The 57,671-nt window shown below is 41.8% G+C and carries 61 protein-coding genes, 3 tRNA genes and 1 other RNA gene (1 of these 65 running past the window's edge); 18 read left to right on the forward strand and 47 right to left on the reverse strand.

From position 1 onward, the window contains the following. Positions 1 to 259: 259 nt before the first annotated feature. From CES82_RS10055 to CES82_RS10100, 10 genes are all read right to left on the reverse strand, one after another. Positions 260 to 1,093, reverse strand: a complete 834-nt coding sequence (locus CES82_RS10055) for a MetQ/NlpA family ABC transporter substrate-binding protein (protein WP_098825956.1) — start codon at positions 1,091 to 1,093, stop codon at positions 260 to 262. Between the two features lie 35 nt (positions 1,094 to 1,128). Next, positions 1,129 to 1,764 (reverse strand): methionine ABC transporter permease, encoded by a 636-nt coding sequence (locus CES82_RS10060; protein ID WP_098826070.1) that lies wholly within the window; start codon positions 1,762 to 1,764, stop codon positions 1,129 to 1,131. 40 nt (positions 1,765 to 1,804) lie between these two features. After that, the gene (locus tag CES82_RS10065; protein ID WP_098825958.1) at positions 1,805 to 2,839 is read right to left on the reverse strand and encodes a methionine ABC transporter ATP-binding protein; all 1,035 of its coding nucleotides are present in this window, start codon (positions 2,837 to 2,839) and stop codon (positions 1,805 to 1,807) included. Positions 2,840 to 3,225: 386 nt separating this feature from the next. Next, the gene (locus CES82_RS10070) at positions 3,226 to 3,528 is read right to left on the reverse strand and encodes a glycine cleavage system H family protein (RefSeq protein ID WP_098825960.1); all 303 of its coding nucleotides are present in this window, start codon (positions 3,526 to 3,528) and stop codon (positions 3,226 to 3,228) included. A 35-nt stretch (positions 3,529 to 3,563) separates the two neighbouring features. Then, on the reverse strand, positions 3,564 to 4,760 hold the full coding sequence (locus tag CES82_RS10075; RefSeq protein ID WP_098825962.1) for an FtsW/RodA/SpoVE family cell cycle protein: 1,197 nt from the start codon (positions 4,758 to 4,760) through the stop codon (positions 3,564 to 3,566). 114 nt (positions 4,761 to 4,874) lie between these two features. Next, positions 4,875 to 5,096, reverse strand: a complete 222-nt coding sequence (locus CES82_RS10080) for a DUF2969 domain-containing protein (RefSeq protein ID WP_098825964.1) — start codon at positions 5,094 to 5,096, stop codon at positions 4,875 to 4,877. A gap of 20 nt (positions 5,097 to 5,116) precedes the next feature. Further along, a complete protein-coding gene (gene yidD, locus CES82_RS10085; protein WP_098825966.1) occupies positions 5,117 to 5,392 on the reverse strand; it encodes a membrane protein insertion efficiency factor YidD in 276 nt (91 codons plus the stop codon). Positions 5,393 to 5,401: 9 nt separating this feature from the next. Next, positions 5,402 to 6,409, reverse strand: a complete 1,008-nt coding sequence (locus tag CES82_RS10090; protein WP_098825968.1) for a rod shape-determining protein — start codon at positions 6,407 to 6,409, stop codon at positions 5,402 to 5,404. Between the two features lie 119 nt (positions 6,410 to 6,528). Then, on the reverse strand, positions 6,529 to 7,833 hold the full coding sequence (gene murA / locus CES82_RS10095) for a UDP-N-acetylglucosamine 1-carboxyvinyltransferase (RefSeq protein WP_098825969.1): 1,305 nt from the start codon (positions 7,831 to 7,833) through the stop codon (positions 6,529 to 6,531). A 23-nt stretch (positions 7,834 to 7,856) separates the two neighbouring features. Beyond that, positions 7,857 to 8,087 carry a DUF1146 family protein gene (locus tag CES82_RS10100; RefSeq protein WP_098825971.1) on the reverse strand — a complete coding sequence of 77 codons (231 nt, stop codon included), beginning with the start codon at positions 8,085 to 8,087 and terminating at the stop codon, positions 7,857 to 7,859. A 467-nt stretch (positions 8,088 to 8,554) separates the two neighbouring features. On the opposite strand from CES82_RS10100, the gene CES82_RS10105 reads away from it, so the two are divergent. The 3 genes from CES82_RS10105 to CES82_RS10115 are packed head-to-tail and all read left to right on the forward strand — an operon-like array spanning position 8,555 to position 10,679. Beyond that, positions 8,555 to 8,797, forward strand: a complete 243-nt coding sequence (locus tag CES82_RS10105; RefSeq protein WP_098825972.1) for a lipoyl domain-containing protein — start codon at positions 8,555 to 8,557, stop codon at positions 8,795 to 8,797. 17 nt (positions 8,798 to 8,814) lie between these two features. Continuing rightward, positions 8,815 to 9,699 carry a lipoyl synthase gene (gene lipA / locus CES82_RS10110; protein ID WP_098825975.1) on the forward strand — a complete coding sequence of 295 codons (885 nt, stop codon included), beginning with the start codon at positions 8,815 to 8,817 and terminating at the stop codon, positions 9,697 to 9,699. Then, positions 9,696 to 10,679: a lipoate--protein ligase gene (locus CES82_RS10115; protein WP_098825976.1), complete on the forward strand. Its 984-nt coding sequence runs from the start codon at positions 9,696 to 9,698 to the stop codon at positions 10,677 to 10,679. The genes lipA and CES82_RS10115 overlap by 4 nt, the downstream gene beginning before the upstream one ends. A gap of 270 nt (positions 10,680 to 10,949) precedes the next feature. On the opposite strand, the gene CES82_RS10120 is transcribed toward CES82_RS10115, so the two are convergent. From CES82_RS10120 to CES82_RS10185, 14 genes are all read right to left on the reverse strand, one after another. Beyond that, positions 10,950 to 11,378, reverse strand: a complete 429-nt coding sequence (locus CES82_RS10120) for a F0F1 ATP synthase subunit epsilon (RefSeq protein WP_098825978.1) — start codon at positions 11,376 to 11,378, stop codon at positions 10,950 to 10,952. Between the two features lie 13 nt (positions 11,379 to 11,391). Next, complete coding sequence (gene atpD / locus CES82_RS10125; protein WP_098825979.1) at positions 11,392 to 12,804, reverse strand: F0F1 ATP synthase subunit beta; 1,413 nt, start codon at positions 12,802 to 12,804, stop codon at positions 11,392 to 11,394. A 22-nt stretch (positions 12,805 to 12,826) separates the two neighbouring features. Then, the gene (locus CES82_RS10130; protein ID WP_098825981.1) at positions 12,827 to 13,714 is read right to left on the reverse strand and encodes a F0F1 ATP synthase subunit gamma; all 888 of its coding nucleotides are present in this window, start codon (positions 13,712 to 13,714) and stop codon (positions 12,827 to 12,829) included. Positions 13,715 to 13,739: 25 nt separating this feature from the next. Then, positions 13,740 to 15,278: a F0F1 ATP synthase subunit alpha gene (gene atpA, locus CES82_RS10135; protein ID WP_098825982.1), complete on the reverse strand. Its 1,539-nt coding sequence runs from the start codon at positions 15,276 to 15,278 to the stop codon at positions 13,740 to 13,742. Positions 15,279 to 15,306: 28 nt separating this feature from the next. Continuing rightward, entirely contained in the window at positions 15,307 to 15,849 is a 543-nt protein-coding gene (gene atpH / locus CES82_RS10140; protein ID WP_098825984.1) for an ATP synthase F1 subunit delta, read from the reverse strand. A 1-nt stretch (position 15,850) separates the two neighbouring features. Then, entirely contained in the window at positions 15,851 to 16,354 is a 504-nt protein-coding gene (atpF, locus tag CES82_RS10145; RefSeq protein ID WP_098825986.1) for a F0F1 ATP synthase subunit B, read from the reverse strand. 51 nt (positions 16,355 to 16,405) lie between these two features. Beyond that, positions 16,406 to 16,618 (reverse strand): F0F1 ATP synthase subunit C, encoded by a 213-nt coding sequence (gene atpE / locus CES82_RS10150; RefSeq protein WP_089088992.1) that lies wholly within the window; start codon positions 16,616 to 16,618, stop codon positions 16,406 to 16,408. Positions 16,619 to 16,710: 92 nt separating this feature from the next. After that, complete coding sequence (atpB, locus tag CES82_RS10155) at positions 16,711 to 17,430, reverse strand: F0F1 ATP synthase subunit A (RefSeq protein ID WP_098825988.1); 720 nt, start codon at positions 17,428 to 17,430, stop codon at positions 16,711 to 16,713. Between the two features lie 267 nt (positions 17,431 to 17,697). After that, positions 17,698 to 18,327, reverse strand: a complete 630-nt coding sequence (upp, locus tag CES82_RS10160) for a uracil phosphoribosyltransferase (RefSeq protein WP_098825990.1) — start codon at positions 18,325 to 18,327, stop codon at positions 17,698 to 17,700. Positions 18,328 to 18,587: 260 nt separating this feature from the next. Further along, entirely contained in the window at positions 18,588 to 19,847 is a 1,260-nt protein-coding gene (gene glyA, locus CES82_RS10165) for a serine hydroxymethyltransferase (RefSeq protein WP_098825992.1), read from the reverse strand. Between the two features lie 170 nt (positions 19,848 to 20,017). Further along, entirely contained in the window at positions 20,018 to 21,034 is a 1,017-nt protein-coding gene (locus CES82_RS10170) for an L-threonylcarbamoyladenylate synthase (protein ID WP_098825994.1), read from the reverse strand. A 42-nt stretch (positions 21,035 to 21,076) separates the two neighbouring features. Further along, positions 21,077 to 21,919, reverse strand: coding sequence for a peptide chain release factor N(5)-glutamine methyltransferase (prmC, locus tag CES82_RS10175; RefSeq protein ID WP_098825996.1), 843 nt, complete (start codon positions 21,917 to 21,919; stop codon positions 21,077 to 21,079). Next, a complete protein-coding gene (prfA, locus tag CES82_RS10180; RefSeq protein WP_098825997.1) occupies positions 21,912 to 22,991 on the reverse strand; it encodes a peptide chain release factor 1 in 1,080 nt (359 codons plus the stop codon). The genes prmC and prfA overlap by 8 nt, the downstream gene beginning before the upstream one ends. A 10-nt stretch (positions 22,992 to 23,001) precedes the next feature. Continuing rightward, positions 23,002 to 23,589 (reverse strand): thymidine kinase, encoded by a 588-nt coding sequence (locus CES82_RS10185; RefSeq protein ID WP_098825999.1) that lies wholly within the window; start codon positions 23,587 to 23,589, stop codon positions 23,002 to 23,004. 229 nt (positions 23,590 to 23,818) lie between these two features. Between CES82_RS10185 and CES82_RS10190 the strand changes: the two genes are divergently transcribed. Together CES82_RS10190 and CES82_RS10195 are read left to right on the forward strand one after the other, a co-directional pair. Next, a complete protein-coding gene (locus CES82_RS10190) occupies positions 23,819 to 25,168 on the forward strand; it encodes a Mur ligase family protein (RefSeq protein WP_098826000.1) in 1,350 nt (449 codons plus the stop codon). Next, positions 25,165 to 25,869 carry a type 1 glutamine amidotransferase gene (locus CES82_RS10195; protein WP_098826001.1) on the forward strand — a complete coding sequence of 235 codons (705 nt, stop codon included), beginning with the start codon at positions 25,165 to 25,167 and terminating at the stop codon, positions 25,867 to 25,869. The genes CES82_RS10190 and CES82_RS10195 overlap by 4 nt, the downstream gene beginning before the upstream one ends. A 93-nt stretch (positions 25,870 to 25,962) precedes the next feature. Here the strand turns inward: CES82_RS10195 and CES82_RS10200 are convergent, their stop codons facing one another. Next, positions 25,963 to 26,985 carry a serine hydrolase domain-containing protein gene (locus CES82_RS10200; protein WP_098826002.1) on the reverse strand — a complete coding sequence of 341 codons (1,023 nt, stop codon included), beginning with the start codon at positions 26,983 to 26,985 and terminating at the stop codon, positions 25,963 to 25,965. 107 nt (positions 26,986 to 27,092) lie between these two features. After that, positions 27,093 to 28,130, reverse strand: a complete 1,038-nt coding sequence (locus tag CES82_RS10205) for a branched-chain amino acid aminotransferase (protein WP_098826004.1) — start codon at positions 28,128 to 28,130, stop codon at positions 27,093 to 27,095. A 200-nt stretch (positions 28,131 to 28,330) separates the two neighbouring features. Here CES82_RS10205 and CES82_RS10210 point away from each other — a divergent pair, with 200 nt between their 5' ends. Further along, positions 28,331 to 28,660, forward strand: coding sequence for a hypothetical protein (locus tag CES82_RS10210; protein WP_098826006.1), 330 nt, complete (start codon positions 28,331 to 28,333; stop codon positions 28,658 to 28,660). Between the two features lie 152 nt (positions 28,661 to 28,812). Here the strand turns inward: CES82_RS10210 and CES82_RS10215 are convergent, their stop codons facing one another. The 3 genes from CES82_RS10215 to CES82_RS10225 all read right to left on the reverse strand — a co-directional run bounded on the left by CES82_RS10215 (position 28,813) and on the right by CES82_RS10225 (position 29,901). Then, positions 28,813 to 29,016: a hypothetical protein gene (locus CES82_RS10215; RefSeq protein ID WP_098826008.1), complete on the reverse strand. Its 204-nt coding sequence runs from the start codon at positions 29,014 to 29,016 to the stop codon at positions 28,813 to 28,815. A gap of 59 nt (positions 29,017 to 29,075) precedes the next feature. Next, on the reverse strand, positions 29,076 to 29,588 hold the full coding sequence (locus CES82_RS10220; RefSeq protein WP_098826009.1) for a CvpA family protein: 513 nt from the start codon (positions 29,586 to 29,588) through the stop codon (positions 29,076 to 29,078). A 240-nt stretch (positions 29,589 to 29,828) separates the two neighbouring features. Continuing rightward, positions 29,829 to 29,901: transfer RNA gene (locus CES82_RS10225), tRNA-Gln, on the reverse strand. 191 nt (positions 29,902 to 30,092) lie between these two features. Here CES82_RS10225 and CES82_RS10230 point away from each other — a divergent pair. After that, a tRNA-Glu gene (locus tag CES82_RS10230) sits at positions 30,093 to 30,165 on the forward strand. A gap of 278 nt (positions 30,166 to 30,443) precedes the next feature. On the opposite strand, the gene CES82_RS10235 is transcribed toward CES82_RS10230, so the two are convergent. From CES82_RS10235 to CES82_RS10250, 4 genes are all read right to left on the reverse strand, one after another. Then, complete coding sequence (locus tag CES82_RS10235) at positions 30,444 to 31,790, reverse strand: glucose-6-phosphate isomerase (RefSeq protein ID WP_098826011.1); 1,347 nt, start codon at positions 31,788 to 31,790, stop codon at positions 30,444 to 30,446. 83 nt (positions 31,791 to 31,873) lie between these two features. Continuing rightward, complete coding sequence (locus CES82_RS10240) at positions 31,874 to 32,725, reverse strand: GRP family sugar transporter (protein ID WP_098826013.1); 852 nt, start codon at positions 32,723 to 32,725, stop codon at positions 31,874 to 31,876. A 154-nt stretch (positions 32,726 to 32,879) separates the two neighbouring features. Beyond that, entirely contained in the window at positions 32,880 to 34,340 is a 1,461-nt protein-coding gene (locus tag CES82_RS10245) for an ATP-binding protein (protein WP_098826015.1), read from the reverse strand. After that, entirely contained in the window at positions 34,337 to 35,080 is a 744-nt protein-coding gene (locus tag CES82_RS10250; protein ID WP_098826016.1) for a winged helix-turn-helix domain-containing protein, read from the reverse strand. Before CES82_RS10250 ends, CES82_RS10245 begins: the two co-directional genes overlap by 4 nt. A gap of 247 nt (positions 35,081 to 35,327) precedes the next feature. Between CES82_RS10250 and CES82_RS10255 the strand changes: the two genes are divergently transcribed. Then, positions 35,328 to 36,101 carry a Cof-type HAD-IIB family hydrolase gene (locus tag CES82_RS10255; protein WP_098826018.1) on the forward strand — a complete coding sequence of 258 codons (774 nt, stop codon included), beginning with the start codon at positions 35,328 to 35,330 and terminating at the stop codon, positions 36,099 to 36,101. A 107-nt stretch (positions 36,102 to 36,208) separates the two neighbouring features. On the opposite strand, the gene CES82_RS10260 is transcribed toward CES82_RS10255, so the two are convergent. Beyond that, entirely contained in the window at positions 36,209 to 37,399 is a 1,191-nt protein-coding gene (locus CES82_RS10260) for a serine hydrolase (RefSeq protein ID WP_098826020.1), read from the reverse strand. A gap of 279 nt (positions 37,400 to 37,678) precedes the next feature. Between CES82_RS10260 and CES82_RS10265 the strand changes: the two genes are divergently transcribed. The 4 genes from CES82_RS10265 (at position 37,679) to CES82_RS12520 (ending at position 39,240) form a co-directional block, all read left to right on the forward strand. Beyond that, positions 37,679 to 38,044 carry a hypothetical protein gene (locus tag CES82_RS10265; RefSeq protein WP_098826022.1) on the forward strand — a complete coding sequence of 122 codons (366 nt, stop codon included), beginning with the start codon at positions 37,679 to 37,681 and terminating at the stop codon, positions 38,042 to 38,044. 71 nt (positions 38,045 to 38,115) lie between these two features. After that, positions 38,116 to 38,487, forward strand: a transfer-messenger RNA (tmRNA) gene (ssrA, locus tag CES82_RS10270). A gap of 299 nt (positions 38,488 to 38,786) precedes the next feature. Beyond that, a complete protein-coding gene (locus CES82_RS12515) occupies positions 38,787 to 38,960 on the forward strand; it encodes a hypothetical protein (protein ID WP_180245727.1) in 174 nt (57 codons plus the stop codon). A gap of 118 nt (positions 38,961 to 39,078) precedes the next feature. Then, positions 39,079 to 39,240, forward strand: coding sequence for a hypothetical protein (locus tag CES82_RS12520; RefSeq protein WP_180245728.1), 162 nt, complete (start codon positions 39,079 to 39,081; stop codon positions 39,238 to 39,240). A 62-nt stretch (positions 39,241 to 39,302) separates the two neighbouring features. Here the strand turns inward: CES82_RS12520 and CES82_RS10275 are convergent, their stop codons facing one another. Both CES82_RS10275 and CES82_RS12525 read right to left on the reverse strand, forming a co-directional pair. Further along, entirely contained in the window at positions 39,303 to 39,575 is a 273-nt protein-coding gene (locus tag CES82_RS10275) for a LysR family transcriptional regulator (RefSeq protein WP_098826024.1), read from the reverse strand. A 156-nt stretch (positions 39,576 to 39,731) separates the two neighbouring features. Then, complete coding sequence (locus tag CES82_RS12525; RefSeq protein WP_180245729.1) at positions 39,732 to 39,908, reverse strand: hypothetical protein; 177 nt, start codon at positions 39,906 to 39,908, stop codon at positions 39,732 to 39,734. A 289-nt stretch (positions 39,909 to 40,197) separates the two neighbouring features. Here CES82_RS12525 and CES82_RS10280 point away from each other — a divergent pair, with 289 nt between their 5' ends. After that, entirely contained in the window at positions 40,198 to 40,626 is a 429-nt protein-coding gene (locus tag CES82_RS10280; RefSeq protein ID WP_098826026.1) for an OsmC family protein, read from the forward strand. A 67-nt stretch (positions 40,627 to 40,693) separates the two neighbouring features. On the opposite strand, the gene CES82_RS10285 is transcribed toward CES82_RS10280, so the two are convergent. After that, positions 40,694 to 41,155: a MarR family winged helix-turn-helix transcriptional regulator gene (locus CES82_RS10285; protein ID WP_098826027.1), complete on the reverse strand. Its 462-nt coding sequence runs from the start codon at positions 41,153 to 41,155 to the stop codon at positions 40,694 to 40,696. A 217-nt stretch (positions 41,156 to 41,372) separates the two neighbouring features. On the opposite strand from CES82_RS10285, the gene CES82_RS10290 reads away from it, so the two are divergent. Genes CES82_RS10290 through CES82_RS10305 form a run of 4 tightly spaced genes read left to right on the forward strand, consistent with a single transcriptional unit; the run spans position 41,373 to position 46,893 of the window. After that, the gene (locus CES82_RS10290) at positions 41,373 to 42,185 is read left to right on the forward strand and encodes a LicD family protein (protein ID WP_098826029.1); all 813 of its coding nucleotides are present in this window, start codon (positions 41,373 to 41,375) and stop codon (positions 42,183 to 42,185) included. 24 nt (positions 42,186 to 42,209) lie between these two features. Next, positions 42,210 to 43,742, forward strand: coding sequence for a Ppx/GppA phosphatase family protein (locus CES82_RS10295; protein ID WP_098826031.1), 1,533 nt, complete (start codon positions 42,210 to 42,212; stop codon positions 43,740 to 43,742). Next, on the forward strand, positions 43,739 to 45,910 hold the full coding sequence (locus tag CES82_RS10300; protein WP_098826032.1) for an RNA degradosome polyphosphate kinase: 2,172 nt from the start codon (positions 43,739 to 43,741) through the stop codon (positions 45,908 to 45,910). The genes CES82_RS10295 and CES82_RS10300 overlap by 4 nt, the downstream gene beginning before the upstream one ends. Beyond that, positions 45,910 to 46,893: a Ppx/GppA family phosphatase gene (locus tag CES82_RS10305; protein WP_098826034.1), complete on the forward strand. Its 984-nt coding sequence runs from the start codon at positions 45,910 to 45,912 to the stop codon at positions 46,891 to 46,893. The genes CES82_RS10300 and CES82_RS10305 overlap by 1 nt, the downstream gene beginning before the upstream one ends. A gap of 121 nt (positions 46,894 to 47,014) precedes the next feature. Here the strand turns inward: CES82_RS10305 and CES82_RS10310 are convergent. The 7 genes from CES82_RS10310 to CES82_RS12530 all read right to left on the reverse strand — a co-directional run bounded on the left by CES82_RS10310 (position 47,015) and on the right by CES82_RS12530 (position 52,511). Beyond that, a tRNA-Asn gene (locus CES82_RS10310) sits at positions 47,015 to 47,086 on the reverse strand. Between the two features lie 63 nt (positions 47,087 to 47,149). Further along, positions 47,150 to 47,458 carry a hypothetical protein gene (locus tag CES82_RS10315; RefSeq protein ID WP_098826036.1) on the reverse strand — a complete coding sequence of 103 codons (309 nt, stop codon included), beginning with the start codon at positions 47,456 to 47,458 and terminating at the stop codon, positions 47,150 to 47,152. 479 nt (positions 47,459 to 47,937) lie between these two features. Continuing rightward, complete coding sequence (locus tag CES82_RS10320) at positions 47,938 to 49,017, reverse strand: ATP-binding cassette domain-containing protein (RefSeq protein WP_098826038.1); 1,080 nt, start codon at positions 49,015 to 49,017, stop codon at positions 47,938 to 47,940. Between the two features lie 89 nt (positions 49,018 to 49,106). Beyond that, on the reverse strand, positions 49,107 to 49,955 hold the full coding sequence (locus tag CES82_RS10325; RefSeq protein ID WP_098826040.1) for a glucosaminidase domain-containing protein: 849 nt from the start codon (positions 49,953 to 49,955) through the stop codon (positions 49,107 to 49,109). Between the two features lie 155 nt (positions 49,956 to 50,110). After that, positions 50,111 to 51,223: a glycoside hydrolase family 73 protein gene (locus CES82_RS10330; RefSeq protein WP_225364895.1), complete on the reverse strand. Its 1,113-nt coding sequence runs from the start codon at positions 51,221 to 51,223 to the stop codon at positions 50,111 to 50,113. A 324-nt stretch (positions 51,224 to 51,547) separates the two neighbouring features. Beyond that, positions 51,548 to 52,261 (reverse strand): glucosamine-6-phosphate deaminase, encoded by a 714-nt coding sequence (locus tag CES82_RS10335; protein WP_098826074.1) that lies wholly within the window; start codon positions 52,259 to 52,261, stop codon positions 51,548 to 51,550. Between the two features lie 103 nt (positions 52,262 to 52,364). Beyond that, positions 52,365 to 52,511, reverse strand: coding sequence for a hypothetical protein (locus tag CES82_RS12530; RefSeq protein ID WP_098826042.1), 147 nt, complete (start codon positions 52,509 to 52,511; stop codon positions 52,365 to 52,367). Between the two features lie 164 nt (positions 52,512 to 52,675). Here CES82_RS12530 and CES82_RS10345 point away from each other — a divergent pair, with 164 nt between their 5' ends. Continuing rightward, positions 52,676 to 53,299: a flavin reductase family protein gene (locus tag CES82_RS10345; RefSeq protein WP_098826043.1), complete on the forward strand. Its 624-nt coding sequence runs from the start codon at positions 52,676 to 52,678 to the stop codon at positions 53,297 to 53,299. Positions 53,300 to 53,368: 69 nt separating this feature from the next. Here CES82_RS10345 and glmS read toward each other — a convergent pair whose 3' ends face one another. From glmS to CES82_RS10360, 3 genes are all read right to left on the reverse strand, one after another. Next, the gene (gene glmS / locus CES82_RS10350; protein ID WP_098826045.1) at positions 53,369 to 55,186 is read right to left on the reverse strand and encodes a glutamine--fructose-6-phosphate transaminase (isomerizing); all 1,818 of its coding nucleotides are present in this window, start codon (positions 55,184 to 55,186) and stop codon (positions 53,369 to 53,371) included. A gap of 217 nt (positions 55,187 to 55,403) precedes the next feature. Next, positions 55,404 to 56,753: a phosphoglucosamine mutase gene (glmM, locus tag CES82_RS10355; RefSeq protein ID WP_098826047.1), complete on the reverse strand. Its 1,350-nt coding sequence runs from the start codon at positions 56,751 to 56,753 to the stop codon at positions 55,404 to 55,406. 26 nt (positions 56,754 to 56,779) lie between these two features. Further along, positions 56,780 to 57,671, reverse strand: the 3' portion of a protein-coding gene (locus CES82_RS10360) for a CdaR family protein (protein WP_098826049.1). Its footprint extends 83 nt past the window's final position; the window shows 892 of its 975 coding nt (coding positions 84-975); the start codon falls outside the window, past its right edge — the gene reads right to left on this strand; its stop codon occupies positions 56,780 to 56,782.

Consider the following 57,671-nt stretch of genomic DNA (forward strand, 5'->3'; position numbering starts at 1 on the left):
AAGCTTCCGTAAGTTTAGGGCAAGAGTACTTTATACCTTGCGTATTAAGACTAAAAAAGTCCTAATCACGAAATAGTGATTAGAACTGATTTAATAAATTTACCAACAACAGTTGTCAAAGAGCCCTTTTATCTTGCCTAAACGCGTAAAAAGGGACAGTCCCCGGCTGTATAACAGGAAGAACCCTACCACCCAAGTTCGGGGTGATAGGGTTCTTCCTGTTATACTCTGGGGGCTAAACGTCCCTTTTTACGCTCTCTTATTTATAACTCTTAGCTGGTAATACGGCACCCTTATAGTGGTTGTAGATCCACTTCTGCGTGCTCTTTGATTGCAATGCCTTCATCAATTTCTTGATAGCCGGCTTATTTTGGTCACCCTTCCGAACAGCCACAATGTTGACATATGGAGATGATGACTTTTCAGTTGCAATTGCTTGCTTCAATGGGTTAAGACCTGCTTGAACAGCGTAGTTAGCGTTGATGAAGTCCACGTCACCTTCACCGTTCTTGTAGATACTTGGCATCAATTTTGGTTCGTAACTGTGCTTAAACTTCAAGTGACGAGGGTTTGATGAAATATCTGAGAAGTTAGCAGTCGTAATATCGATACCCTTCTTAACCTTGATCAAACCAGCGTCCTGCAAAATGGTTAAAATACGGCCATAGTCAGGCGTGTTAGAACTTGCTAAAATCGTTGCGCCATCTTTAACATCCTTTAAGTTCTTAACTTTCTTTGAGTATGCTGAAATTGGTTCCAAGTGAACGCCACCGGCACTTTGCAACGTCCCATGGTTAGCTTTGTTCCATGTGTTTAAGAATGGGGTGTGTTGGAAGTAGTTGGCATCCAGTTCCTTACTTGCTAAAGCCTTGTTAGGCATTACGTAGTCTTGGAACACTTTGATCTTTAAGTTGACGCCTTCCTTTTTCAGTTGGGGTTGAACGTGTTTTAAGATTTGTGCATGAGGTACAGGTGAAGCACCCACCGTAATTGTAGTGGTCTTTGGTTTGCTTGAACTATTCCCACAAGCCGCCAATAATACCGTTGTTGCTGCAATACCTAAGATACCTAGAATCCGTTTCGAAGTCTTCATAAACAATTCCTCCCAAAATGTAGAATAAATTATTTTTATAAGGTCCGCTTATCAATGCGACGAACCAGGAAATCCCCAATAAATTGAAACGCAAAGACGATAACCACAATGATGACCGTTGCCACAAGGACGATGGTATTGTTATTTGCCTGAAAACCATCGATGTAAGCCAAGTTTCCTAAACCACCGGCACCGATAGCACCAGCCATTGCGGTGTAGCCAATAAGTGAAATAGTGGTAACCGTCGCACCTGATACCAAGGCTGGCATGCTCTCCGGCAACAATACCTTATAAACAATCTGCCAGCTGCTAGCACCCATTGCTTCAGCCGCTTCAATCACGCCACGGTCAATTTCGTGGAAAGCTAATTCAACCATCCGTGCGTAAAACGGTGCGGCTGAAACAATCAGCGATGGCAATGCCGCGGAAGGTCCGATGATGGTTCCCACCAAGTTCTTGGTAATTGGCAGTAACAGCATGATCAAAATGATAAACGGAATTGAACGGAACACGTTAACCAAGAATGAAACCACACCGTTAAGCAGCTTAACCCAGACATTTTCACTTGCCGTTGTTTCAAATAATAGCAAACCTAATAAAACACCCAAGATTGCAACGACAATCATTGAAACCACCGTCATCCAAACGGTCTCCCAGGTCGCACCGCCCATGTTGGCCCAATCAACGGTCTTAAATGCAAAATATGATCCATTAGTCACGGTGAATCACCTCCGTTTCCACACGCATTTTCTTCAGTAGATTCAACGCACCGTCTAGACTCTCTTTATCACCGGTAATCTGTAAATAAAGTGACCCAATGGAACCTTCCTGTGTTTGATGAATACTACCTTCAATGATGCTAACTTGAACCTTTGGAAACTGATGAATCATTTCAGATACAATTGGCAATTTAGCCTGATCACCATGAAAGACCAGTTGAACAATGGTACCGTCAGGATAACTCTTAATTAAGTCTTCCACGATACTGTTAGTATCCGTTAAAGCTGGGTCGACTTCTTCACTAACGAAACGTTTAGTGATTTCTTGCTTTGGATTACGGAAAACGTTAAAGACGGTTCCCTGTTCAACGACCCGACCATCATCCATGACGGCCACATGATCACAAATTTTACGAATTGCGTGCATTTCATGAGTGATCAATACAATACTCAAATTCATTTTTTTATTAATTTGAAGCAGCAAGTCCAAAACTTCATCGGTGGTCTGAGGATCCAAAGCGCTAGTAGCTTCATCAGAAATCAGAATTTCTGGATCATTGGCTAACGCCCTGGCAACCCCGACACGTTGCTTTTGACCACCTGATAATTCGGACGGATATGAATGTTCACGGCCAGTCAAGCCAACTAAGTCAACTAAATGCTGCGCCTTTTCCTGACGTTCTTTACGTGATACACCAGCAACTTCAAGGGGAAACATAATATTCTGAATCACCGTTCGTGACCAGAGTAAGTTGAAATGTTGGAAAATCATGCCGATCTTTTGACGTTTCTTTCTTAACTCGCTCCCAGAAAGCGCCGTGATTTTATCGCCATTAATATCAATTTCGCCGCTAGTTGGTGTTTCAAGTCCGTTTAACATCCGTGTTAAGGTACTCTTACCAGCACCGGAATAACCAACAATGCCATAAATTTCACCGTCATCAATGTTTAAATTCACATCGGAAACGGCCGTCAAATCACCATCTTTTGTGGTGAATGTTTTTGTCACGTTTTTAAATTCAATCACTGCGGTTACCTCCTTTTTCAAATAAAAAAGCTTCGCCCTTACTTAAACTGATTAGTTCAAGTAAGGGCGAAGCTTTATCGCGTACCACCTTATATTCGTTACTGTCTCACAACAGCAACCTCAACGAGTCCGAGGACTCAACGGGATAGTGGCCGTTAACCAGTTACAGCTCACTAATGCTCACCGCAACCTCTTTATACAAAACCATCTTCAGCGTAGTGTAACGATCCCTTTTCATCAACTGGGACTCTCTAGGCGTTTACGTTACGCTTACTCATTTTGCAGATCTCTTATTCAATTGAATCAATGACAAAAGTATAGCTATCTCGATGAGAGCTGTCAAGGAGAAATGTCATTATATTCTCAGAATCTAATCAAAAATACAATTAATTTTCTTTAATATCAACTAGCCAAGCATCGGCTTCTTCTTCACTGTTTAAGCTATCAAAATCGTTAGCCAACTGTGGGTTCACAGCAACGACTTCACCGCTTACAGGACTGTCAATATCTGAAACTGCTTTTTCAGCTTCAACACTGATTAATGTTTTGCCCTTTGAAACTTTATCGCCAACACTTGGTAGGTGAGCAAACTTAATGGTGCCTAGCTCGTCTTGACCAGCTTTCGTTAACCCAAGACGTGTTTTACCATCCATTAATTTTGTCCAGAAATAAGTTGCTTCTTCACTCATACTTTCACCTCATACCAATTTTTTTGGCTTTGATTTTATTCAAAGTCCTCGTTACGACTAAACATGTAACTCTTATTATGATACCGCATTGACATAATTAAGCCAATACCTATCATGTTCCCAATCAGCGCTGACCCACCTTGACTAACAAATGGTAAGGGAATACCAGTCAGTGGTAGCAAGCCAATATTCATCCCAATGTTTTCAAAGGTATGGAACAAAATCATCATAATAACACCAGTGGAAATATAGGCGTAAAACACGTTTTTAGTGTCAAACGTTACCCGAATCATTTGGTAAATCAACATGAAATAGAGCAAAATCAAAATTAAGCTACCAATAAACCCGTAGTTTTCACCAATAACTGAGAAAATCATATCGGATTCACGCACTGGAACATAGACCTTAGAAACGTTAAATCCCGTTCCAAAAATACCACCGGATCCAATCGCCTTCATACTTTGCCATAATTGATAACCCTGATCAGAAGTATTGCTAGCTGGATTCAGCCAAGTATCGATTCGTGAAAATTGATACGATGCAAACCCTAAATGTTCCAATATTGTTCGTCCAGTAGTCGTTGCAACCAAAGCTAGTGCACCGCCACCGACGCCTGCCAACCCAATTGCTACTGGTACAATGATTCGCCAAGTAATCCCTGCAACAAGTGCAACACCTGCCACAATAGCAAAGAATACCAGCATGGTCCCAAAATCGTTTTGAAGACGAAGCAATACGGCCACTGGTAACAACCAAGCAACCATTTTGCCTAACAGTAACCAATCTGAATGGGTCGTATGCTCATAATATTTATGATTATGATCACTAGCAACTCGGCCTAACATCAAGATAAAAGCTGGTTTCATGACTTCAGACGGCTGAAAAGTCAGCGGTCCAATAGCAAACCAAGATTTAGCACCCGTTGAAGCAGCGTAGGACCGACTGTAAAACACCAGCACAGCTGCTAGTAAGAATATGCCTAACCAGTAGGCTAACGGCGCTACTTTCCATAATTGTTCAGAATCAAATTGCATGATGATAACGACAGCAACCGTCCCGATTGCATACCAAACCACCTGCGACACCATAACGGTGGTCACATTAGTCGCACTGGAATCGTGAACGGCCGCCACATAAATCGAAGCTAAGCCGATCAATGCCAGCATCAGCACGCAAAAAATAACGCCATAGTCGATTCGCGATTCTGAATCTTCTTCGCGACGTTCATTCATTGCATCATATCCTCCTCTCACACACGCGTTTATTATAGACGGCTTCTCAGCCGTTCTGATAAAAATTGGTTATCCTTAACCGTTTTTTTAGGTCTAGGATGCTGTAGCGAGAAATTAATGATGTAAATTATAGGTCTGAATCAAGTATTCAATGGCTTCATCTTGCGTCTTAACTTTAACCGGTCGATTTGAGCCGATTTGAGCTTCGAAAGAGCCGTTTTCCAGTGGCATTATCGTGCCAATCACTTCATCGTTAATGGATAACTGTAAACCATCCACACCTTTGATTGTCACATCATCGATTGCGACGCCGACTGGTTGTTTCTTTTTTGACATGAGAAGCTCCTTTTACAATTTTATTTTAAATTCATCTCTTTTAGATAGGCCATCTCAGCCTGCTTATTTCGCTTTAAACTGAAATGATCAGGTACTGGGTCATAGCCGCCATGCACAAGTGGGTTGCAGCGCAAAATACGCGCTAACCCCATTAATGTCCCCTTAATCGCACCATGTTTCTGCAGGGCTTTTAGCATATAAGCTGAACAGGTTGGTGAATAACGACAAGAAGGCGGAAATAACGGTGATATAAAGCGCTGATAACCGCGCACAAGCATCATCAGTAACCTTTTCATAAGTGACTCCTATCTACGACCATGTTTCTTCGTCGTTGCTGCATTCATATGTTCAAGTAAAATACCGGCACCTTTAGCCACATTATCCAGTGGGTTTTCCGAAATAACCACTGGTACCTTTAATTGTTCAATCATCAGTTTATCAACACCGTGCAGCAAAGCACCACCACCGGTAAGCATGATGCCACGATCAATGATATCAGCAGCTAATTCTGGTGGTACGATTTCAAGAACTTCTTTAGCAGCGTTGACGATCTGAACCATCACGCTATTGATAGCAGGATAAATATCCTTAGAGGTAATTTCGATTGAGCGTGGCATACCAGAAACTGCATCGCGACCACGAACCTCCAAAGATTCGTTGTGGTCTTCGTCCGGATAAGCAGAACCAATCTTGATTTTAATGGATTCGGCAGTCCGTTCACCAACTTGAAGGTTATGTTGCGTCTTCAAAAAGTTGATAATGTTGACGTTCAATTCATCGCCGGCAATTCGAATTGACTTGCTGGCCACAATATCGCCAAGTGATAAGACCGCAATATCACTGGTCCCACCGCCAATATCAATAACCATATTGCCTTGCGGTTTAAAGATATCCATGCCCGCACCAACAGCAGCAACTTTAGGTTCTTCTTCCAAATAAACTTTGCCACCGCCGGATTTTTCAGCAGCCTGAATGATTGCTCGACGTTCAATTTCAGTAATATTGGTAGGTGCACAGATCATAATATTGGGCTTTGCCAAAAATCCCTTAACACTTAATTTACTAATAAAATATGACAGCATGCTTTCAGTAACATCAAAGTCAGAAATCACACCATCTTTTAAAGGCCGGATTGCCCGAATATTACTTGGGGTACGTCCCACCATTCGGTAGGCTTCAGAGCCCACTGCTAACACTTGATTTGACTTTGTGTCAACCGCCACAACGGAGGGTTCGTTCAACACGATTCCCTTACCCACTGCGTAAATCAAAACGTTGGCGGTACCAAGGTCAATACCAATATCTTTTGCCATCCTATCAAATTCCTCCTGAACTTATTGTTTCAACCGTTAATTATAGCATACCCATACTAAGATGGGGTAAGCGAAAAAAGTTCGGAACAGACTCGCCGTTCCGAACTCTCTGCTTGACGTTAATCCTTAGTTTTAGACTTTAAAACAACCTCTTCTTGCTCGGGTACTTTAACCCGTTCAATTTCAGCACCTAAAGCGCGTAACTTTAAATGGAAATTGTAGTAACCACGGTCAAGGTACTTTAGGTTAGTCACTTGTGTATAGCCGTTAGCAACTAAACCTGCCAATACTAATGCAGCGGCAGCTCTCAAATCAGTTGCAGCAACTTGTGCACCATTAAAGTTGGTTGGGCCATACAAAGCAACTGTCCGCCCCTCAACTTTGAACTTTGCATTCATGCGGCGAAGTTCCTCCAAGTGCATGAACCGGTTTTCAAACACCGTTTCCGTTAACGTACTTGTCCCATTAGCAGATAACTGCAGTACCGTCATTTGTGGTTGCATATCCGTTGGGAATCCCGGATGCGGTAACGTTTTAACGTTGGTTGGTTTTAAACTTTCAGGCCCAATGACCCGAACGCCATCGTCTTCGATCAAAACCGTCACACCCATTTCCTCTAATTTGGAAATCAGTGGTTTATTATGCTCAGCAATGGCATTCTTAACTAAAACGTTGCCGTGAGTCAATGCTGCCGCCACCATAAAAGTACCGGCTTCGATTCGATCTTGCACAACGTAATGTTCAGTTCCGTGCATGCTCTTAACGCCTTCGACCCGGATGGTTTCAGTTCCGGCACCACGCACCTTAGCACCCATCTTATTTAAAACATTAGCAAGATCAACAATTTCTGGTTCGCGAGCGACGTTTTCAATGGTAGTCGTTCCCTCAGCCAATGTGGCCGCCATCATAATATTTTGAGTCGCACCAACGCTCGGAAAATCAAGGTAAATATTAGCCCCAACTAACCGATCCGCAGTGGCTTCAATGTAACCATCGTGCTGATCAATACTTGCGCCAAGGGCTTCGAAACCCTTGAGATGCAGATCAACAGGTCGAGACCCAATTGCACAGCCACCAGGCATTGCAACCTTGGCGTGACCGTAGCGAGCCAATAACGGACCCATCACCACGATCGACGCACGCATCTTTGAAACGTACTCAAAAGGTGCCTGTGTTGACAGCTTTTTGGCCGCATTTAAACGCACAGTATTAGTTGATTCATCAAAGTTCACGTCCAAGTTTAAAAACTTAAGGACGTTATTCATGGTATACACATCGGACAGAATCGGAACGTTCGTTAATACCATATCGTCGTGTTCAGCTAAGATTGACGCTGCCAAAATTGGCAAAACTGCATTCTTTGCACCTTCAATATGTACAGTTCCAGATAATTCGCGGCCACCATGTACAATAATCTTTTCCAAAGGAATTCCCTCCACAAGTTGCATTATTTAACGAGAAAAATTAAATTTCTAACATTATCTATAAAGTTCAAGAAAAATTCGCTGCAGGTATAGCCTACTGTTACCGACAGCAGAACGATCAGTACCTTTGCTTGACTCGGGTATAGCCGCATAAAATTTTCAATGTGTAGTTTTTGAATACTCCAAAAGGCCACAAAAATAAAAACAAAATGACTGAGTAGCGTCATTAATGCCTGAGCACCGATTGTTCGCATGGTTCACTTTCCTTTCTGCGTTACCCCTAAAATATAGCATATTTCATGCACGCTGTCCCCTATTCTATTGCATTTGTAATATTACGTTTTACAAAGCAAACTTTTTACAAAACCTTGAAATATTCATTTATATTATTTTCTTATAGATATCATAATTAATAATTAAATGAATGTGGGATAAAAGTCACGTTTTTACCACGATTTCTTAAGCTCAGAGTTTCACATTAAGTTGTACACGATTCATTTATTTTAAGAATTTTTATATATTCAAATTGGAATAGTAAATCACCTATTATACGCATAAAATACATATTCTTTGTGAAGTCTGATTTATAGTACTAAAGTCCCGATATATCAGTAATTGTAAGCGTTATCTTCACGGAATATTCGTGATATTTCACAATATTTTTAAATCATGGTAATCTCTAGTCGTTAAGTTAAATATTTCATTCACGGAGATGATTATTTTGATCAAAGAAGTTCACATGCCAAAACTAAGTCCTAAGTCCGACGAGTACTTTTTCGGTAAGTGGGATAAACAACCTGGTGATACCGTAAAAACTGGTGACGTCCTTTTTGAAGTTGAAACTGAAAAGGCCATTAGTCAAGTTGAAAGCCAAGAAGATGGCATCTTAAAAGCCCAAGAAGTCGCTACTGGTGATTCTACTAAAGTTGGCGATTTAGTCGCCACTATTGAAGTTGCAAAGTAGCATAGGAGGAAATACTAATGAAGACAGAACATGAAACAACCGCACCAGCAAAACCAGGCTGGTTAAAGGTTACTTATGATCAAAAAAAAGTTGATAAAATGACTGACCTGCTCTCCGGGTTGAAACTAAACACCGTTTGTGCCGAAGCAAATTGCCCAAACTTAGGTGAATGTTTCGGTAGTGGTTCAGCTTCATTCATCATCTTAGGCCCTAACTGTACACGTGCTTGCCGCTTTTGCGACATTCCCCATGGTCATCCAAAGGACGTTGACCTGTTGGAACCTCTAAGAGTAGCACAAGCCACTAAGAAACTCGGTTTGACTCACGTGGTTGTTACTAGTGTTGACCGGGACGATTTACCCGATTTAGGTGCTGATCAATTTGTTAGAACGATCAAAGCCATTAAAGAACTGAACCCTGATACTTCTATTGAAGTCCTCACACCTGATTTCCAAGGCCGCGAAGACTGCTTGGATAAGGTCATTGCTGCTGGTCCTGACGTTTTTAACCACAACATGGAAACCGTTCGTAGCATCACACCTAAGGTTCGTAACCGTGCGACTTACGATACTTCTCTCCACGTTCTCAAGTACGTTAAAGAACACGCACCTAAGACCATGTACGTCAAAACTGGTATTATGTTAGGCCTTGGTGAAACTGACGAAGAGGTCTATCAATTGATGGATGATTTACGTGCCATTGACGTGGACTTCTTGACGATTGGCCAGTACGTTCAACCAGGTCCCAAGAACTACACTTTGCGTGAATGGGTACCAATGAAACGCTATCAAGAATACTACAAACAAGCTATGAAACGCGGCTTCAAATTTGTTGCTAGTTCACCACTTGTTCGTAGCTCATACAAAGCCAAAGAAGAACTGGAAGCAGTGGAAAATCAATGATTTACTTACCCGTAGACAGCCTAGATGTTCGTCACAACTTTGCTTTGGAATACTATTTAATGACTGAAAAACGTCCTTCTGAGCCAGTTTTACTGTTGTGGTCTACTACACCAACTGTCATGTTAGGTAAGTTCCAAACCGCTGAAAATGAGCTTAATCGGCCCTTTATCGATGCTCATCATATCGCTGCAGTCAGACGACTGTCAGGTGGCGGCACCATTTATACCGATCAAGGAGGCTGCCAATTCACACTGATCACGCCTGACAAAGATACTGCCATTGATTTTTCATCAGGTCTTAGCCTTATTACTGGAGCACTAAATCAAATCGGCATTAAAGCGCAAAATGACAGTCGTAACGACTTAGTGGTTGATGGTCGTAAAGTATCTGGCAGTGCACAATATATGATTAACGGTTTTCGCTTGCACCATGGTAGCTTGCTGTTTGACGCCAATATGGACTGGATGGCTCAGGCGCTTCAAGTTGATCCAGTTAAAAAGCAAGCTAAACACATTAACTCGGTTCATCAACGAACCGTAAACCTCATTGAGCAGAAGCCAAATTGGACTGCTCAAGAATTTAAGCGAAAACTCGAAAAGGCGTTGCTCAACATTACCGGTGCACAGATTGGCTACCTTACAGCAGCTGAAAAAAAACATCTTCAAGAAATTGCTGGGCAACGTTTTAGTGAAACAGCAGTATGGCGAAGTGATAACCGCAAATTTGACCACGTTCACAAACGCTATTTAACCGGTATCGGTGTTGTTTCAGTCGCCTTCAACTTAGATCAAGAACAGCATTTTTCAGCCATTCATCTTTCTGGTGATTTCTTCAGTAACATCAATCTGCAGCAGTTTGAACGATCATTAATTGGCAAAGCCTATCAACAACGGGTTGTAACTCCCATTATTGAACATCAGCTGCAGCAATCCCCTATTAAGGGACTCCAGCCTGAACAGCTGACTGAGCTATTATTTTAATATGATTGTGGAATATTTTTACCAGAAATTAATTAAGGAGACTGACCCCCAAACGATGCCGAGTTATGACCATTCGCTGGAGACGACCCATTTAATTATTCCTGTGTCTTAAATATAAACCATTAGAAAAATATTAAATAAATTATTAGTTATATAAAAAGGGTAGTAGATTGCCAAGCACTTGACAATCTACTACCCTTTTTATACATTTCTACTAACAAATCAAAAAGACGCTACTCTCAAATGAGAATAGCGTCCTCGCTTGCAATTTTACTTGCCAGCAACGTTAATTCGATTGATCGCCCGCCGAAGTGCAACTTCTGCACGTGCAAGTTCATCTTTGTCGTGAGCTTCCTGCGCTTTTTGAATCCGAGCCTCAGCCCGTTTCTTAGCGTTTTGAGCACGATCAACATCGATTTCATCTTGTTTTTCTGCAGAGTCAGCGACAATGGTTGCAACATTGTCAGAGAATTCAATGAAACCACCATTAACGGCAATTTCGTCCTTCTGATCACTGTTTGCAGATTGAATACGTGCTTCATCAAATGCTAACGAAGCAATCACAGGAACGTGGTTGGCCATGATACCAAGTTCACCAAGTTGGGTCTTAACGACCAGCATCTTGACTTGCTCGTTATCATAGACGTTACCATCGGGGGTTACGATACTAACGGTTAAAACTGATTGTCCATCAGCCAATTAGAACCCCTCCTTACTTGCTCAGGTTAGCCTGCATCTTCTTGGCGTTTTCAACAACGTCTTCAATTGGGCCACAGTTACGGAAAGCATCTTCTGGAAGATCATCATACTTACCTTCCAAGATTTCCTTAAAGCCTTTAACAGTGTCGGAAACCGGAACATACTTACCTGGTAACCCAGTAAATTGTTCAGCAACAGAGAAACTTTGTGACAAGAAGAATTGGATCCGACGAGCACGACCAACAATGGTCTGTTCTTCGTCTGACAATTCATCCATCCCAAGAATTGAGATAATGTCTTGAAGTTCACGGTAACGTTGCAAAACGTGTTGAACTTCAGTGGCCACTTCGTAGTGTTCTTGACCAACAACTTGTGGATCAAGCGCAGTAGAAGTAGAGGCCAACGGGTCAACGGCTGGGTAGATACCTTGTTGCGTCAATGAACGTTCCAGGTTGGTGGTAGCGTCCAAATGGGCGAAAGTCGTTGCAGGAGCAGGGTCGGTATAATCATCGGCAGGAACATAAACAGCTTGAATAGAGGTGATTGAACCCTTCTTCGTACTAGTAATACGTTCTTGCAACTGACCCATTTCAGTAGCCAACGTAGGTTGGTAACCAACGGCTGAAGGAATCCGGCCAAGTAAGGCTGAAACTTCCATCCCGGCTTGAGTAAACCGGAAGATGTTATCAATAAATAACAGCACATCTTGACCCTTAACATCACGGAAGTATTCCGCAATCGTTAAGCCAGTCAAAGCAACCCGCATACGGGCACCAGGTGGCTCGTTCATTTGACCATAGACCATGGCCGTTTTTTCAAGAACACCTGAGCCCTTCATTTCGTAGTACATATCGTTACCTTCACGGGTACGTTCACCGACACCTGTGAAGACAGAAATACCATTATGACCTTGTGCAATGTTATGGATTAATTCTTGAATCAGAACGGTTTTACCAACACCGGCACCACCGAACAAACCAATCTTACCACCACGAACATAAGGTGCTAACAAATCAATAACTTTAATCCCAGTTTCCAGAATTTCTGAAGTTGGGTTTAATTCATCGTACTTAGGTGCATCACGGTGAATTGGCCGTCTTTCAGCATCTGGACCGAATTCGGGACCGCCATCAATTGGATCCCCGAGGACGTTAAATACTCGACCAAGTGTGTCATCGCCGACTGGAACGGTAATTGAAGAACCAGTGTTTTCAACTTCCATTCCACGACGAAGACCATCAGTACCATCCATGGCAATGGTTCTCATTACTCCGTCCCCTAATTCAAGGGTAACTTCGGTAACAAGGAAACTGCCATCATCTTTTTTGATGTGAAGCGCGGTATTGATATCTGGGAGTGTGTCATCCAACGGGAATTCAACGTCGACAACTGGTCCGATAACTTGAACAACTTTACCAGAACTCATTATTCGTTAATTCCTCCCGTCATTAATTATTCAATGCCTCTTGCCCACCAGTAATTTCAGTAATTTCAGTCGTAATTGCTGCTTGGCGAGCACGATTATATCGCAATTCAAGATCGGCAATGAGGTCGTCAGCATTATCTGAAGCCGACTTCATGGCATTAGAACTTGATGCGTGTTCAGCCGTTTTAGCATCCAAGATTGCTCCGAAAACGAGGCTTTCTGAATACTGTGGTAAAACAACTTTCAATACTTCTTTTTCAGAAGGTTCCATATCGTAAGCTGCAGATAAGGTTTCTGCTTGAGTATCTCCGGCTGCATCACCACTCAGCGTTTCGCTGTCTACTGGCAACATTTTTTCGCCACGGAACCGAGCAACTAGCCGGTTAACGAAATGGTTGTAGCAAACATAGAGTTCACTGAAAACGCCACTATCATACATTGAGGTTACGGTCTTGACAATTTCTCTAACTTCATTAAAAGTCGGTACATCACTGACACCACGATATTCGTAGGCCACGTTTTCACCGCGCTTCTTGTAGAAGTCAGCACCAGTTCCGCCAACTGCAAGGATCAAATGGTCATTGTCGCCACTATGGCTCTGAATGAACTCATTTGTCTCACGGAGAACGTTACTGTTATAACTGCCGACCATACCCCGATCAGAAGTAATGACCAAGTATGCTGTCTTACCTGACTGCTTAGAATCGCTCGAGGAATCATCCAATAGATGAGATTTTGCCAGATGCATCACAACAGCTTTGACTTTGCTAACGTAGTCTTGATAACCTACAGCCGCTTTTTGAATCTGGTTCAGCTTAGAAGTCTGAACCATCTGCATCGCCGAAGTGATCTGACGTGTATTCTTTGTTGAAGCAATGCGATGTTGGACATCGCTCATTGATTCAGCCATCAGCTCTCACTATCCTTCCTCAAGTTTATTTGTTCGCTACAGTTTCAGCGTCATCGTCACTGGCTGGTTGGAATGTTTGTGCAAATTCTGAAACAGCTGCTTCCATCTTATCGTTGTCTGGCAAGTTACCTGTCTTGGCAATTGTGTCAAGTAGGTCAGCATGTGAGGCATCGAAGAAATCGAAGAGGCCACTTTCAAATTTAGCAATATCATCCAACTCAATCTTATCAAGATAGCCATGAGTCAAGGCGTACAAGATCAAGACTTGCTTCTCAACTGGAAGTGGAGAATGCAATGGTTGCTTCAGAACTTCAACAGTTCGAGCACCACGATTCAACTTAGCTTGGGTAGCTTCATCCAAATCAGAACCAAATTGAGCAAATGATTCCAATTCATGATATGAAGCAAGGTCCAAACGAAGTGTCCCAGCAACCTTCTTCATCGCTTTGATTTGAGCATCACCACCGACACGAGAAACCGAAGTCCCGGCATCGATAGCTGGTCGAATACCTGAATAGAATGAATCACTATCCAAGAAGATTTGACCATCAGTGATGGAAATAACGTTGGTTGGAATGTAAGCGGAAATGTCCCCAGCTTTGGTTTCAACGATCGGCATCGCCGTCATTGAACCACCACCAAGATCATCACTCAACTTAGCAGCCCGTTCGAGCAAACGTGAGTGGGTGTAGAAAATATCCCCAGGATAAGCTTCACGACCTGGTGGCCGACGAAGAATCAAGGAAAGTTCACGATAAGCATCAGCTTGTTTTGAAAGGTCATCATAGATGATCAAAACATGCTTGCCGTTAAACATGAACTCTTCACCCATCGCTGCACCGGCATATGGTGCGATGTAGAGCAATGGAGCAGGTTCTGAAGGACCTGCAGTAACAACGATTGTGTAGTCCATAGCACCGAACTTACGTAAGGTTTCTACTTGACTACGAACAGTTGATTCCTTTTGACCGATCGCAACATAAATACAAATCATATTCTGGTCTTTTTGGTTAATGATCGTATCAATACCAACTGTAGTCTTACCAGTTTTACGGTCACCAATGATCAATTCACGTTGACCACGACCAATTGGAACTAATGAGTCAATGGCTTTCATACCAGTTTGAAGTGGTTCGAAAACTGACTTACGTTCCATAACGCCTGGTGCCTTTCGTTCGATAGGACGGGTCTTATCAGTTTTGATTTCGCCCTTACCATCAACGGGTTGACCTAATGAGTTAACGACACGGCCAATCATAGCGTCCCCAACAGGAACTTCCATGATACGACCAGTACGCTTAACTGTATCGCCTTCAGTGATCTTTGTGAAATCACCAAGGACAACGATACCAACATCGTTACTTTCAAGGTTTTGGACCATGCCATAAACCCCGCTATCGAATTCGAGCAACTCACCAGCCAACGCGTTTTCAAGTCCGTGAGCTCTGGCGATACCATCACCAACATAGGTAACAGTACCTGTTTCTTCAACAGAGATCTCGTCTTGGTAGTTTGCTAATTGTTGTTTGATTAGAGCACTGATTTCCTCAGCTTTAATGCTCATATAGGTTTCACCCCTTTATAAAGATCTCTTATTCTAATAATGTTTGACGTAGACGGTGAATCTTGGTCTTGATGGAACCATCAAGAATGGTACCAGAAGACCGAATAATTACGCCGCCGATAATAGATGTATCAACTTTGCTTGTCAAAACAACTTGTTTAGCGCCGACCCGTTTGGCATAGCCTGATTTAATCGCATCAAGCTGTGTATCATTAAGGGCGACCGCTGTAGTGACATCTGCATAAACCGTTTGATTATGTTCATCATACAATTTTTCGAACTGATCAATGATTTCTACCATTGCGTCCATCCGATCGTAATCATAAACCATTTTAACCAAATTATGGATCGTGCCTTCAGTACTATCTAACAACGGCTTGACTAAGGCTTCCCGCTTAGCTAGCGCTAAACTACTATCCGTTAATGCACTGCCCAACTGCGGGTTATCTTGGAAGACTTTACGAAGCTGTTTGAGCTCTTCGTAAGCAGCGTCCAACTGGTCGTTGCTCGCAAGCAGTTCAAACAGCGCTTTTGAGTAGCGCTTGGCTACCGTTACCTTATCAAGACTCATGTTACTTCCCCAACCCTTCGATATAAGAATCAATCAATGCCTTTTGATCATCAGCGTTTAATTCTTTTTGAATGATCTTGGAAGCAATCTCAATAGATAGGTCAGCCACATCATTACGTACACTAGACAATGCATCTTGACGCTCTTGCTCGATGTCTTTCTTAGCGTTGTCCTTCAATGCTTGTGCATCGGTTTGGGCCTGGGCTAAGATACCATCGCGTTGTTGTTGACCTTGCTTCTTAGCAGAATCAACAATTCCGGTAGCCTCTTGACGAGAGTTAGCCAGTGCGTCTTGACGTTGTTTTGCAAGTTTAGCTGCATCATCACGTGACTTTTCAGCTGAATCGATATCGTTAGAAATCTTATCAGCACGATCTTGCATCATTTGATTGATAGGCTTCCAAGCAACGAGCTTGATCAACCACATCAAGATAATGAAACAAATCGCATAGAAAAGCATGTCTCCGATTGCAAGACTACTTGCTACGGCTAAATGTGAAAACATCTATTGACACCTCCTTCTTGTTAAAAATTAAATTTAACGTGTTGTAAAACATTACTTGTTCATAACAAGCAAGGCCACAACGAAGGCAATGATAGGCATGGCTTCAACCAACCCAACACCAATGAACATGTTTGTCCGTAATTGACCAGATAATTCTGGTTGGCGTGACATACCTTCTAGCATCTTAGAAATAACGATACCATCACCGACACCACCACCGATGGCTGCACCGGCCATGGCAATACCTGCTGCAATAGCTCCCATAATCTGTAGTTCCTCCTTAAAATGATGTAGATATATTAGATGAATATTGTAAGTCGTTTACTCCGCAACTTCAAGCTTCATTTGAGAATCAATTAATCCCCAATTTCGAGCTTCTTGGAAATGTAAACGGCCGAAAGTGTTACAAACACGTACGCTTGAATGGCACCAAGGAAAGCAGAGAACGCTTGCCATACCAATTCCAGTGGAACTGCCACGATCATCGTTGCAATCCCGTGTGAAAATGCCAAGCCACCGATAATCTTCAGTAACATTTCACCAGAGAAAATAACACCGAAGATACGTAGACCTAGTGTCAAGAAGTTCGTGAACTCCTCAAAGATACTGATTGGTAACCAGAAAACGAACGGTTGCAAGTAACCTGAGAAGTGTTTCTTCCAACCAAACTTCATTACACCGGCAAACTGTGCAATCATTAAGGTTGCTAACGAGAATGTCATGGTAACGATTGGATCAGAAGTTGGACTTCTAACAAAGTCCTTCCCACCAACAGCAATTTGTAAGAACAAACCTAGCTGGTTAGAAATGAACAGGAATAAAAACAAGGTGAACCCATAAAGGCCGAATGCGCCCGCTTCATTTCCAGGGATAGAACCCTTCAAAATTCCATTTGTAAAATCAATTAACCATTCAAGGATGTTTTGTCCCTTACCTGGCTTCATTGTAATATGCCGTGAAAGGGCAAATACAAACAAAAAAACGAGTACAAACGCAATTAACCCCGAATAAATATTGGCGGCATTGAACGTAAGTCCCCCGAATTGAAAGGTTGCAACTGAAGATGGATCTCCCACAGAGTATCACCTCTTTTCAAACTAGGCTAACGTTAGAAGTTCCGAAAAACCTCGCTCACTAGCCAATAAGTCAAATTTCAAATCTTCGAACGTAGTACTTTAATGAAAAATCTTCATTACAAATACAAACAAAATAATACCACCGTTCATATGAAAATACAAAGCTATTCGGAAAAAATAACGAATAAAAAAAGCCAATTAATTTGAATCATCCAGTATTTATCGGACAAATTCGTATTAATTGACTATTATCGTACTCATATGAATTTACTTAGTGCCAAATAGCCGATCGCCAGCATCACCTAAGCCAGGAACAATGTATCCGTCCTCGTTAAGGTGATCATCTAAGGCAGCAGTATAGATATCAACGTCTGGGTGGGCTTTCCGAAGTGCCTTTACGCCCTCTGGAGCTGCTACTAAACAGACAAACTTAATGTTGCTGGCACCCCGTTTTTTCAAAGCATCGATGGCCATGATTGAAGAACCACCCGTTGCCAACATCGGATCAACAACGAAAATTTGACGTTGGTCAATATCAGCAGGTAGCTTCACAAAATATTCGTGTGGTTCCAGCGTCTTCTCGTCACGATACATCCCAATATGGCCAATTTTGGCAGCAGGAATTAACTTCATAATGCCATCAACCATGCCAATACCAGCACGTAAAATGGGTACGATGGCAACCTTCTTACCAGCTAAAGTTTTAACCGTTGTTTTCGCAATTGGGGTCTCGATTTCAACATCTTTTAATGGCATATCCCGTGCAACATCATACGCCATTAACATGGTGATCTCATCAACGACCTCTCGAAAGACCTTCGTCCCGCAATTCTTATCCCGAATAATCGTCAGTTTATGCTGAATCAATGGATGATCCATAACCTGAAACTTGCCCATGTGTTTGACACTCCTTTAGTATTTCTTTCAATTGTACCATGCAAAGGAACCTCTGAAGATAAAAATATCAAAAGAGTCTTAAGAAAACGACCTGTTTTTCAAATGATAAGAATTACTAAAGATTGGTGATTAGCCCAATTTCCTACCATTTATAATCATACATAACGTTATTGTGTAAAACATAATGCAAACAGCTCGATCATCAGCCAAAAGTTAATGACCGTTAATCGAGCTGCTCATATTAAATATGGAACGTTTAATTAATCAAATTTAATAGGTGCTACGTACGCGTCAATCGGATGAGCATCCGTCAACGCACGGACATCTTGACGTACTTGCTGCAGGACGGTCTCATCATCATGGTTCTCAATGGCAGTAACGATCAGTCTAGCAACTTGCTTAGCATCAGCTTCTTTGAAACCTCTCGTAGTGATGGCAGGTGTTCCCAAACGAATACCAGAAGTCTTGAATGGACTAAGCTTTTCGTTAGGAATCGCTTCTTTGTTAGTAGTGATCATCACACTATCCAGCAACTCTTGTGTTTGCTTGCCGTTTAAGTCAGTTTGACTCACGTCTAAAGTCATCAAGTGGTTATCGGTCCCACCAGAGACCACTCGCACTTTGTCTGCTTCATTAAATACGGCCGCCATTGCTTGGGCATTTTTAATAATCTGAGCCGCATAATCTTTAAACTCTGGCTGCAAATCTTCCAGCAAGGCCACTGCCTTACCCGCAATCACATGTTCAAGCGGACCGCCCTGAGTACCAGGAAAAACAGCAGAGTTGATTTGCTTAGCGTACTTCTCCTGTGACAGAATCAGTCCGCCACGGGGACCACGCAACGTCTTGTGAGTTGTTGTAGTGACCACGTCGGCAATGCCAACTGGTGACGGATGCAAGCCAGCAGCAACCAACCCAGCAATGTGAGCCATATCAACCATAAGGTAGGCCCCAACTTCATCCGCAATCGCACGGAAAGCCTGCCAATCAATTACCCGACTGTAGGCAGAAGCACCGGCAACAATCATCTTAGGTTTAACTTTTAAGGCTAAGTCACGGATCATATCGTAATCCAACAATTCGGTATCCGGATTCAAGCCATAGCTGTATGCTTCATAAAGCTTCCCACTGAAGTTAACTTTAGCACCATGACTCAAATGGCCACCAGCATCTAACCCCATACCTAAGATCGTGTCACCAGGCTTTAAAAAGGCAGCGTACGTGGCTTGGTTTGCCTGGGAGCCTGAATGTGGTTGAACGTTAGCATATTCGGCATGGAACAGTTCCTTAGCACGTTCGATGGCGAGGTTTTCGACGACATCAATATATTCATTCCCACCGTAGTACCGCTTTGACGGATAACCTTCTGAGTACTTATTCGTCAGTACGGAACCTTGGGCTGCACGAACTGCCGGGGAAACAATGTTTTCGGACGCAATTAACTCAATATTATGCTGTTGACGATCCTGTTCTTGACTAATAGCTTGCCATAACTTCGGGTCTTGTTCTTGATAATTCAACACAATCAGCTCCTTGGCATTTAATATGCCTAAGTTTAACAAATTCAGCGCTAAAAAGAAAGGGTCTAGACCTTAAAATACAAACAAAAATAAACGGTTAAGTAACATCCATCCGTAAAACACGAACATCACTTAACCGTTTAGTTTCATTATTCACTAAAAAACTAGTTTTATTTCTTAAAGTGCATACCGCCAGCCGACTTATCCAGTCGATTCATATACGCTGCACCTAACCCAGTATTGTCAAAGCCCTCGGTAAAAATCACTTTTACTTCAGATTCTAGATCAAAATGACGTAACCCGGCAAATAGCAAGTGAGTAGCGCTTTGAATATCCTTACCTAAAGAATACGTTTCAACGTTTTGAGGTACTGATAGCTGAGCCAGTACCTCATCTGTGGCCATGAGTCCAATCGCTTCATTTTGCTTCGAAGCCCAATCCATAGCTGCTTCAAAATCAGCTGGATGATCGACAATTTCAACCTGAGCACTAGGCGCATAATGCTTATACTTCATACCTGGCGCTTTGGGAATTTCGTTAGCACCAACGTGATGATGGTCAGCTTTTACGTCACCAATAACTTGTTCCAGTTCAGCAACCGTCACGGCGCCCGGCCGTAAAATGGTCGGCGTATCAGTGGACATATCGATGATGGTTGATTCCACACCGACTTGAGTTGGGCCGTCGTCAACGATGCCAGCAATTTTACCGTTCAAATCATGGTACACATGCTTAGCCAACGTTGGACTCGGTTTACCAGAAGTATTAGCCGATGGCCCCACGATTGGAATCCCAGCCGTTGCAATCAATTTAAGTGTCACTTGATTTTCAGGCATTCGAAAAGCAGCCGTATCAAGACCACCTGTCACCGTCTTTGACAGCGTTCCTGGCTTAAGCGGCAAAACAATGGTCAATGAACCTGGCCAGAACTTAGCCATTAACTGTTTAACTTCATCGGTCAATGGCTGTGCGTAACGTTCTACCATTTCAATCGACGACACCGTGACGATCAGTGGATTATCACTGGGACGTCCCTTTGCCGCATAAACGTTGCTGGCTGCTTGTTCGTTGGTGGCATCTGCGCCCAAGCCGTAGACCGTTTCAGTTGGAAATGCGACTAATTCACCTTGTTTCAACAGCTTAGCTGCCGCTTCAACTTCATCTGGTTTAAAAATTTTAGTTTCCATAATTTTGAATTTTGCTCCTATTCTTGTTAAAGAATGATGCGTCTATTTAAACTGAATTCGAACCATGCGATCATGACCAGCCATGTCCTGACGTACAGTGATAGTTGCATCAGGGAACCGCTGCTCAAAAATCTGTCTAACTGCTTGGCCCTGCTGAAAACCAATTTCGAGAAATACTTGTTTTGTAGTCACGACACCCTGTTTAAGCTGATCAGCTAAACGTTCATAGATAACCAATCCTTGATGATCAGCAAACAGTGCCATTGCTGGTTCACTGGCTAGCACATCTGCATCCATCTCCGCCTCTTCATCATGTGATATATACGGTGGATTGCTCACAATGACATCAAAACGGGAACCCGCAACGGGCGTTAGTAGGTCTCCCTGAACCGTGTTTATTGAAGCGTTTAACTGCTTAGCATTCTTCTGGGCAACCTTCAGTGCTTCCTCGGATAAATCCGAAAGTGTCACCTGCCAATTAGGACGCTGTAATTTTAGCGTAATCCCAATGACACCACTCCCAGTACCGACATCCAAAACTGATAGTTGCGGTTGCTGATTGGCTGACAACACCCATTCCACCAATTCTTCGGTTTCTTGTCGCGGAATCAAAACCGCTTCGTTAACGGTAAAACTTTCACCATAGAATGGCGCTGTCCCAATAATGTATTGGGGTGGCATTCCATCAACATATTGCTTGATAGCTTCAACATAGCGGTTATCCAAGGTTGCAGGCATGGGCTGACGATATTTAATGAGCAGGTGAGTCTGATCTAAATGACTGAGTTCTTGCAGCAAATAAGTCGCTGCCGACTCATCTAACCGTTTTTCTTTAAGAAACAAAGAAGCCCACTTGAGGGCCTCATAGTAAGTGCGATTACTCATTAAGCTGTTCCATCTTTTGAGTTTGATCGTACAGAATCAAAGCATCAATGATATCATCTAAATCGCCATTCATAATTTTGTCGAGTTTGTTCAACGTTAAGCCGATTCGATGATCAGTCACCCGGTTTTGAGGATAGTTATAAGTCCTGATTCGTTCTGAACGATCCCCTGTCCCCACAGCTGACTTACGTTTCTCGTCATACGCACTTTCTTCTTGTTCGTGATAGTAATTATAAACACGAGCACGCAAAATTTTCATTGCTTTAGCACGGTTTTGCTGTTGTGAACGTTCATCTTGCATCGCAACCACGATACCAGTTGGTAAGTGGGTCATTCGCACGGCAGAACTGGTCTTGTTAATATGTTGCCCACCAGCACCAGATGAACGGTAAACATCGGTTCGAATATCTTTTGGATCAATATCGATATCAACGTCTTCAGCTTCTGGCATAACACCAACAGTAGCCGTTGAAGTATGCAGCCGACCAGCTGACTCGGTAACGGGAACCCGCTGTACCCGGTGAGCACCACTCTCGTACTTCAGCTTGGAGTAAACTTTATCACCGCTGATCAGCATAACGATTTCCTTAAAACCACCGACTTCAGTTTCGTTCTTATCAACAACTTCAACCTTCCACCCCTGCTTTTCAGCGTAGCGTGAATACATATCAAAAAGATCAGCAGCAAATAAACTGGCTTCGTCACCACCAGCTGCACCGTGAATTTCCATCACAATGTTTTTATCATCGTTAGGATCTTTAGGCAACAGCAAAATTCGAATCTGATCTTCCAGCTTCTCTTTTTGAGTTTCCAAGTCTTTGAGTTCATCTTTGACCATACTGTTCATATCGTCATCAAGTTTTTCATGAAGCATTTCATTATCTTCATTGATCTGACTAGTGATTTTTTGGTATTTCCGGTAGGCTTCAACCGTTTCTCTCAAGTCAGCTTCTTCTTTAGATAATTCCATAAAACGCCGGGTATCAGCAATAATCTCAGGATCACTGATCAGTTCGTTGAGTTCATCATAACGATCAACCAGCGCCTGTAATCTATCAAACATTTGGTCCATTTTAACTCTCCTATTCTTCGCCTAACATATCCATTGGTGGATTATAGTAGTGCCTTCTGCAGACGGGATAATATGATTCGTTGCCACCGATTTGAATCTGTTCGCCTTCGTAAACCGGTTTATTATCATGAAAACGCAGATTCATCGTGGCTTTTTTAGCGCAGAACCAGCAGATTGTTTTCATTTCTTCGAGTTTATCGGCATACAGTAACAAATATTTAGAGCCTTCAAACAGCTCATTGCGGAAATCGTTTTTCAATCCAAAAGCCATCACAGGAATCTTAAGCTCATCCACGATCTTAGCCAGCTCAAACACGTGAGCTTTAGTTAAAAATTGAGCTTCATCGATCAACACGCAATTAGCTTTAGAATTGATTTTCTCAACCATTTTGAAGATATCATCATCATGAAAAATCGGCACTGCCTCACGCTCTAAGCCAATGCGGCTTGATACTAAGCCTACACCTGAACGATTGTCCGTCCCGCTAGTCATAATAATAACTGGCTTATTCTGTTCTTCATAATTATGTGCTACCTTCAAAATTTCAATGGTTTTACCACTGTTCATAGCGCCGTACTTAAAAAATAACTGTGCCAATAGTCTCAGTCTCCACTCTTCGCAAATTTCTCATCTATTATAGCGGATTTAGCGTTAAAATTCACCCTCTCCTCATGGATATTCCAAAGTGAAATCGTTTTTTTGATTAAATCAGCATTGGTTCACCGCTTATTTGCCGGAAACATGGTAGAATATATGCTTAGTGAAATTGAAAAATATAGTTTCTGCTGTCACTAAATGTGGCCACGCAGGACAAGGAGCGAGAATAATGACTTTACGAAGTAACGTAGCTGCCTTCGCTGGCAGATCCTCATATTGGTTCCTGCATACATTTATGAAGGGTGGCAGTTCACTGCCTGGCAAAATCACCACAAAAATCGACCCAGAGATTCTCAAGCATCTGGGACAAAACTACGACGTCATCGTCATTACTGGGACAAACGGTAAAACGTTGACGACCGCTTTAACGGTTCGCGTTTTAAAACAAAAATACAGCAACATTTTAACCAATCCTACAGGTTCCAACATGGAACAAGGTATTGTGACAACTTTTCTTCGAGCACCTAAAGTTAAGGGTGCACGACCAATTGCCGTACTGGAAGTCGACGAAGCTAACGTTATCAAAGTGACTAGGTACATCAAACCTAAGGCGTTCGTCTTCACCAACATCTTCCGTGATCAAATGGACCGCTATGGTGAAATTTACACTACCTATCAAAAAATCATTGACGGTGTTGCGTTAGCACCTGAAGCAACGATTATTGCTAACGGTGATGCGCCAATCTTCCACTCAAAAAACTTACCGAATCCGATTCTCTATTACGGTTTCAAGAACCAAGAGGAAAAAGACATTAAAGCCAAGCCAAATACGGACGGCGTTTTATGTCCTAACTGCCAACATATCCTACACTATCGCTATCTAACTTACAGTAATTTGGGTAAATACTTCTGTCCGAACTGCGGTTTTGAACGTCCTGAACTTAAATTTGCGGTCACTCAAATTGCTGACCTCACACCCACTAGTTCTCAATTCGAAGTTGATGGTCACGCGATGAAAATTGAAATTGGTGGTCTGTATAATATTTATAACGCACTGGCAGCTTACGCAGTTGGTCGTTTTCTCGGCGTCACACCCGAACAAATTGATACAGCATTCAGTGAAGATAAAAAAGTCTTTGGCCGTCAAGAAGTGATTAATTTAGACGGCAAGCAAGTTACCTTGATTTTAGTCAAGAACCCAGTGGGACTCAACCAAGTGTTGGATATGATTGCGACCGACAAAAAGCCGTTTTCATTTGTCGGCCTGCTGAACGCTAACTATGCTGATGGTATCGACACCAGTTGGATCTGGGACGGCAACTTTGAAAAACTACCACAATTAAACATTCCGGCTTACATCACTGGGGGCGAGCGGTACAAAGACATCACCTTCCGCCTAAAGGTTGCTGGTGTTCCCGATAATATCCACCAAGTAGTACCAGAACTAAAGGACGTTGTGGAAAAAATTAAGACTTTACCAACCGAGCACGTTTATGTTTTGGCAACTTACACAGCTGTGTTACAATTACGGAAATTATTAGCCGATCAGGGCTATATCAAGGAGGGTATGGGAGCATGACCTATGAATTAAATGTGGCTCACCTTTATGGCGACCTGATGAATACTTATGGTGATGTTGGCAATATCTTAGCTTTAAACTACTATGCTAAACAAATGGACGTCAAGTTGAACGTGAACGTTGTCAGTTTAGATCAAGACTTTGATGCTGATCAATACGACTTAGCCTTTTTCGGCGGCGGTCAGGATTTTGAACAAGTGATTGTTTCAAAGGATATTCAGACTAAAAAACGGGCGTTAACTGATTTTATTGAAGATGGCGGCCCAGTGCTGGCCATTTGCGGTGGCTTCCAACTGTTAGGCCACTACTATGTTGATGCTAAGGGAGATAAAATCCCCGGTATTGGTGCGCTTGATCACTACACCCTGTCACAGGATAATCACCGATTCATTGGTGACATCGTGATTAAAAACGAGGAAACTGGTGAAACTTACCACGGCTTTGAAAATCATCAAGGTCGAACTTTCTTAGGCAAGGATGAACGACCATTAGGCAACGTCATCGAAGGTAAAGGTAATAACGGCGAAGATGGCACTGAAGGTGCGATTTACAAGAACGTTTTCTGTTCCTACTTCCACGGACCGATTTTGACCCGTAACGGTAATCTAGCTAAACGGCTGCTGGTGGCAGCACTCAAGCGCAGCTACCCTGATGCCGATTTGAGTCAGCAAGAAGCCCTGCCGATTGCAGCAACTTTTTAGCATTAATAAAACCCATTAAAAAACATCATGATTGATCAGCCAGCACGCTGAAATCATGATGTTTTTTGTTTTCACATTCCATAATTGAACTATTTACTTTATAGTTACAAGACTGCTTTTCTCGCTTAAATAGGTGTTAATAATGGCGTTTCTACGCGCCAAGAACGCTTCGTTAGGTGCCTTAGGATGAACGCGATTAGATAAGAACACCATCCCTTGATGGGTTTGTAAATCTAACACCAAGCAAGTTCCAGTATAGCCGCTATGCCAGATGCAACGGTGCGGTGTCGGTAGTTTTGCGTCTAAAAGTGCCCAGCCAAATGACCGCCATTGGTGATGCAGAGGCGTCTGATCATTTAGCAATTCAGCTTTTTGTCCAGTGGTTATTGGTAAATCGCTATTTTCCAGCATCGCCTTTTCAAAGATAATTAAATCGTTTAACGTGCTAAAGAGCCCTGCCGAACCGCAATGAGATTTCAACACAAACGCTTTAGGATCATGGACTACACCGCGAATAAGACTTCGGGTAGACGATAGTTCAGTTGGCACACACTGCATTGGGTCAGCAGGCTGAAAAGTACTATCATTCATGCCTAATGGCTGCAAAACATTCTCAGTAATTAACGTTTGAATGGGTTTGCCTAAAAGGACCTCAGCAATCCACCCCAAAAAGATGAAGTTGATATCCGAATACACCATTTTTTGTTCAAAATTCTCGCCCACATGCATCCCCAATAAAGCCTCATGCAGCTCGTTTGCACTGAGTTTATTCCGGTGCGGAATATAGCCCGTTATTCCTGAAGTGTGGGTCAGCAAATGTCTAACCGTTACTCGAGTATCCTGCCAAGCTGGCAGGTAATCGTGAACCCTATCCGTTAGCGCAAGCTTTCCAGTAGCAATCAACTGTAAAATTACGTCCACGGTACCCACTACCTTCGTTAGAGACGCCAAATCATACAGTTGATTGGGCTTTAAGGGCTCATAGCTTGGGACTAAGGCCTCAGCACCGTATAAGCCTGTTTGCACGTGCCGGTCATCAATAAAGGCGTAACTCACACCCGGAACCGTTCCGTCATTAACTAACTCGGTTATTGCTTGAACCGTTTTCTCATACATTTAAATTCCAGACTCCCTTACACACTTTTCTCTAGAATAACATAAGGCCAGCAACTTCCTCAAAATTGGGAAAGCGACTGGCCTCATCTTTACTAAATCGATTAAAATTAAAGTTCGACTTTTTGAATCCAACCTTCGGGCGCTTCAACGTCCCCAAATTGAATCCCAGTTAACGTATCATAAAGTTTTTGGGTGACTGGACCAACTTCAGTTTCGCTGTAAAAGACGTGAAGTTGCCCTTTATACTCGATACCGCCAATTGGCGCAATAACGGCTGCTGTACCCATGGCACCAGCCTCTGTAAAGCGATCAAGGTCGTCAATATAAACGTCGCCTTCTACCGGCTTCATTCCGAGGTTATGCTCCGCCAAATAAAGTAAGGAATACTTCGTGATACTTGGCAGGATTGAATCTGATTTAGGGGTAACAAATTCATTGTTCTTAGTAATCCCAAAGAAGTTTGCTGACCCAGCCTCTTCAATCTTAGTGTGCGTTGCTGGATCGAGGTAAATCACGTCGGAGAAACCTGCTTTATGAGCCTCGTCTCCGGGTAGCAAGCTACCACCGTAGTTACCACCAACCTTACTCTGACCAGTGCCGTGAGGAGCAGCGCGATCATAATACGAAGTCGTGAAGTTAGTAGGTTTGACTCCACCCTTGTAATAGGCACCAACAGGCATCGCAAAGACCGTAAACAAATACTCTGGTGCAGGGTGAACCCCAATATTGGGACCGACACCAATCATCAATGGCCGCAAGTACAGCGTACCACCCGTCCCATACGGTGGAACGTAGTCAGCATTTGCTTTTACGACTGATTTTACCGCTGCAATAAACTTATCCTCTGGAAATGGCGGCATTAACAAGCGTTCACAGCTCTTTTGCATCCGGGCAGCATTGCGATCCGGCCTAAATAACTGAATATCGCCGTTTTTAGTCCGATAAGCTTTAAGCCCTTCAAAATCAGCTTGACCGTAATGTAATCCCGTTGAGCCTTCGCTGATATGTAACGTTGCATCTTCAGTGAGTTCACCGTCGTCCCATTCGCCGTCTTGATAGTGCGCTAAAAATCGATACGGCAGATCCATATAATTAAAGCCTAAATTTTGCCAATCAATTTCTGATGGTGCTGGTGCTTTTGCCACTTAAACCACTCCTTAGCAGATCTTATTAAAAATACATGAGCATTATTCTTTGATTTTAATAGATTGTAGGCTGATTCATTCAGGGTGTCAAGCACGCTAGCCATTCCACGATAACTTCCTAATCTCTTGCGACAAACTCCTACCATCTGCTACAATGTCAATGCGACAAAACGCATATAGAGGGAAAAGAGGTTAATTACTTGGCAAGTAATTCTGATTCAATTTATAACGTACTCACTTTTGTTCAGCGCCATCCAGACCGCGTGATCTTCAACCCGCGGGAGTACGCTAATACGGTGACTGTTGGCATTCCTGATAGTGTAAAGGTCTCTAATCCTGAAATTTATTTTCCGAGTGACCATCTAAGTGTCAATCTCTTAGCAGACTCATTCGTTGGTGAATATGGTGACCTGCTTAATCATTTCTATGAATTAACGAAACAATCAAAACCTGACTTTCGTGAAGTTTGGGTCACAACTAGCCATTTAAAACATCAGAATTTATATCTATTAGACCTTTCCTTTGAATAATGAGTATGCTCCCAAACTCGGTAGATTCCAGAATTTAACGCAAATAAACCCATTCCGGCAAATTTTGTCGGGATGGGTTTATTTGCGTTAATAACCTTGTGGCATAACGCTCATTTTTGTCAATTTCAGCATCTCTAACACGTACCGCACCTTTAATTAGAAAAAGCGTTGATAAGCCAGCTCCCTAGTAGTACGACAACGATGATCGCGAAAATACCAATGAATGACGATGCGAACGCTAAAATCAAACCGCCGATAATCAAAATTCCTAAAATTCGAAACAACCAGCCAAAAAGGCCAAGAAAAATCCGAAGGCCAAAGAAAATAATGAGACCTAATACAATCATCGTTATCATTCAACCCACTTCCTTCCTAATGACTTGGCAATACCCTTGAAATTTCTGTGATATCAATGTTAACTTCCGTGATGCTGCTGCCAAGACTGGATTAGCTGCTTGGACATCACTGGTGTATTTTTAACAATGTTTTGCGCAACGGGTGACGCCTGGTACTGAGACTGAATCCACTCATTTGGGAAGAGCAGTAAAATATTAAGCACCAAAAAAATGAGTAGGTATCGTACAATAAAGTTCAATGCAGCACCAATCAACGCATTAACTGAATGAATCAGCGGTAAACGTGTAATGAGGTTAAGATCCCGTCCAATGCGACGAATGACGGAATAAGCAAAACTAAACAACACGAAGAAAACAAGACCTGAGAGCATTCTCGGCACCGGAACGGTTACCGAATTAGAAGAGGTAAACGCGTGGAACAAAAAGTTAGCCAATGTCTGACTGAAAATAGTTGCAACAACCCACGCAACAATGTAAGCCAGTAATGAGATCACTACGGCTACGAAACCTCTCTGATAACCCGAAATTAAACCAAGAGCTAATATAATAATGATGCCCCAAGTAAAAATCATAGCAACCCCCACTTGTCAAAATTCTGTATAGACTACTTTAGCAAAAACACCGGAAAAATAACCCAATATTGTCAGAAAAAAATAAAAAATTAAACAATTTCATTTTTTATTATCTGAATATAGAAAAACGATGACATTTGTATTTCCGGCATCTATTTCAGTGCCAATGAGACACATTTAAAACAACAAAAAACCGTTATCGTTGAGATATGAATGTCAACAATAACGGATAAAATAAGATTGGGTATACTGGGCTCGAACCAGTAACTTACGGATTCAGAGTCCGCTGCCTTACCAATTTGGCGAATACCCAATAACTATCTGACAAGATAATAGTTTAGCGGTTTTTGAAATTATTGTCAACCAGAAATGAGTAAATTACAGATAAAATGCATGATTAATAATCTCTAACGAATATTCTATCAGATACATTGACTTTTACCTTGAAATCGTGTAAATTAATATATTGTGTTAAGACATTTAAATAGGTGTCATTCATAACCTTGCCCGCTGGTCAAATTGGTTAAGACGTCGCCCTCTCAAGGCGGAGTTACGGGTTCGATCCCCGTGCGGGTGATTTCTGGAACAACATAGAGAAATGAGCAAGCTTCAAAATGCCGTTAAACTGGCGTTTTGAAGCTTTTTTCTTTGCTTTAGTTCCCTCTGAAAGACATAGAAACACAAATAGTTTTGCATTTATTTTGCACTTTCAGGAATTATTGCCAAAATAATGCAAAATCTCATTTGGTTGGTAGCTAGCATTTATATTTTTAAATGTATAATAATAAAACCACTTAAAAAAATAGGTTTAACCCAATTTCAATAATTGAGTCAAACCTATTTTTAAGTCACACTTTAAAGTCGTTTGTTAAGCTTTTCGCCCAGTTCTTCAAAACCTGGTTTCCCAAGCAATGCGAACATGTTAGTCTTGTAAGCTTCTACTCCGGGTTGGTTGAATGGGTTGATCCCATTAAGGTAACCTGAGATGGCTACAGCTACTTCAAAGAAGTAAATCAGGTAGCCTAACGTATATTCTGACTGATCAGGAATATGAACACTCATGTTAGGAACGTTGCCATCAGTATGAGCTAACGTCACACCTTGGAAGGCTTTGGTGTTTGCAAAGTGCATAGTCTCACCTTCAAGGTACTTCAAACCATCAAGATTTTCGTCTTCTTTAGGAATATCGATATCATGGTTGGGCTTGTCAACGAAGACAACAGTTTCCATCAAGTTACGAAGACCTTCTTGAATGTACTGGCCTAATGAATGCAAATCAGTTGAGAAGTTAGCAGATGAAGGATAGATCCCTTTCTCGCTCTTACCTTCTGATTCACCCATGAGTTGCTTCCACCATTCGGCAAAGTACTGCATATTAGGTTCGTAATTTTCTAGAAGCTCAGTAGTGAATCCTTTCCGGTACAAAATGTTCCGGTAAGCCGCATATTGATAAGCTTCGTTATTGTTAAGATCGGTATCAGTGTACGTATCCATGGCATCGGCAGCACCCATCATAAGTTGATCGATATCTGCACCAGATGCAGCAATTGGTAATAATCCCACAGCAGTCAGGACTGAATAACGCCCCCCAACACCGTCTGGAATAACGAAGGTCTCGTAACCAGCAGCATCGGCTTCTTGCTTCAAGGCACCACGTTTTTTATCAGTTGTAGCGTAGATTCGAGCGTTTGCCCCGTCTTCACCATACTTTTTAACTAATAGTTCCTTAAAAATCCGGAAAGCGATTGAAGGTTCAGTAGTAGTTCCTGATTTAGAAATGACATTAACTGAGAAGTCACGATCGCCAATCAGCTTAATGAGGTCATGAACGTACGATGGACTCAGCGAGTTCCCAGCAAATAAGATCTGTGGTGTTTCACGCTGTGCATCCGGTAAATAGTTGTAAAACGTTTCATGGAGAAAATCAATGGCCATTTTTGCACCCAAATACGATCCGCCAATCCCAATTACAACTAATACCTTCGAATCAGACTGAATCTTCTTTGCAGCCGCCTTGATCCGAGCAAATTCTTCTTTGTCATAATCCTTAGGTAGGGTTAACCAATCACGAAAATCACTACCTGCGCCAGAACCCGTTCTTAATTCTTCGTCTGCAGCGTTAACTAACGCTTGCATTTCACCCAATTCATTGTCGTGAACAAACTTATCGAGTTTTGAAGCGTCAAAGGAAATGTGTGCCATCTAACTGTACCTCACTTTTATTTTGATAAACCCCATTATAAACGATTCCGTCGAAAAAATAAATGGACTATACCACAATTTAATTATTTTAACAGTCCAAGTATAACACTACCGACAATAACTAAGATTGATCCAATCGTAATATACAACATTTCGCGACCCGTTTTCTTTTCACCAAGCAGCAAAATACTCCCGAAGGTGGAAATGATGATACCGCTTTGTGCCAACGAATAGCTAATTGCTAAACCAACCGCTGGAATTGACATGAACATAAAGAAGTTACCAATTCCCCATACTAAACCAGTGCCAATGTTCTTTACCATTGGTTTACCAAACGGTTTGTTACGTGCCGCAAAAAGAAGTGCACCGATCACCATACCGATCGATTGAGGAAGAAAAACAGCTTTTGAGTTTACACCAGATGAATTGACGATCACAGTATACAACGTATAACCGATAGTTGAAAAAATTAAGGCTCGTACCCCAGCACCGGCGTTGTATCCCGTTCTAGAGACGTTAGCGCGATCACGTAAAGAGGTAAAGACAATCCCAATGATCAAAACGACCATTGCGGTTGTCCCTAAAACTAGCATTCTGGTAGTCGTCCATTCGTGGAACAAAAGGACACCGGCCAAAGTTGTACAAACAAGCTGCATCCCGGTCGAAACTGGTACAGTAACCGAGATACCGATGGCTTTCATTGATTGAAACTGTTGAAATTGCCCAACTGCCCAAAACAGGCCAGAAGCAATTCCTACCAACCAAACAAAACCAGTTAAATGGGGGTGGAAATAGAAGACGCTAAAAATCCCAAATAGGAGGGCACCTACCGTCATTCCTAGGGTTTGCTGGTATGAGGTACCACCAAGCTTACCACTAATTAATCCAATGCTCCCCCAACAAATCGCGGGGATTAAAGCTAAAAGTATTGCCATGAAATTCACTCCGTTCTCTCTTTCATACTCTAAAACGTTTTTGAAAGCGCTTTATTCTCTTTTCATCTACACTAGTTTACTAGAATTTTGTCAAAAAAAAAAGGATTTTTTACGAAATCCTTCATTCTTAATCATTTTCTAAATAGAAATTCGTTTATTCAACCGACTTTTTATCGGGAAAAATAACGGTAAACGTTGTCCCTTGTTTGGGTTTACTCGTCACTTCAATCTTGCCATCGTGAAGTAATACTAATTGGTGAACAATAGCCAGACCTAAACCAGACTCACCATATTTCGTATTCGTTCGTGACGGATCAGCCTTGTAAAACCGTTCCCAGATATTTGCTAATTGTTTTTTGGTCATTCCAATACCAGTATCACTGATTTTAAAGATGGTTTCTTGGTAACCCCGTTGTGCCAGAACAACGATTTGACCATTCTCAGTAAACTGAATGGCATTCTGAGTGATATTGAACATAATTTGGACAAACCGGTCGTAATCAGCGTACACCTCAATATCAGTGCCACCTTGAATACTAATTGTATCGTTTTTAGCGGCCGCTTTTTGAGACAACTGTTCTGCCAACCGATTTAACGTGTCGATTGCGTTGAATTGCTGTTTGTTCAAAATAATTTGATTATTTCGAATTTTTTCATAATCCAGATTCTCATTAACTAAACGAATCAGCCGTTTCGTTTCATTTCGCATTAAATCAATACTTTCAGACTTACTTTCTTCGGGAATTGCATCGTACGCTAGTCCCTCTAACAGCCCATTAATCGTAGTAAGTGGCGTACGCATTTCGTGTGCCGCATCCGCCATAAATTCCTTGCGACGCTGCTCCTGGCGCTGAATTTCCGCCTTTGACTCCTGCAGCGAACGAGCCATATTATTGAAATCATTAGCTAAATCATCCACTTCATCCCGATTTTTACTTGGTACCTGCACATCATAATTACCGTTAGCAATCTGATTAGTTGCCCTTCGTAGCCGGTCAATTCGTAACGTTAAATAACGGGCAATCAAGAATGCTAATAGCATTGCCACCAAACTCGCCACTAACAGCGCTCTAGTTAGATTAGCATTGATTTTAGCAATATTAGAATTAATGTTCGAAACGTAAGCCCCTACTTTGACTACTGCTACCAAATGTTTTCGATTGTGGTTATCAGTATAGAAGTAGGGTTTTAAAATATCCGTCATTGCCGGCTCAGCTTGACCGCTAGTAGCGTGAGTCTGTTGATCAGTAACCTTTTGAACAATTTTTCCCTGCTGTAACTTTTGCCAATCTGAATGCTTAATTTTTGAAATATAAACATTATCCGGGAAAATGGCAGTATTATCGCGATTATAAACCGTAAAATGCACGGACTGATTACGTAGCAGCACCTCACTATTTAATAATGATTCTGAATCAAAATTCACGTGAGAAGGATTATCTGGTGAGACTCGAACTGATTGTTCGACTAAGCTGTTCGCATATTTTTCCAGACTCGTCCAAGTATTTTGATAGACGTATTCCTTTGTCATTCTGCTAAAGGATACACCAAGAAGAACTAATACGATGGCAATCATCGATAGCAAAGCAAGCAACTGCTGGTAAACCAGTTTCATGACTCGTCAGCCCCTGTATCGTCGAACTTATAACCAACGCCCCAAACAGTTTGAATAATTTGAGGTCCAACTTTTTCGATTTTCTGCCGCAGCTTTTTAATATGGGCATCGACCGTTCGCTCATCGCCATAGTATTCGTAGTCCCAAACCAACTGTAAAAGCTGCTCTCGGGAAAATACTTGGCGCGGTTTTTGTGCCAATGTCTTAAGTAAATCAAACTCTTTAGGCGTTAAATCGTTAATCTGCTTACCGTTTAAATAAGCTTCTCGGGTCTTGCTATTCAATTGGAATTTGCCAGTATCAATGTCAAATTTTTCTTCTTCCTTAACTACTGAGGCGGATACTGGTTCATGATCAGTCATCTTACCGCCAATCTTTGCCCGCCGATCCAAAGCCTTAATCCTAGCAATCAACGTAATCGGACTAAAGGGCTTAGTCACATAATCATCAGCTCCCATTTCCAATCCTAAAACCTGATCGCTTTCCGAATCACGAGCCGTCAGCATAATGATGGGAACTGTGGGCGAAGTCTTACGGATTTCTGCACTAACCTGCATACCATCCATTTTAGGCAAGTTAAGATCCAGTGTAATCATATCCCAGTCGTCAGAATCCTCATTAAACATCTGGACAGCTTGCTCACCATCATACGCAAAGTGAGCATCCCAGCCCTCTTTTTTAAAAAACATTTGCATCATTTCAGATACAGATTTATTGTCTTCAATCATTAATATTTTCATCATAGATCCTCCGTAATTAAGTGATTGCTTATACTGAAATTGATGCGGTAAAACCGTTCTGATTATCAAGTATATAAATGATCCTATTTATTTTTCCGTACACCATCAATGGCATATCCAAGATATAGAAATCTGTTATTTATTACAACCGTTCTTATTATACTCGAAGTGTGTCATTCATCACAAATCTAATATAAGAATGTGCTACAATCAAAATAATAGAGTAACAGGAAAGGTGCATTGATTCATGACAAAAGCAATCGTCTTTTTTGACCTAGATGGTACATTACTGAATAATAAAACCCAGTTAGATCCTGAAGTCATTAACGCCGTGACACAGCTAAAAGCCGACGATATTTTGCCGGTTATTGCAACGGGCCGTAATATTTTTGAAATTAAAAACGTGCTTCAGCAAACTCAAATTGATACGTTGGTTTCAGCAAACGGCGCTTTTATCGTACTAAATGGTAAGCAGGTTGATGTTACCGATATTCCACGAGATGTCATTAAACGATTGGCAGTGCTGGTTAAAAATCACGACGATGCTTATGCAACTCTGAATAATCAGACTGATCGTATCAACCGAATGAATGAAAATGTCAAAAAAGTCTACCATTATATTAATAGTCCAATCCCAATTATTGATCCTACTTTCTGGCAACTTTATCCAGTGCAAATGATGCTGATCATTGCCACCAATGAAAACGATCAGGATTACCTGGACAGTTTCAAAGATGAACTCACCTTCTTCAGACAAACACCATACAGTATTGATGTTGTCGGACCGGGAGTTTCGAAAAAAGCGGGTATTCAAACTTTACTCTCTCGCCCAGAATTTAAGGGTGTGCCCACCTATGCATTTGGTGATGGTAACAACGATTTGCCAATGTTTGATGCCGTTGATCACGCCGTGGCGATGGGGAATGGCCTTGCACCCGTTAAAGACGCGGCTGAGTTCGTGACTACCGAAAACATTGACCATGGCATCGTCAATGGTCTCAAACATTTTAAACTACTTTAGTCTGTACAATCAAAATAACTCAAAAACACCATGAGTTCCGTAAAAATGGACTCATGGTGTTTTTGTTGATCTGAAATATGCCTACTTGCTAATAGGTAAAGTTGTGATTAAATCAAGTTTCTTGCGTAAACGTATTGCATGAGTGAACGTGTTTCGGTGAATTCATCCTCATCATGCAAGACAACGGTGATCAGTCGATCATGACCAGATTTTTGACCCGTCCCGACGAAACAATACCCAGCTAATGCGGTGTAACCCGTCTTCAATCCGTCTACCTTTAAAGCTGAATCATAGTACTTCCGTCCGGGTAGGAGATTATTGTAGTTGTAACAGAGCTGACCGGCAACTGTCAGACTACCACGACTGCTGTCAGTCAAAACTGCTGGATAGTCAGTAATCAAATGTTTGGCAATCAATGCAACGTCTTTAGCAGAAACCATGTTGGCATCACCACCACTGACTGAATAACCATAACTGCGCAGTGCAGATTGTTCCATACCATTGGCAGAAACATAGGTGGCATTGCCCAAATTCCACTTCTTGGCCTGAGCGTTCATCATTGAAATAAACTTGGTGTTATAAGATGGTGTTGAACCACCGGCAACCCACTGACCCAAAGCAATTGCAGCGTTGTTTGAAGATTCAATCAACGCTGCTTGGTAGAGTTGCTTAACAGTGTAGCTATTCTGAGTGAATTTGAAACCGCCATAGACGCTTGAGGTCCCCATTCGTTTAAGACCGGAATATGAGGTCGTTACCTTAGAATTCCATGTAGAACCAGTATTAGCTACCTTTTGTTCAACTAAGTACAGCGTCATTAATTTTGAAACGCTGGCGATAGCTCTTGGTGTATTGGCATTTTTAGACCATAACACTTTGTCCGTTTTAGCATCCATCGCAACGGCTGCTTTAGCATATTTAAGAGTTAGTGGTGCCTTCCCCTTAGCTAAATAGCTATGCCATACATAGCCAGAAACGGTACCAGCACCGTTTTTAACGGCGTAGTAAATGGCCTTGGTCGATCCATGTTTCAGAGTCACTTTCTTAGTTGCGTACCAAGTTGTGTTTGGGTAACTGCTCAAGTTAGCTAACTTTTTAGTGTGGCTGAGATTGTAAACAGCCCCCTTGCTCGAAGCACGATGATAGGCTGTTTTAGTCATATTAGAGCTGCTAACAACACTGTAGGTAGCTGCAGAAGCGGCTGCAGGTTTTAATGACATAAAACTAAGCATACTTAACAGTGCAACAACTGTGATTAAAATAATTCGCGAAAAACGATTTGATGAAGTTATTGTCATGATTTTCTCCCTTTCTCTTTACTTCCAAGTTAGCATGATAAATATCCGCTGACAACGATATCTGCTGAATTGTAACTAAACTGTGCGGTTGTAGTCACCGGATTGTAACGGCCTTGACATTAATCATGAAAAAAGTTGATTTATACTGTAAAATTGCGTGTTGACAAATACGTCGAAACTCATTAGTCTGAGTCATAGGTACTAATGAAGCCCGTCATTGTTTGACGGGCCTTGGTTGGTTTACAGAAAAGTTTCTTATTTCAGGTAAGAAGGGATAACATGTCAAAGTTTCCAACGTATAATTCACAACAGTGGGCTGAAGCCCGGGACGCTGTGATGCAGGAGTATCAAGATTTCGTTGAGGATTTGAGAACTCAAGGGGTAGATTACACCATCAAAAATGCCCGTAAGTTGCTGATTTTTCAGGATTTGATTGCTGAATGGCAACATCATTTACCAACCGTTATTTCGGATCTGGAAGAAAACACATTTGCTCTGTCGGTGTTTGACGAGCTTAAGAAACATAAAAAATGTTCATTATTGGAACGTGCCTATAGTGATATGTCAACTTGGTCCAACTTTAATCCACAGGCATTGACACTCTGGCTAGAATTATCAGAGGATGAAGCCATTACGGAGTTTTAATCACGGAAACTGCAGTCGTTTAGCTTTCTAAGTCCCATATAATATGCTAAACTATAGATTGTAGTTTTTATGGGGATGTTAAGGATTCGACAGGTATAGGTCGAACTCAGACTGCGTTTCGTAGCGAGGGTCTACGTAAAAAACCTCACCTAATTTTTAACTGCAAATAACAGTTCAAAATCTCTTGCATTAGCTGCCTAATAAGCGCTAAGTAAGGATCCGCCTAATCTCGCCCATGGGTTTGATACGGGTCTTAAATGAAGTGGGCTTACGCTGCCGGCTCCCATCTGAAGTCGTCAGAAGAGATCAATCAGGTTAGCTGTTCATGTTTGGCCCTGACAGGCGGCGAATTGATCAGTGAACTTTAAATAGTCTGAATATAAACGTAGAGGTTTGGGTGGCGATATGCTTGGACGCGGGTTCAACTCCCGCCATCTCCATTGTAGGATTTCAGCAAGTGCTTTAAGGCCTTGTAAAGCTTGGTAGAACAGCATTTCTATCAAGCTTTTATTTTGCTCTCAATTGCTGAATGGCATTCACGTACTATGTAAATTTAGAAGTGCTTTCCCAAAAATCGGAATAGCGCTTATTTTCTGTTGCATATTAAGGAATCCATGGAAATCCTAATTAATAGCAACCCACGTCATATTTCTGACGCCACTAATTTCTGCTCCTTTGATGTCCTTATTACGTCAATGCTATTATTACCTTAATCAATCCTTTTACGGAAAGGAGTGTTGTCATGAAACAGGTCTTAGTTGAACTATTCGTACTGTTATTAACGATTTTACTGTTTCTAATCGGCATGACTCAATTTCATCAACCGGGTAAATCAAGATCATCCGCGCCCCAGAATATTCATTATGATGTATATTTAAGCCAGACTATCATTGAAAACGCCTACAAAATGTATTGAAAGGGAAACGGTTTTGTATAGTCTTCGTATCAATATTAAATTTAATGAATTTTTCTATGGCTTTTAACCTTCTTTCTGTGTATAATGATGGCAACTTAAAACAAGGAAGTGTTTAAAAATGAAAACAATCAAGATTACAGACTTTGAGGAACCCCATTTTGATTTTGACCATTTACGCCCAATTACTAAGAAAGATCTGCAACAATTTGACGCAGCAGAACTCAGTTATATTCAAGCTCACCACTACGCCATGGATCTTGTAGACAATCATTTAATTTAGCCCAAAAACAGCCAGATAATCTTTCCCATGGATTGATTATCTGGCTGTATTTAGTTTAAAGATTAATCGTTTTCTGGATCATCAAGATCTCGTTCAATATCAATACCGTATAGTTTGTTGACTGCAGCATCACGTGGTGCTTGGTGAACCACTAAAATCGTCGTCGCGCCTTTACTGCTAACGTAACCAGCAAAGGTAGTCACCTCTTCAACTACGTAGGCCAAACCGTCCGAATGGATAATGTATTGCCCAGCAACCGGCATGGTTTCGAAATAAACCTTGTTCATGCGAATGTAGTCATCACCATCGTGTAAGACCACCATAACTTTGTACAAACTAATCGCTTCCTTTTTACCCTTATTGCTATTAAACCACGATTAAATACCCGATGGCAACTAGCTGATCTCATTTAAAATTTTTACGATTTAACTACATAATAAGCGGGATGATGATCATCATCCCGCTTATTGTAACTATCCCTTATTTTGTTGCTAGATATCCGTTTGATTCCGCGTGCCGTTCTGCTCCCCAAACAGTTCGGTATGGGAACGCACCATCGACCGAAAGCGTGCCATAGTTTCAGGATCAACAGCCTTGCCTTCTTGGTTAACCTGCTCGACTAAAACTTTCTGCACTACGGGGTGGCCTGAAAAATTTATCACACTCATTAGTGATACCTCCAAAGCTTCAGGACCTACAAACCAACTCTTACAACAAGATAATTATAGCTCATTACCCATGATTGGTCTAGTTATAGCATCATAATTTTCCAAATTAACAACGGGTTCTATTATCAGTTAAATGACCATTGTATAGAGCATGATTAGTCAAGTAAAATCTAAATTTGTCAAAGTTAAAAACTTTTAATTAAAAATATCATAATTGGTATAGTTGAGTCGGCAACGTTGCAATTTTGGGTTCAAGCCTCTAAAATAATGAACAAAAGGGGTCTTTTTCATGGCAGAAACAAAACATTACATTCACAAATACGAAACAGAAGCAATCAACAATGATGGCGTTAATGGTGTCGCCTATATTCCTAATGGTTTGGCGGTAGCAGTCAGTCATCCGTTAAAAGACGCCCCTGGAACCAATCCCGAACAATTACTAGGGTTATCTTTAAGCACTTGTATGTCAGCTACCTTGGAAGCAATCGAAAAGGAAAACGGTTTGCCACACCTAGCTGAAGTCCACGTCCATGTTAGCATGGTCAAGAGTACGGATGGCCTTGATTTTTTAGTTACAGCTCGAATCCATATTCCTAACATTTCTCACGCTCAAGCTGTAGATTTTGTTCACCAAGCTGAACACCGCTGCCCCGTTTCTAAACTATTAAGCAATAGTGCTAACTACACGATTGAAGTCGTTGATAGTTTTGACGACTAACTAAAAAGCACCATTTGAACCGCAACCTCAAAAACGCTACAGTCCAAATGATGCTTTTTGTATACTATTAATTATCTTTTGAATCTTTGGGCTTTTTTTCCAAATTGGCTGCTTCGCTAAAGGCACGAATAAACTGCAACAAATCCATTGCCCGATCCTCACCAAATATATCGATCCAGCCATTGAACCGGTCCGCGGCTGCCTTTGCTAATATCTCTTCAATCTGTTGACCGCGCGGGGTCAAGTGCAAAAACTGCCTACGATGATCCTTGTCATCGCGTTGCTGATATATGTAATCTAGTTTCAATAAAACTTTAATCTGACGAGAAATAGCGCTGCGCGTTACCCCTCGTTTATCAGCGATACGTGCCAAGGTAACGTGAGATTGTTTAGCGATATCATGCATAATGAGGTACTGTTCAAACGACAAGTTATACTTCATCCCCGGCTCTGATACAAATGAATCAAGATATTTAAGTGACTTCATATAGACATCAATGTATTCATCTAGTAATTGTGTTCGTTCCATATTTTTCACTCTAACCTATATAGCTTTCCTAGCATTAGCTTATCATTATCCACAGTAAATTACCACATGTAAGCGATAATACTAGGCTCCCAACACTTAACATAACACGCTGTGCAGAATAGAATACGCCATAACTGCTTACCAAAACGTCGCCTCAGTTTAACCGATAACAAAAAGAGTGTAAAATTAAGCCAATATCAAAAAGGGGGCAAAGCTTATCGATTTAGTTGATCGAATTCACCAAGTTGAACTAGGAAACCTCGCAAAAATCATTTCACTCTGCGACCAGCTATCTCTCAACTATTTCTTGATTGGTGGCTCTTTATTAGGTGCCATTCGTCACCAAGGATTTATCCCCTGGGATGACGATATGGATATTGGGATGACCCGTGCTGACTACGAGAAATTTGCCAAGTACGCGCCAGAAAAATTAGGCCACGACCATTATTTTCTGCAAACTGCCTACTCAGATGATAGCTACGGCTTCAGTTATATGAAACTGTTAGATCGATTTACTTATATAGAAGAAAAGGGCAACGTGAACAATGCGCGAAAAGGCGTTTTTATTGATATCTTTCCATTCGATCGGATTCCGGATGAACCTTCTCAAAGGCGTAGTCAATTTGCTAGATTTAAGCTGCTAGACAGCCGCATCATTTTAAAAGCGGGTTACGGATTGATTGAAAACCCTTTGCGTCGGCATAAGCCAGATCCCGGACCCGATAAAGTTGAAGATTTAACTCAATTAAAACGCGAACGAGAAGACGTCATGCGCCTGTATGATCATGATCAGTTTAACTTCTACAAAAACTTACCTTCGCAGTACGGATACGATCATGAGATTCTTTCCGGCACTGAAATTAGTAACTTAACTAAGGTTCCGTTCGAATACCTACAAGTTAATGTACCAACGGCTTACGACTCAATTTTGACCCGTATGTACGGCGACTATATGAGCCTACCGCCTGAAAATCAGCGAACAGAGAAACATATCAGTAAGTTAATCATGGACAACCAAGTCTTTTATTAAATTTTTATTTTGGAGGCGATTACTTTGGCAAGCCATTACTTTGGTACAATGATTATCTCAGTACAGGGACTAGAGCTTCTTATTGTTGATCTGAAATCCCTTAAAACAATTGAGCGAGTCCACAAAGAGCTGCCGGTTGGAGACGATTTATACCGGCATCAACCCATTAAATTTGAATTGGTAAATCAAATGGCCACTTCGTTACGGGGCTTTTTGCAGTTGTTAAATGACTACCAGATTGAAGATTATAGACTATGGGGCAGCGAAGCCCTTTCAAAGGCAATTAACGCTGACTTCATCGCTGACCAAGTTTTCTTAAAAACTGGTCTTAAGTTAAACTGGCTCTCAATTAGTGAAGAAACCTACTACCGTAACCAAGCGGTTTTAGTCGACCTACGGCAAAAGAAAATCTCAACCAGTCAGGATTTAACTTACTTAATAGGTATTAATTCCGGCAATACAACAATAACTGAGTTCAATCACTTATCTTTTATCTATTCCAGTTATTATTCACTAGGACCCGTTCGGATTGCTGAAGATCTGCAGAGTTTGCGTCAAAGTGCACCAAATTCTGTGGAAGTTCTGAGTGATTATATTGATAGTAAGCTTTCAGATTACAAGCGTTTACTCCCGCAAGAAGCTATTGATGGTCCAAGTGAACTAATTTTACTCAGTTCGATGCCCTTAAGCCAATTAACTGTGGTAAACGATCAACAGCATACGCTAACGGCGGATCAATTCGAAACTATTTTCGATCACGTCATCGATGCCTCAGATCAATTTTTAATCGAGGAATACGGCGTAAAGGAATCAGAAATTCCGTTGCTGCTACCCGAACTCTTATTGGTCCGTAAACTGATGCACCTCACAAAAGCCACTTCATTGCACTTTTCCCGTAATACCGTACTAGACGGACTGGCGATTAACGAGGCCGTCCGTAGTGGCTACAGCAAGTATGATTTTTCTGAACAGACCATTACTGCTGCCTCTAATATGGCGAATCATTACCGGGTAGAACCTGTCCATCGTGAGCTGGTTACCAAGTTTGCCTTGCACCTTTTTGATCAGTTAAAACCGATTCATCAACTCACGACCCGCGACCGCCTATTATTGCAAGTTGCTTCAATTTTACACGACGTCGGTGCCTACATTGCCGCTCATGAACATTACTTACACTCGGACTATATCATTCGTCATACCAGTATCACGGGTCTATCCGTTCACGAACGTCAAATCATTGCTGCCATCGCACGTTACCATAGCTCTACCACCCCTAGTGAAGATCTCAGCCACTTTCAGCAACTGGATACCGGTGAACGATTACTGGTTGCTAAGCTAGCGGCAATCCTGCGGCTGGCGGATGCCCTAGATGATGATCGACAGCAAAAGATTAGCCGCATTTCGGTTTCAATTAAATCCCCAGAACTAGTCATCACGGTTTATAGTAATGAAAACTTATCATTTGAAAACTGGGAATTTTCATATAAGAGTCAGTTTTTTGAGGAGACATTTGGCTTGAAACCGAGACTAAAGCAAAGGAGCGTGACTTCAAAATGAGTGATAAGAAAAATTATAGCAACCCCGATTATTTTACCAACCGGGAATTAAGTTGGCTCGATTTTAACGATCGTGTGCTTGAGGAATCTCGGGATAAAGGCAACCCACTCCTTGAGCGATTAAAGTTCCTAAGTATTACCCAAAGTAACCTTGATGAATTCTTTATGGTGCGAGTGGCTTCACTGGCTAAGCTAGCCGCGGTCAACTACCCCAAGCCTGATGCTTCAGGTATGACCGCAGAAGAACAATTACGAGCAGTAAACGTTCGCGCACATGAAATGCTGGTTAAACAGTACACAACGTTAAACCGCTCACTGATTCCTGCAGTTCAGCAAATTGGTGTCCACGTTAAAAAAGCAACTAATTTAACGGCTGAACAATTTCAGTTTATTAAGAGTTATTTCCATGACGAACTGTATCCGGTATTGACGCCAATGGCTGATGACAGTTCCAGACCTTTCCCGTTCATTGCCAACGACACACTCAATCTCGCCATCCAACTGACACCCCATGATGGTGACGGCCGGCTTTACGCTACCCTGCAGATTCCAGATGTCTTTCCGCGGGTAGTCCGGCTGCCTGGAGAAGAAAATGCGTTTATTTTAATTGAGGAAATCATCAAGACCTTTGTTGGTCAACTTTTCGTCAATTACAACGTTAAGGAAAGCGTGGTTTTCCGTGTTATTCGTGACATGGATTTGGACGTTGCTGAAGAAGATACCTCTGACTTATTAAAAGATGTTCAGCAACAATTAAAACTACGGGAACACGGCAAAGTTATCCGTCTAGAAGTGGAAAATACCATTAGCAAAAAACTGTTAAAACGCTTAAATAAAGAACTGGATACCCCCGACTTCGCTGTTTACGAAACAAGTGGCCCAGTTGATTTAACCTACTTAAGCAAGCTAGTTAGTCAAATCATCAACCACGATGATCTGAAATACGCTAACTTTACCGCTTATCAGCCAAAAGAATTAGATCATAACCATGATATTTTTGCGGCTATTCGGCAACATGACTGGCTTATGCAGCACCCCTATGACAAGTTTGACCCAGTAGTAGAATTCATCCGTCAATCCGCAATCGACCCCAATACGTTGGCCATCAAAATGACGCTTTATCGCGTATCCGGTGATTCACCAATTATCCGTTATCTAGGTCGAGCTGCTCAAAACGGTAAACAAGTTACCGTTCTGGTTGAGGTCAAAGCACGGTTTGACGAGCAAAACAACGTCCACTGGGCCAGACAGCTTGAAAAAATGGGCTGTCACGTTATTTACGGTCTGATCGGACTAAAGACCCACTGCAAACTGTCTCTGGTTGTCCGACGTGAACAAGGCGGTATTCGTCGGTACATGCACATGGGTACCGGTAATTATAACGACGTCACGGCACATTTTTACACCGATATGGGGCTTTTCACTGTAAACCACGATATGGGGATCGATGCCACCAACATCTTTAACATGCTATCTGGCTACTCCAAGCCACCCTACTTTCACCAGCTGCATATTAGTCCTGACGGTATCCGAGAATTTATTTACGATAAGTTAACACAGGCCGGTGATGCGGCTAAGAAAGGCGCCAATGTCACCGTTCGTATGAAAATGAACTCGCTGTCCGACCAAAAAATGATTGAGCACTTATACAAAGCTTCTCACTGCGGTGTTCACATTCAACTGATTATTCGTGGTATCTGCTGCCTCAGAACTGGCATTCCGGATATCAGTGAAAACATTACCGTCCACTCAATTGTCGGTCGTTTTCTGGAGCATAGTCGTATCTACAGTTTTGATATTGACGGTCAAAGGAGCGTCTATCTTTCCAGTGCTGATTTAATGACACGAAATTTGAATCGTCGGGTTGAATTACTTTTCCCAATATTACAACCTGATTTAGCCGACCGTGTTTTACAAATCTACGATACGATGTGGCATGATAACGTTAAAACACGGGTGATGCAACCAGATGGCTCCTACACGCATATTGATCGTCGCGGATTAGTACCGCTTGAATCCCAAACAGCCTTTGCACAAGCCGCCACTCAGCATGTTCAGCAAGATCAAGCCGAAGCAGCAAAGACAGCACCAACCGAATTTCAACCCATGTTAAGTCCTGAAAACCAACCGAATCCTTTAAACTACGATGATGGGAGTGAATCAGACTAATGGAAAATTTTGCAGTGATTGACTTAGGATCAAACTCAGCGCGCATGACAATTACTCAAATTGACGATGACGGAACCTATTCCACAGTGAAACAAATGAAGGAATACGTCCGTCTCTCTGAAAACATGGGCGAAAAAAAAGTCCTGCAGCCCGAAGCAATTCAGCGCACGATGAATGCGCTACACGAATTCAAAGATGTCTACTCAAAGCTAAATAACGTCCATCTCAAGGCGGTTGCCACGGCTGCTACCCGTCAGGCCAGTAATCAAAAAAAGTTTCTGAAACGCGTTGAAACTGAGCTGGACATCAAGTTGGATGTTCTCCCGGGTACCATGGAAGCTTACTATGACTATCTTGGCGTGAGCGAAACGTTACCAGCGACTAACGCTGTTATTTTGGATACCGGTGGCGCTAGTTCAGAAATTGTTCTCGTTCAAAACGGTGCAATTAGTCATCTCATCAGCATCCCTCTTGGCAGCGTAAATTTAACCCAGCAGTACCTCTCTACTGATCAAATTTCTGCCTCAAGTCTATTTGAAGTGATGACCTTTGTTAATGATGTCTACAGCAGTATCTGGTGGCTGCGTAACGGCCTTAATTTACCCGTCATTGGTCTCGGCGGTAGCAACCGGACAATGGCCAAAATCAACCGTCGCTTTAATAATATCCTCAACTTTGAAGATATCCATGGTTATCGACTGAGCCGCCATTCCGTTGATGATACCTTCTCCAGGATCGTTAGCCAAGACTTAGAAGGCCGAAAAGCAATCCCTGGGCTCAATAAAGACCGAGCCGACATCATTGTTGGCGGATTGATTCCATTGACCTTATTGATGCGTTATCTTGATTCTGATCGCATCACCTTTTCTAACAGCGGTTTACGCGAAGGTATTTTATTTGAACACTTAAAAGAACTACAGTTACACAACGTCCATGAAAAAGCAGCGATGACTCTAAACCGTTTCACAACTGACGAAGCGTGAAAACCGCACCAAAAGTGATCGATTCAGAATGACGACAAAAAAATCTGGCAACCAGTTAAGTTAACTGATTGCCAGATTTTTTATTAGGCTTAAATAATTTCACCCATCGATTTAAAACATACTGCCCCGGCTGGGCTCGAACCAGCGACCTCTTGATTAACAGTCAATTATTCTACCACTGAACTACGGGGCAATAAAAACGCCATGAGTTATTTATACCATAACTTTCCACGACGTGCAATATTTTTTGCAAAATTTACCCAATATGATTTTCTTTTAACACCATATTGACTTCATGCTGAATCTTTTCAGGTTTTTTCCATTCCTCAAAATGATCCATTGCCTCAGTTGGCATTTCATAATTTTCGTTGATATACTTCTCATATGCTTCAACGTGAGGAGAATGTGGAATATTCAATTGTAAAATTCGCACTTGTTTAATAAATCCACGTTCAGCTGCTAATTCAGCACGACCATTTTGCACCATATTACTGATTTCCATATACTTAGTGCCGTCCAGACGGGTAATTTCTTCGATGAGTGTAAACGTTTCGTGACTCTTCATCAATAATTGATTCCTCTCTCCACTTTTAATTGCTATACGATATATTCTAACATAATCTCAAATACCCTGAAATCGATCAAAATTAGTGATGCTTATCCTTTGGTTCAGTGCGTCAATATTGCCTAATCGTGCGCTAAAGCTCAGATTCCGGAATTTTGTCACACACGCATACAAAAAGCCACTATCTGAGATAGTGGCGGCATAAGAGAGAAAGAGAATTGATTAGAAGGTAATTAATTCATACCTTACAAGAAATACTATAAATCATAATGAAAGCGCTGTCAACCTTTTCCAAATTTATTCTCCGTATTTATTAAAAAAAGCTTCAACCGTTTCACTGGACGGTTGAAGCTCTAAGAAAAACTAAATGTGAGAAATGCCCTTTTCGTTCAAAAACTAGTCAGGGGGTAAATAAATGGTTAGTTATACTATACCACATATTATGAGAGAAACTCACATTTTTTAACTAAAAACTCATTTTATTTGTGTAAACTACCCGTTTTATCTACATGGCTCGTTGGATGAACTAACGTTGTCGGATTGGAAACCACTTCTGTCAACGAATGACCAGAAAGATTCGTCCAGCACGTAAAGACTAGCAGCAACAAAACGACCAGTGTAATTAACCGGCTGCTCAAGGACATTTTTTCACTAATAACGGAACCATAAAATTCCTTCTTAACCTTGGCTGGTACGTTTTGCTCGTCTGGATTCTGCTTCTGCCGTTCCTCGACTACGGACGCTTGATAAGCATCAATATCGAATTGCTTCTGGGCTTCCTTCATCTTCAACTGGAATTGTTTCTTTTCCTTTTTGTTTAAATCTTTAAACCACTTAACAAATTGGCGATAATCCTTCACGATTGTTTCAGTATCACCGACTTCTTTTAAGTTACCGTAGTGAATCCAAGCAACCCGATCACACAGCATTTCGATTTGTTTCAATGAGTGACTGACAAAAATAATGGTTTTGCCTTCCGCTTTAAATTCGGAAATTTTGTCCACACACTTCTGATAAAAAGTATCGTCACCAACCGAAAGTGCTTCATCAATGATCAAAATGTCGGGATTCACATGTACAGCAATTGAGAAACCTAGCCGAGATTTCATCCCGCTTGAATAACTTTTAACGGGTTGATAAAGGAAATCACCAATATCAGCAAAGCTGACAATATCATCCATTAAGCCATCAATTTCTTCGTTGGTGAGCCCCTGCATCAAAGCTTTTAAACGAATGTTTTCGAGTCCCGTTAAATTACCACGTAAGCCTGCACCAATCGCAATTATTGAAGTATCTCCACGAACATCCACGATACCGGTTGTTTGGGGAATAATACCAGAAATGATATTGGATAATGTCGATTTACCTGAGCCGTTAACACCAATTAAGCCCAGCGTCTCACCTGGCATAATTTTGAGGGAAATTCCCATAAGTGACCAAAAGTGTGGTACCGGTTTACGATTCAGTGCAAAAAAAGCGCGCAGTTTTTCCGACTGAGTTTTGAATAAATCATACTCTTTGGTGACATTTTGCACCATAATTTTATAATCAGTTGTCATTTTTTAAATTCTTCCTAACATCTTTTTTCGATTTATAATGCCATAAACGCCATTATATCAGAGAACCTAACCCGTGTCTTGCTACCTAGTTAGTGATTCTTTAAACCTAAAATATCGGTAATTTGAATCCAGCCAGTGACAGAACCACTCTTAACTTGGTACCAAATCGTCTGATCCTTAGTCACAATTCCGCGAGCCATCACTTTGACTTTTTTGTTTGCCAACTGCTTGGTCCGAACAACCTTTGCTTTATCAGTTGCCGTTGGCACACCATTATAAAACTTGATCGTACCCGGCTTTACCGTTGCGGAACCTTCGTAACTCGCATAGTCTACGCCAGGGGTAATCCTGGTGCTCGTATCAGCATCTGTACTATTAGCAGAAGTTCGGTCAAAACGATCGTGCAAGTCATAGTCCGCAATGATTTTGTTCAGCTTGTTAGCATAGTCCTTATCAGTAGCATAGTTTTCCGCAACAATGTTAGTTGCTGTCATGTATGAACTAGCGTTTTCTCGCCAAGCGCCTTCATAAAGGAAGGGATTCCAAGTCGTACCGCCACGTAACACTTTAGCATAATCGTTTAAAGAAGCCTGCGCTGAAGGATAAACCTTGAAATTAGCCAGCGTATTGTACATTGAGCCACTAGCATTAGCTTCGTTAGTCGACATCGTTATCGAATGCCCATCATAATTACCCTTAACACCGAAGTAATTATGGGCATCCATCGACAGCTGACTGGTTCCCCAATTACTTTCAAGGGCCGCCTGAGCCATCATGACTGAACCATAAAGATGATTCTGGCGACTTACTTTTAATACCGGCTGACTCAGTCGATCAATAAAATCAGTATGTGCATCTGCCTGCGCAGTTTCCGTAGATAATACACTGAGTCCGAGTATCGATACCAGCATAATTGTCAGTTTTTTCCAGAGCTTCATCTTAAAAGTCTCCCATCTAAAATACTAAACCGTTAATATTATATCGGTTTCTGAAGAATGCACAAGTTAATATTTGATAATAAATTGAAAACTTAAACTTTTAAAAAAGGCCCGTACCAGAAGCGGTACCAAGCCCATTTACATTTCCTATTTGGTTATTTCTTCACGGCTAAGGATGATACCCAGCCATTAATTGAACCCCCATGAATTCGGTACCACGTGGTCGTAATGCCACTTTGGATGTGAGTGGCCTTATCATCGATTTTTACCGATTGATTAACCAACGCTTTCGTTGTGGTTAACTGTTTTGCAATGTAAGTAGAATTGAAGACATGATTGTAAACTGGGTAGGCGCTTCCGACTAACTTAACCGTTTTTTTATAGCTAGAATAAGTCGTCTTTGGGAAACTAAGTGCGCTTGAATAAACCCAATACTTTTTCGCCGTGGTTTGTTTACTGAACCGAATGCGATACCAGTTGGTTTTGGTACTAACCTTATAACCACGCGCATCTATCCAAACGGGTCTGCCCTGCCAGCCCCCAACTTTTGACCAGCCGTAATTAGTAGCTTTATATTTGCTACCCTTTACATGATTGTAAACTGCATAGCTTTTATATTTCGAACCTAACGTCGCTGTTTGATTGTCGGCACCAAAATAATATTTTACCGCGCTAGCGTTACTAGTCGGTTTCTTGCTTGGTACTGGTACGCTATCCAACGAATAAAATTTATACGTTTGAATCAGATTAATCAGTGAGGCGCCATAGTTTGGCGCAGTTGCGTAGGTCCCTGTTAACGCATTAGCCGCTGCCACATAGGTTGGCGCATTCTCTCGCCAAGTTCCCGCATAGTAATTTGCGTTCCAAGCAGTCCCATTACGCAAAAGCTGAGCATTATCCGTCATGGATGCAGTGGCATCCGGATATTTTTTAAATGCCGCCTGGGTGTAATAAAGCTGACCATTCTCGTTATACTCTGCAGTACTCATCGTCACGGAAGCACCGTTATAGGCGCCCTTAATACCAAAGTAATTATTAGCACTAGTTGAAAGCTGACTCGTCCCCCAGCCACTTTCCAACGCAGCCTGTGCCATCATTACGGATGGATACAATTTGTATTGATCAGCAACTTTTTTAACAGGCGATGACATATGATTAATAAAACTGTCCGTCGTCGTGCTTGCTTGCACTCTGGTGTGCCCAGCACCAGATAAACCGCATACGACTAAGCCAACGGTGAGTAACCCCACCATCCATTGTTTCCGCATGTGTGCGTCCCCCTCAGATACAACAATTTATCCCTATTATAATTGGAATAGAAGCTGAAAACAAGCACGGTCAGCTATCCTCTGTAATAACCGAGAAAGCTGTGACAAAATTCGATAGATTCCAGAGTTTTGGCGTGTAATTAGACTGTATCAACATATAGAATTAAAGGACAGTGACAACTAATTATGGCTAATAATTAATTGAAATACTTACCAATATAGATTTATGGCACAGTATCCTTGGTTTCGTTAGGAACAAAAAAGAAGACCGACATTACTGCCGCTCTTCTCTCTTATGCTTGCTTCAATTCTCTCTAAATTGAATTAGTATTCTTCACTTAACTTACTTGCCGCCGCTTCATCAATGATAATCGTCACTTGATGATGTTGCTGTAGAAAACTAGCTGGAACATCGGTGGTAATTGGGCCTTCAATCATTGCCTTCACCGCATCCGCTTTTTCTGGACCATATGCTTCCAAAAGAATGTGCTTACTCGTTAAAATTGATGCAATTCCCATTGAGTAAGCGTAACGTGGCACTTCATCTTCGTTATCAAAGAAACGTGCATTAGCTTTGATCGTTGATTCAGTCAGAGCTACCTTGTGTGTTCCAAGTGCCGGATCAGTGCCAGGTTCGTTAAAACCGATGTGACCGTTTTGACCAAGCCCTAAAATTTGCAAATCAATTGGGTTATCCGCAATCACTTGATCATAACGCTTCATCTCGGCTGCTGCATCGCTGTTCAAACCATCGGGCACGTATGAGTGTGCAAATGGTTTTTGGTCAAACAAGTGCTTTTGCATGAAGTAATGATAGCTTTGCGGATGATCAGGCGCTAAGCCAACGTATTCATCCAAGTTAACTGACGTCATTTGACTAAAATCAAGATCACTCTTGGTAAGTTCCTCATAAGTTGTTACTGGTGTACTCCCAGTTGCTAAGCCAAACACTTTAGCGCCATCACGGTAGGCATTTTCAAAAACTTCGAAACCCTTCTGTCCGCCCTCAATACGATCTTTAACGATAATCACATTCATTTTTGCTTTTGTTGATTCTGACATGATTCGCCACTCCTTTTGTTGGTATAGCCCAATAATAAGTCATCTAGACCAATATTGCAAGAAAAATGACCAATTCTGTTTAATAACTTACTTTCCGACTGCTCCGCTGCCTGTCACCACGCTTATTGGCAGCTAATGTATTTTGCTGCGTTTTAAACTTTTTCCAGGTAGCATCGCGCTTCTCAGCTGCTTGCTTATTTTGACTACGCTTCTTAGTGAATTTCATTTTTATCGTCCCTCTCTCTATTGCGCGATTGTACCACGCTAAGCTTTCAGCGTCTACGAAATTGCTTGAAAGCGTCAAATTATCTGTTTCACAAATAGTCTGCTTTCGCCAATAATTCTACAAAAGCGCTATAATGAATTCAAATTCCAAACAGGAGGCTTATCATGCAACATTACGCCAGTAAGTCGCTGAATTCAGCGAAACGCTATAAGTTATTATCTGGAAGTATTATTCCACGTCCAATTGCTTGGGTCACCACGCTAGGAGTAAAACCCACTCAAACTTTGAATATCGCACCCTTCAGCTTTTTTTCGGCCATGTCTAGCGAATTGCCCCTCATCACACTATCTATTGGCCGCAAACATGATCAGCTCAAAGACACTGCTGCTAATATTTTAGATAATCAAGAAGCCGTCGTACATCTTGTGAGTCAATCACTGGCTACTGAGATGAACCAAACAGCTGCTAGCTTGCCCCGAGACCAAAGTGAACTCACCCTTACTCATCTCGATCTTACACCGAGTAAAACCATTTCAGTTCCCGCGTTGACCGCACCCAAAGTCCGGTTTGAAACTACTCTTTATCAGTACGTACCCGTGACTGGCGACAACGCCCAGGTACTCAGCGACCTTTTTATACTTGAGGTCACGGACTTTTACTTTGCCGACGACGTCTTGGATCCAAAGACTTTTCACGTTAATGCAACTCGTCTTGACCCATTGGCACGGCTTGCCGGTTCAACTTACGGGACGGTCGATGACCTATTCGAAATGAAACGTCCATTATAATTTTGCACTAAAAAACATCATCATCAGTTAACTTGGACTGATAATGATGTTTTTGGTTTAACTCAATTATTATTCAACGGTCACACTCTTAGCTAAGTTACGTGGTTTATCAACGTCTAAGCCCTTATTAAGGCTCGTGTAATAAGCAATCAGCTGCGTTGGTACGACACTCAGTAACGGCGTCATCAGCTCATCAACGTCTGGCAGAACAATGTCATCACCGGGTTTAGCTAAGCTTTCAGAAACAATGGTCAGAATATGAGCGCCACGTGCCATGGTTTCTTGCAGGTTTGAACGGGTTAAACCAGCTGTCTTCTCTTGAGTAATAATGCCAATCACTGGTGTCCCCTTTTCAATCAAAGCAATCGTCCCATGCTTTAATTCACCAGAAGCAAAGCCCTCAGCTTGAACGTAGGAAATTTCCTTCAACTTCAAAGCGGCTTCGAGCGACACGTTCTGGTCAACTCCACGACCAATGTAAAAGGCGTTTGGCGTATTCAAGAAAGATGCTTTGGCTAACTCTTCAATCTTATTCTTCTCGTCTACAAGTGCCTGAATGCCTGTTGCAACCAGTCCTAATTGGTGACGAACGTCAAACCGTTGTGCAACGATCTGATTATCAGCCTCACCCAAGGCCTTAGCGAGAATTGCTTCAAGCGCAATCTGTGCAGTGTAAGCCTTAGTAGATGCCACCGCAATTTCTGGACCTGCATGGAGCAACAATGTATAGGTTGCTTCACGTGATAAGGTCGAATTTTGAACGTTAGTAATGGTTAAACTTTCGTAACCACCTGCGTTAACGTTGACTAAGACTTCACGTGAGTCAGCTGTCTCCCCACTTTGTGACAAGAAAATGAAGAATGGTTTCTTAGACAAAATAGGCTCTTCATAAGCAAATTCAGATGAAACATGTACTTCCGTAGGTGTTTGGGTCAGACTTTCAAATAATCGTTTACCAACCAGACCAGCATGGTAACTGGTACCAGCACCCACGATATAAATCCGATCAGCTTGCTTCATTGAATTCAATAATTTATCACTGATCACTGGCTCGCCAGTTTCAGATAAATAAACCTGGGCTAAACGCCGCATCACGTTTGGCTGTTCATCGATTTCTTTCAACATGTAGAATGGATAAGTACCCTTATCAGTTTCGTTGGCATCCATATCAACGTGGAAAGTCTTCCGTTCTACCGACTTGCCATCTCGATCTTCAATTTTAACTTCGTTAGGCTTAATGGTCACAACTTCTCCGTCCATTAACTCCAAGAAGTCGTGAGTTTCGCGCAACATTGCTAAAGCATCAGAACAAACAACGTTGAAACCATCACCGACACCAATCAGTAATGGGCTCTTGTTCTTAGCAACGTAAAGCGTCTCTGGGTCCTCACGATCCATCAACAGAAAGGCATACGAAGAACCTTTGAGTAAGCTCAACGCTTTGGTAAAGGCATCATGCGCATTAAGCCCTTCTTCTACAGCAAATTTATCTACCAACTGAACCATTACTTCAGTATCAGTTTGACTGGTAAAGGGAACGTCGCTTAGATAGTCACTCTTAAGTTCCTGAAAGTTGTCAATTACACCATTATGAACTAAATAGAAACGATCATCTTTTGAAACTTGTGGATGAGCATTAGCAACACTCACAACACCATGGGTTGCCCAGCGAGTATGTCCGATACCAGTTGTCCCGTGAACTTCAGGGCCAACTTCACGTCGTAAATCAGCAATTCGTCCCTTTTCTTTCACGAGAAAATCCTTACCGCTTTGGTCGTTTACATAAATTCCCGCTGAATCGTAACCTCGATATTCAAGCTTTTGTAGACCATCAAGTAAGATTTTTACTGCATTATCACTGCCTGTAACACCGACAATTCCACACATAAGATTTCATCCTCTAATTTTCATAATATTTTAATTGGTATAGACTCAATAAGGTCTCATATATCTATGAACATGTATACTTTACAGTCTTTTAAATTGGTTGTCAATATTTACGTTTAAAATGGTATAGATTGAAAACGCGTACTTACGTTGGTAAAGCTAAAAAAAGCGGTTTTCAAACGCTATTGTTTGAAAACCGCTTTTTTGTTTCATAGAATTACTCGATTCCAACTTCACTCTTAACCACTTCGACGATTCGATTAACATAACCATCGACAGCTTCTTGAGTTGGCGCTTCTGCCATGACTCGCAATAATGGTTCAGTCCCACTAGGACGAACTAAAACGCGACCATCGCCAGACATCTCTTTTTCAACTGTATCAATAATCCCTTTGATAGCAGGATTATCTAAAGCTGCTTTCTTATCAGCAACTTTGACGTTAATCAGTTGTTGTGGGTAGTCTTGAACATCAGCTGCGAGTTCGGACAATTTTTTACCGGTTTCCTTCATAATGTGTAAGAGTTGTAAACTGGTCAACATGCCATCGCCAGTTGTGTTAAAGTCCAAGAAAACAATGTGGCCAGATTGTTCACCACCGAGGTTGTAGCCGTTAGCAAGCATTTCTTCAACGACGTAACGATCCCCAACCTTAGTTTTAACACTGGTTAGCCCATGTGCTTCCATGGCTTTGTACATCCCCAAGTTACTCATTACAGTGGTCACGATGGTGTCCTTTTTAAGACGGCCATGTTCGGACATGTATTTCCCACAAATATACATGATCTTGTCACCATTGATCACGTTACCTTCTTCATCAACCGCAATGCAACGGTCACCGTCGCCATCAAAAGCCAACCCAATGGAAACACCCTTTTCAACCACAAACTTTTGCAGCTGTTCCGGATGTGTTGAGCCCACCTGATCGTTAATGTTCAACCCATTAGGCGTGGTTGCAATGGTATCGAACTCAGCACCCAAATCAGCATATAATCGCGAAACTAAGTTGCTGGTTGCACCATTAGCTGAATCAACCGCGATGTGCATGCCAGTAAGATCATCGTCAATCGTCTGTTCCAAAAATTGAATGTACTTTTGACTGCCTTCTTGGTAATCTTCAACAGTCCCTAAGCCCTTAGCAGCTGGCCTTGGTAAAGTATCTTTCTGTTCCAGCAGCTTTTCGATTTCATCTTCCAGATCATCAGAAAGCTTGTAGCCATCAGCACCAAAGAATTTAATTCCGTTATCTTCAACTGGATTGTGTGAAGCCGTCAGCATCACACCGGCATCCGCACCCTGCGTACGCACCAAGTAGGCCACTGCAGGCGTAGTAATGACGCCAAGACGTAAAACTTCAATTCCAACAGATAAGAGACCGGCCACGATTGCTTCTTCCAACATCTGCCCTGAAATTCGTGTATCACGAGCAACTAACACTTGTGGTTGCTCACGTTCAGTAGCGTGTTCTGTCAATACATAACCGCCTGCTCGACCAAGTCGAAAAGCCAGTTCTGGGGTTAACTCCTGGTTAGCAATACCACGTACACCATCAGTTCCAAAATACTTCATGTTTAATTTTCCTCATTTCCAGATTATCATTTAGATTCAGTTGTAATCGTTACCTTAACGCTAGCAGGATCCGTTCCCGTAACCTTGTTAGCTTCTGCATCTAAACTAATTGTTTTTGTTTTTTGATTTTTAACATCACTGACATCAACGTCTGCATCAAATTCTGATATAGCCTTTAACTCCGACTCAGAACCAAAGACCTGAATGGACTTAGTACTGCTTTGGAAACTATATTCCTGATTGCTATTGGCGTTTTTTGCTTTAAATTTCAGGGGTACCTGCTTCGAATGGCCCCTTGCCGTAATCGGTAGGTTAACTTGGGTAGTAGCAGGGGTCAAGATGACGTTCACTGTCTGACCATTCTTATCTAGTGCCTCGATAACGGCCTCACTGTTCACGGATTTCTTGGTATTTTGAGCCAAGTTCAATTGTGCAACAACCCTACTGATTCGATCAATCTCACCCTCAGCACCAGTGGCTTTAACACTGGTAACATCGCTATTTGCACTACCGGCAACGTAATTTTTAGCAATCCGCGTCTTATCATACTGGACACTAACTGGAAAACTTACCGTTTGTCGAGGCTGAATATTAACTTTAATATTAGCTGGCGCAATTTGGTAGCTGATATCACGGTTTAAGCCGTCCTGTTTTAACTTAACCGAATGTTCGCCGGGTTTGAGACCAGTCAAATTAGCGAACACCCTGAAATTTTGCGTATTCGCTGTAGCGGTAACTAAAGCGGCCGGACCGCGTAAATGAACCTTTACTTTTTCTGGATAACCCGTGACGAAATACTTATCCGAATCCACGTTCAATCTCAATTGAACGGAAACGGTTTTATGTTCCGTAGCCGTTAGGGTCGTGGAATTAGTCCCTCCCGTATTATTCGTTTGCTGAGTTGAGATACTTTTAGAA

This window comes from Secundilactobacillus silagincola, from assembly GCF_002583405.1.
Classification (GTDB): Bacteria; Bacillota; Bacilli; order Lactobacillales; family Lactobacillaceae; genus Secundilactobacillus; species Secundilactobacillus silagincola.

Coding starts and splice junctions, on each gene's coding strand:
- CES82_RS10240 (WP_098826013.1), bottom strand. CDS start 32,725: ATGGCAATACTTTTAGCTTTAATCCCCGCGATTTGTTGGGGGAGCATT.
- lipA (WP_098825975.1), top strand. CDS start 8,815: ATGAAGACAGAACATGAAACAACCGCACCAGCAAAACCAGGCTGGTTA.
- CES82_RS10080 (WP_098825964.1), bottom strand. CDS start 5,096: ATGTCAAAAAAGAAACAACCAGTCGGCGTCGCAATCGATGATGTGACA.
- atpE (WP_089088992.1), bottom strand. CDS start 16,618: ATGGGAGCTATTGCAGCAGGTATTGCCATGGCCGGTGCAGCCATCGGT.
- CES82_RS10260 (WP_098826020.1), bottom strand. CDS start 37,399: ATGACAATAACTTCATCAAATCGTTTTTCGCGAATTATTTTAATCACA.
- CES82_RS12530 (WP_098826042.1), bottom strand. CDS start 52,511: ATGAAATTCACTAAGAAGCGTAGTCAAAATAAGCAAGCAGCTGAGAAG.
- atpD (WP_098825979.1), bottom strand. CDS start 12,804: ATGAGTTCTGGTAAAGTTGTTCAAGTTATCGGACCAGTTGTCGACGTT.
- yidD (WP_098825966.1), bottom strand. CDS start 5,392: ATGAAAAGGTTACTGATGATGCTTGTGCGCGGTTATCAGCGCTTTATA.
- atpH (WP_098825984.1), bottom strand. CDS start 15,849: ATGAGTCTTGATAAGGTAACGGTAGCCAAGCGCTACTCAAAAGCGCTG.
- CES82_RS10325 (WP_098826040.1), bottom strand. CDS start 49,955: ATGAAGCTCTGGAAAAAACTGACAATTATGCTGGTATCGATACTCGGA.
- CES82_RS12525 (WP_180245729.1), bottom strand. CDS start 39,908: ATGAGTGTGATAAATTTTTCAGGCCACCCCGTAGTGCAGAAAGTTTTA.
- CES82_RS10280 (WP_098826026.1), top strand. CDS start 40,198: ATGGCAGAAACAAAACATTACATTCACAAATACGAAACAGAAGCAATC.
- CES82_RS10200 (WP_098826002.1), bottom strand. CDS start 26,985: ATGTATGAGAAAACGGTTCAAGCAATAACCGAGTTAGTTAATGACGGA.
- CES82_RS10130 (WP_098825981.1), bottom strand. CDS start 13,714: ATGGCTGAATCAATGAGCGATGTCCAACATCGCATTGCTTCAACAAAG.
- CES82_RS10330 (WP_225364895.1), bottom strand. CDS start 51,223: ATGCGGAAACAATGGATGGTGGGGTTACTCACCGTTGGCTTAGTCGTA.
- CES82_RS12515 (WP_180245727.1), top strand. CDS start 38,787: ATGAAACAGGTCTTAGTTGAACTATTCGTACTGTTATTAACGATTTTA.
- CES82_RS10285 (WP_098826027.1), bottom strand. CDS start 41,155: ATGGAACGAACACAATTACTAGATGAATACATTGATGTCTATATGAAG.
- CES82_RS12520 (WP_180245728.1), top strand. CDS start 39,079: ATGAAAACAATCAAGATTACAGACTTTGAGGAACCCCATTTTGATTTT.
- CES82_RS10300 (WP_098826032.1), top strand. CDS start 43,739: ATGAGTGATAAGAAAAATTATAGCAACCCCGATTATTTTACCAACCGG.
- CES82_RS10060 (WP_098826070.1), bottom strand. CDS start 1,764: ATGGGCGGTGCGACCTGGGAGACCGTTTGGATGACGGTGGTTTCAATG.
- atpA (WP_098825982.1), bottom strand. CDS start 15,278: ATGAGCATTAAAGCTGAGGAAATCAGTGCTCTAATCAAACAACAATTA.
- CES82_RS10335 (WP_098826074.1), bottom strand. CDS start 52,261: ATGAATGTGATTATCGTTAAAGATCGTATTGAGGGCGGACAGAAGGGT.
- CES82_RS10170 (WP_098825994.1), bottom strand. CDS start 21,034: ATGGAAACTAAAATTTTTAAACCAGATGAAGTTGAAGCGGCAGCTAAG.
- CES82_RS10055 (WP_098825956.1), bottom strand. CDS start 1,093: ATGAAGACTTCGAAACGGATTCTAGGTATCTTAGGTATTGCAGCAACA.
- glmM (WP_098826047.1), bottom strand. CDS start 56,753: ATGAAGTATTTTGGAACTGATGGTGTACGTGGTATTGCTAACCAGGAG.
- CES82_RS10315 (WP_098826036.1), bottom strand. CDS start 47,458: ATGAAGAGTCACGAAACGTTTACACTCATCGAAGAAATTACCCGTCTG.
- CES82_RS10265 (WP_098826022.1), top strand. CDS start 37,679: ATGTCAAAGTTTCCAACGTATAATTCACAACAGTGGGCTGAAGCCCGG.
- atpF (WP_098825986.1), bottom strand. CDS start 16,354: ATGTTTTCACATTTAGCCGTAGCAAGTAGTCTTGCAATCGGAGACATG.
- upp (WP_098825990.1), bottom strand. CDS start 18,327: ATGGGCAAGTTTCAGGTTATGGATCATCCATTGATTCAGCATAAACTG.
- CES82_RS10090 (WP_098825968.1), bottom strand. CDS start 6,409: ATGGCAAAAGATATTGGTATTGACCTTGGTACCGCCAACGTTTTGATT.
- CES82_RS10190 (WP_098826000.1), top strand. CDS start 23,819: ATGACTTTACGAAGTAACGTAGCTGCCTTCGCTGGCAGATCCTCATAT.
- CES82_RS10070 (WP_098825960.1), bottom strand. CDS start 3,528: ATGAGTGAAGAAGCAACTTATTTCTGGACAAAATTAATGGATGGTAAA.
- glmS (WP_098826045.1), bottom strand. CDS start 55,186: ATGTGTGGAATTGTCGGTGTTACAGGCAGTGATAATGCAGTAAAAATC.
- CES82_RS10305 (WP_098826034.1), top strand. CDS start 45,910: ATGGAAAATTTTGCAGTGATTGACTTAGGATCAAACTCAGCGCGCATG.
- CES82_RS10115 (WP_098825976.1), top strand. CDS start 9,696: ATGATTTACTTACCCGTAGACAGCCTAGATGTTCGTCACAACTTTGCT.
- CES82_RS10345 (WP_098826043.1), top strand. CDS start 52,676: ATGCAACATTACGCCAGTAAGTCGCTGAATTCAGCGAAACGCTATAAG.
- CES82_RS10215 (WP_098826008.1), bottom strand. CDS start 29,016: ATGATAACGATGATTGTATTAGGTCTCATTATTTTCTTTGGCCTTCGG.
- CES82_RS10220 (WP_098826009.1), bottom strand. CDS start 29,588: ATGATTTTTACTTGGGGCATCATTATTATATTAGCTCTTGGTTTAATT.
- CES82_RS10250 (WP_098826016.1), bottom strand. CDS start 35,080: ATGAAAATATTAATGATTGAAGACAATAAATCTGTATCTGAAATGATG.
- CES82_RS10320 (WP_098826038.1), bottom strand. CDS start 49,017: ATGACAACTGATTATAAAATTATGGTGCAAAATGTCACCAAAGAGTAT.
- CES82_RS10100 (WP_098825971.1), bottom strand. CDS start 8,087: ATGCGAACAATCGGTGCTCAGGCATTAATGACGCTACTCAGTCATTTT.
- CES82_RS10255 (WP_098826018.1), top strand. CDS start 35,328: ATGACAAAAGCAATCGTCTTTTTTGACCTAGATGGTACATTACTGAAT.
- CES82_RS10195 (WP_098826001.1), top strand. CDS start 25,165: ATGACCTATGAATTAAATGTGGCTCACCTTTATGGCGACCTGATGAAT.
- prmC (WP_098825996.1), bottom strand. CDS start 21,919: ATGAGTAATCGCACTTACTATGAGGCCCTCAAGTGGGCTTCTTTGTTT.
- CES82_RS10245 (WP_098826015.1), bottom strand. CDS start 34,340: ATGAAACTGGTTTACCAGCAGTTGCTTGCTTTGCTATCGATGATTGCC.
- CES82_RS10235 (WP_098826011.1), bottom strand. CDS start 31,790: ATGGCACACATTTCCTTTGACGCTTCAAAACTCGATAAGTTTGTTCAC.
- CES82_RS10075 (WP_098825962.1), bottom strand. CDS start 4,760: ATGAATGAACGTCGCGAAGAAGATTCAGAATCGCGAATCGACTATGGC.
- prfA (WP_098825997.1), bottom strand. CDS start 22,991: ATGGACCAAATGTTTGATAGATTACAGGCGCTGGTTGATCGTTATGAT.